The 43743-nt window shown below is 63.9% G+C and carries 44 protein-coding genes and 1 pseudogene; 24 read left to right on the forward strand and 21 right to left on the reverse strand.

What is annotated here, in order from left to right:
- Positions 1 to 166: 166 nt before the first annotated feature.
- The 4 genes from NCR38_RS24985 to NCR38_RS25000 form a co-directional block, all read right to left on the reverse strand.
- A complete protein-coding gene (locus NCR38_RS24985; protein ID WP_250477749.1) occupies positions 167 to 490 on the reverse strand; it encodes an outer membrane protein assembly factor BamE in 324 nt (107 codons plus the stop codon).
- 59 nt (positions 491 to 549) lie between these two features.
- The gene (locus NCR38_RS24990; RefSeq protein WP_061119223.1) at positions 550 to 1311 is read right to left on the reverse strand and encodes a phosphatase PAP2 family protein; all 762 of its coding nucleotides are present in this window, start codon (positions 1309 to 1311) and stop codon (positions 550 to 552) included.
- 41 nt (positions 1312 to 1352) lie between these two features.
- Positions 1353 to 2045: a hypothetical protein gene (locus NCR38_RS24995; protein WP_061119224.1), complete on the reverse strand. Its 693-nt coding sequence runs from the start codon at positions 2043 to 2045 to the stop codon at positions 1353 to 1355.
- A gap of 275 nt (positions 2046 to 2320) precedes the next feature.
- Positions 2321 to 3214, reverse strand: coding sequence for a DUF2167 domain-containing protein (locus NCR38_RS25000; RefSeq protein WP_250477750.1), 894 nt, complete (start codon positions 3212 to 3214; stop codon positions 2321 to 2323).
- A 646-nt stretch (positions 3215 to 3860) separates the two neighbouring features.
- On the opposite strand from NCR38_RS25000, the gene cyoA reads away from it, so the two are divergent.
- The 8 genes from cyoA to NCR38_RS25040 all read left to right on the forward strand — a co-directional run bounded on the left by cyoA (position 3861) and on the right by NCR38_RS25040 (position 11318).
- Positions 3861 to 4748, forward strand: coding sequence for a ubiquinol oxidase subunit II (gene cyoA / locus NCR38_RS25005; RefSeq protein WP_061119226.1), 888 nt, complete (start codon positions 3861 to 3863; stop codon positions 4746 to 4748).
- 3 nt (positions 4749 to 4751) lie between these two features.
- On the forward strand, positions 4752 to 6761 hold the full coding sequence (gene cyoB / locus NCR38_RS25010; RefSeq protein ID WP_061119227.1) for a cytochrome o ubiquinol oxidase subunit I: 2010 nt from the start codon (positions 4752 to 4754) through the stop codon (positions 6759 to 6761).
- Positions 6761 to 7369: a cytochrome o ubiquinol oxidase subunit III gene (gene cyoC, locus NCR38_RS25015; protein ID WP_061119228.1), complete on the forward strand. Its 609-nt coding sequence runs from the start codon at positions 6761 to 6763 to the stop codon at positions 7367 to 7369. The genes cyoB and cyoC overlap by 1 nt, the downstream gene beginning before the upstream one ends.
- On the forward strand, positions 7369 to 7701 hold the full coding sequence (gene cyoD / locus NCR38_RS25020) for a cytochrome o ubiquinol oxidase subunit IV (protein ID WP_061119229.1): 333 nt from the start codon (positions 7369 to 7371) through the stop codon (positions 7699 to 7701). Before cyoC ends, cyoD begins: the two co-directional genes overlap by 1 nt.
- A 189-nt stretch (positions 7702 to 7890) precedes the next feature.
- Positions 7891 to 8418 carry a 2,4'-dihydroxyacetophenone dioxygenase family protein gene (locus tag NCR38_RS25025; protein WP_061119230.1) on the forward strand — a complete coding sequence of 176 codons (528 nt, stop codon included), beginning with the start codon at positions 7891 to 7893 and terminating at the stop codon, positions 8416 to 8418.
- A gap of 51 nt (positions 8419 to 8469) precedes the next feature.
- The gene (locus tag NCR38_RS25030; RefSeq protein WP_061119231.1) at positions 8470 to 9771 is read left to right on the forward strand and encodes an MFS transporter; all 1302 of its coding nucleotides are present in this window, start codon (positions 8470 to 8472) and stop codon (positions 9769 to 9771) included.
- 10 nt (positions 9772 to 9781) lie between these two features.
- Complete coding sequence (locus NCR38_RS25035; RefSeq protein ID WP_061119232.1) at positions 9782 to 10510, forward strand: SDR family NAD(P)-dependent oxidoreductase; 729 nt, start codon at positions 9782 to 9784, stop codon at positions 10508 to 10510.
- Between the two features lie 10 nt (positions 10511 to 10520).
- Positions 10521 to 11318 (forward strand): IclR family transcriptional regulator, encoded by a 798-nt coding sequence (locus NCR38_RS25040; protein WP_061119233.1) that lies wholly within the window; start codon positions 10521 to 10523, stop codon positions 11316 to 11318.
- Here the strand turns inward: NCR38_RS25040 and NCR38_RS25045 are convergent.
- Positions 11315 to 12769: an AarF/UbiB family protein gene (locus tag NCR38_RS25045; protein ID WP_061119234.1), complete on the reverse strand. Its 1455-nt coding sequence runs from the start codon at positions 12767 to 12769 to the stop codon at positions 11315 to 11317. The two genes, NCR38_RS25040 and NCR38_RS25045, sit on opposite strands and share 4 nt — an antisense overlap.
- A gap of 150 nt (positions 12770 to 12919) precedes the next feature.
- On the opposite strand from NCR38_RS25045, the gene NCR38_RS25050 reads away from it, so the two are divergent.
- Both NCR38_RS25050 and NCR38_RS25055 read left to right on the forward strand, forming a co-directional pair.
- Positions 12920 to 13843, forward strand: coding sequence for a serine hydrolase (locus NCR38_RS25050; protein WP_061119235.1), 924 nt, complete (start codon positions 12920 to 12922; stop codon positions 13841 to 13843).
- 363 nt (positions 13844 to 14206) lie between these two features.
- Positions 14207 to 14617, forward strand: coding sequence for a hypothetical protein (locus NCR38_RS25055; RefSeq protein ID WP_061119236.1), 411 nt, complete (start codon positions 14207 to 14209; stop codon positions 14615 to 14617).
- Here NCR38_RS25055 and NCR38_RS25060 read toward each other — a convergent pair.
- On the reverse strand, positions 14593 to 15060 hold the full coding sequence (locus NCR38_RS25060; protein ID WP_250477751.1) for a response regulator: 468 nt from the start codon (positions 15058 to 15060) through the stop codon (positions 14593 to 14595). The genes NCR38_RS25055 and NCR38_RS25060 overlap by 25 nt on opposite strands.
- A 214-nt stretch (positions 15061 to 15274) precedes the next feature.
- On the opposite strand from NCR38_RS25060, the gene NCR38_RS25065 reads away from it, so the two are divergent.
- On the forward strand, positions 15275 to 15514 hold the full coding sequence (locus NCR38_RS25065) for a hypothetical protein (RefSeq protein ID WP_061119238.1): 240 nt from the start codon (positions 15275 to 15277) through the stop codon (positions 15512 to 15514).
- Here the strand turns inward: NCR38_RS25065 and NCR38_RS25070 are convergent.
- Positions 15511 to 15672 carry a hypothetical protein gene (locus NCR38_RS25070; RefSeq protein WP_250477757.1) on the reverse strand — a complete coding sequence of 54 codons (162 nt, stop codon included), beginning with the start codon at positions 15670 to 15672 and terminating at the stop codon, positions 15511 to 15513. The two genes, NCR38_RS25065 and NCR38_RS25070, sit on opposite strands and share 4 nt — an antisense overlap.
- Before the next feature lie 80 nt (positions 15673 to 15752).
- Between NCR38_RS25070 and NCR38_RS25075 the strand changes: the two genes are divergently transcribed.
- Positions 15753 to 16307 (forward strand): universal stress protein, encoded by a 555-nt coding sequence (locus tag NCR38_RS25075; RefSeq protein ID WP_061119240.1) that lies wholly within the window; start codon positions 15753 to 15755, stop codon positions 16305 to 16307.
- On the opposite strand, the gene NCR38_RS25080 is transcribed toward NCR38_RS25075, so the two are convergent.
- A complete protein-coding gene (locus NCR38_RS25080; RefSeq protein ID WP_061119241.1) occupies positions 16286 to 17032 on the reverse strand; it encodes an IclR family transcriptional regulator in 747 nt (248 codons plus the stop codon). The two genes, NCR38_RS25075 and NCR38_RS25080, sit on opposite strands and share 22 nt — an antisense overlap.
- A 122-nt stretch (positions 17033 to 17154) precedes the next feature.
- Here NCR38_RS25080 and NCR38_RS25085 point away from each other — a divergent pair, with 122 nt between their 5' ends.
- On the forward strand, positions 17155 to 18339 hold the full coding sequence (locus tag NCR38_RS25085) for a fumarylacetoacetate hydrolase family protein (protein WP_061119242.1): 1185 nt from the start codon (positions 17155 to 17157) through the stop codon (positions 18337 to 18339).
- 16 nt (positions 18340 to 18355) lie between these two features.
- Here the strand turns inward: NCR38_RS25085 and NCR38_RS25090 are convergent, their stop codons facing one another.
- From NCR38_RS25090 to NCR38_RS25100, 3 genes are all read right to left on the reverse strand, one after another.
- Positions 18356 to 19339, reverse strand: a complete 984-nt coding sequence (locus tag NCR38_RS25090; protein ID WP_061119243.1) for a substrate-binding domain-containing protein — start codon at positions 19337 to 19339, stop codon at positions 18356 to 18358.
- Positions 19340 to 19426: 87 nt separating this feature from the next.
- Positions 19427 to 19831: a DUF302 domain-containing protein gene (locus NCR38_RS25095; RefSeq protein WP_061119274.1), complete on the reverse strand. Its 405-nt coding sequence runs from the start codon at positions 19829 to 19831 to the stop codon at positions 19427 to 19429.
- 2 nt (positions 19832 to 19833) lie between these two features.
- A complete protein-coding gene (locus NCR38_RS25100; protein ID WP_061119244.1) occupies positions 19834 to 20340 on the reverse strand; it encodes a GAF domain-containing protein in 507 nt (168 codons plus the stop codon).
- A 350-nt stretch (positions 20341 to 20690) separates the two neighbouring features.
- Between NCR38_RS25100 and NCR38_RS25105 the strand changes: the two genes are divergently transcribed.
- The 7 genes and pseudogenes from NCR38_RS25105 to lpdA all read left to right on the forward strand — a co-directional run bounded on the left by NCR38_RS25105 (position 20691) and on the right by lpdA (position 28451).
- Complete coding sequence (locus NCR38_RS25105) at positions 20691 to 21932, forward strand: ROK family transcriptional regulator (protein WP_250477752.1); 1242 nt, start codon at positions 20691 to 20693, stop codon at positions 21930 to 21932.
- The gene (locus NCR38_RS25110; RefSeq protein ID WP_061119246.1) at positions 21922 to 23466 is read left to right on the forward strand and encodes a sugar ABC transporter ATP-binding protein; all 1545 of its coding nucleotides are present in this window, start codon (positions 21922 to 21924) and stop codon (positions 23464 to 23466) included. The genes NCR38_RS25105 and NCR38_RS25110 overlap by 11 nt, the downstream gene beginning before the upstream one ends.
- 25 nt (positions 23467 to 23491) lie before the next feature.
- Positions 23492 to 24529 carry an ABC transporter permease subunit gene (locus NCR38_RS25115; protein ID WP_061119247.1) on the forward strand — a complete coding sequence of 346 codons (1038 nt, stop codon included), beginning with the start codon at positions 23492 to 23494 and terminating at the stop codon, positions 24527 to 24529.
- Positions 24530 to 24602: 73 nt separating this feature from the next.
- A complete protein-coding gene (locus NCR38_RS25120) occupies positions 24603 to 25550 on the forward strand; it encodes an ABC transporter substrate-binding protein (protein ID WP_061119248.1) in 948 nt (315 codons plus the stop codon).
- A 270-nt stretch (positions 25551 to 25820) separates the two neighbouring features.
- Positions 25821 to 25994: pseudogene (locus NCR38_RS25125) on the forward strand (nitrogen fixation protein NifQ); the annotation flags it as partial.
- Positions 25995 to 26051: 57 nt separating this feature from the next.
- A complete protein-coding gene (locus NCR38_RS25130) occupies positions 26052 to 26453 on the forward strand; it encodes a winged helix-turn-helix domain-containing protein (RefSeq protein WP_061119249.1) in 402 nt (133 codons plus the stop codon).
- A 225-nt stretch (positions 26454 to 26678) separates the two neighbouring features.
- Positions 26679 to 28451 (forward strand): dihydrolipoyl dehydrogenase, encoded by a 1773-nt coding sequence (gene lpdA, locus NCR38_RS25135; RefSeq protein WP_086961242.1) that lies wholly within the window; start codon positions 26679 to 26681, stop codon positions 28449 to 28451.
- Here lpdA and NCR38_RS25140 read toward each other — a convergent pair.
- On the reverse strand, positions 28448 to 31903 hold the full coding sequence (locus NCR38_RS25140) for a response regulator (protein WP_061119250.1): 3456 nt from the start codon (positions 31901 to 31903) through the stop codon (positions 28448 to 28450). The genes lpdA and NCR38_RS25140 overlap by 4 nt on opposite strands.
- 345 nt (positions 31904 to 32248) lie before the next feature.
- On the opposite strand from NCR38_RS25140, the gene NCR38_RS25145 reads away from it, so the two are divergent.
- On the forward strand, positions 32249 to 32557 hold the full coding sequence (locus NCR38_RS25145) for a DUF4148 domain-containing protein (RefSeq protein ID WP_061119251.1): 309 nt from the start codon (positions 32249 to 32251) through the stop codon (positions 32555 to 32557).
- A 96-nt stretch (positions 32558 to 32653) separates the two neighbouring features.
- On the opposite strand, the gene NCR38_RS25150 is transcribed toward NCR38_RS25145, so the two are convergent.
- From NCR38_RS25150 to NCR38_RS25165, 4 genes are all read right to left on the reverse strand, one after another.
- The gene (locus tag NCR38_RS25150) at positions 32654 to 33040 is read right to left on the reverse strand and encodes an META domain-containing protein (RefSeq protein ID WP_061119252.1); all 387 of its coding nucleotides are present in this window, start codon (positions 33038 to 33040) and stop codon (positions 32654 to 32656) included.
- Between the two features lie 75 nt (positions 33041 to 33115).
- Positions 33116 to 34231: a trypsin-like serine protease gene (locus tag NCR38_RS25155; protein WP_250477753.1), complete on the reverse strand. Its 1116-nt coding sequence runs from the start codon at positions 34229 to 34231 to the stop codon at positions 33116 to 33118.
- Between the two features lie 827 nt (positions 34232 to 35058).
- Positions 35059 to 35415 carry a hypothetical protein gene (locus NCR38_RS25160; RefSeq protein ID WP_250477754.1) on the reverse strand — a complete coding sequence of 119 codons (357 nt, stop codon included), beginning with the start codon at positions 35413 to 35415 and terminating at the stop codon, positions 35059 to 35061.
- Positions 35390 to 36829 (reverse strand): hypothetical protein, encoded by a 1440-nt coding sequence (locus NCR38_RS25165; RefSeq protein WP_250477755.1) that lies wholly within the window; start codon positions 36827 to 36829, stop codon positions 35390 to 35392. Before NCR38_RS25165 ends, NCR38_RS25160 begins: the two co-directional genes overlap by 26 nt.
- 170 nt (positions 36830 to 36999) lie before the next feature.
- Here NCR38_RS25165 and NCR38_RS25170 point away from each other — a divergent pair, with 170 nt between their 5' ends.
- Complete coding sequence (locus NCR38_RS25170; protein ID WP_061121955.1) at positions 37000 to 37746, forward strand: SDR family NAD(P)-dependent oxidoreductase; 747 nt, start codon at positions 37000 to 37002, stop codon at positions 37744 to 37746.
- 124 nt (positions 37747 to 37870) lie between these two features.
- Here NCR38_RS25170 and NCR38_RS25175 read toward each other — a convergent pair whose 3' ends face one another.
- Complete coding sequence (locus NCR38_RS25175; RefSeq protein ID WP_061121961.1) at positions 37871 to 38566, reverse strand: CBS domain-containing protein; 696 nt, start codon at positions 38564 to 38566, stop codon at positions 37871 to 37873.
- Between the two features lie 733 nt (positions 38567 to 39299).
- Here NCR38_RS25175 and NCR38_RS25180 point away from each other — a divergent pair.
- Together NCR38_RS25180 and NCR38_RS25185 are read left to right on the forward strand one after the other, a co-directional pair.
- Positions 39300 to 40394: a glycosyl hydrolase gene (locus NCR38_RS25180; protein ID WP_061121956.1), complete on the forward strand. Its 1095-nt coding sequence runs from the start codon at positions 39300 to 39302 to the stop codon at positions 40392 to 40394.
- 400 nt (positions 40395 to 40794) lie between these two features.
- Entirely contained in the window at positions 40795 to 41154 is a 360-nt protein-coding gene (locus tag NCR38_RS25185; protein WP_250477756.1) for a hypothetical protein, read from the forward strand.
- Here the strand turns inward: NCR38_RS25185 and NCR38_RS25190 are convergent.
- The 4 genes from NCR38_RS25190 to phbB all read right to left on the reverse strand — a co-directional run bounded on the left by NCR38_RS25190 (position 41151) and on the right by phbB (position 43531).
- Positions 41151 to 41810 (reverse strand): HAD family phosphatase, encoded by a 660-nt coding sequence (locus tag NCR38_RS25190; RefSeq protein ID WP_061121957.1) that lies wholly within the window; start codon positions 41808 to 41810, stop codon positions 41151 to 41153. The genes NCR38_RS25185 and NCR38_RS25190 overlap by 4 nt on opposite strands.
- Before the next feature lie 146 nt (positions 41811 to 41956).
- A complete protein-coding gene (locus NCR38_RS25195) occupies positions 41957 to 42286 on the reverse strand; it encodes a hypothetical protein (protein ID WP_061121958.1) in 330 nt (109 codons plus the stop codon).
- Positions 42287 to 42455: 169 nt separating this feature from the next.
- The gene (locus NCR38_RS25200) at positions 42456 to 42674 is read right to left on the reverse strand and encodes a hypothetical protein (RefSeq protein ID WP_061121959.1); all 219 of its coding nucleotides are present in this window, start codon (positions 42672 to 42674) and stop codon (positions 42456 to 42458) included.
- A gap of 113 nt (positions 42675 to 42787) precedes the next feature.
- Entirely contained in the window at positions 42788 to 43531 is a 744-nt protein-coding gene (gene phbB / locus NCR38_RS25205; protein ID WP_061121960.1) for an acetoacetyl-CoA reductase, read from the reverse strand.
- Positions 43532 to 43743: the final 212 nt, after the last annotated feature.

Consider the following 43743-nt stretch of genomic DNA (forward strand, 5'->3'; position numbering starts at 1 on the left):
TCAGCGCCTGCGCGAAAGGCTCAAGTCTCTCCCCAACGAAAAACGACCCGGACGCGCATGCGACCGGGTCGTCAAATCCCGCCCTAAACGGTACACCGTTCGTTATCTAAGAAAAGACCTTAACTGAACGGCATTACCACGCGTGGGGTTTTTTCATTCCTGGGGTTCAGCGAAGGCCGACTTGCTTGGCGCGCTGCACGTTGCACGCCGCGTGTTCCGTGAATACGACGCGGTTCTGATTGTTGTAATAGACCGACCACCGGTCGGTGCCATGCTTCTGGAAGGCATATTCGGTGCACGGCGAATACCAAGGCCCCCAGTTTCCGTCGGGCGGCCCGAGACTGTCTTCGACGTCCGCGCGCGTCATGCCGATTTTCACGCGGCTCATGTATTGCTGCGGATCGGGATCCTTGCTGAGGACGGAACATCCGTTCAGGCCGACCACGATCAGGACCAGCCCCACTGCGCCACACGCCTTCGATTTGAGCATCGCTTCAGTCCTCGCAAAAGGTCTGAAGCTACCGACATCGCTCTGGCGGAACAATCGACTTAATCTGAAAGTGCGGGCGAGCGTCGCCGCGCCAGTTCCGCCACGCCGATGCACGCCGCCAGCCACGCGCCGCCCGACGCGAAACCGCCGATCACATCGCCGGGAAAGTGCACGCCGATCACGACGCGGCTCGTGCCGATCGCGAGCACGATGAAGCACGCCAGCGCGACGATGAGCGGATCGCGGCGCGTGGGCGCAAGGCGTAGCAGCACGTACGCGCACATGCCGTAGCAGACGATCGATCCGAACGTGTGGCCGCTCGGGAACGCGAAGCTTTCGGGCAGCGGCACCGTGGAGCCGGTGGGGCGGCCGCGGCGCATCATCGCCTTGAGCGCATGGTTGAGCAGGCCGCCCGCGCTCGTAACCGCGGCGAAATACACGGCGAGACCGAAGCGGCGCGTGAAAATCAGCGCCACGCACATGAGCGCGCACAGCAGCGTGAGAAACCAGGGATCGCCGAGATGCGTGAGACTGGCGAACCATCGCGCGGCGAGTGCGGGCGTGCCGTCGCGCACGGCGTCGAGCACACGCTGATCCGCCGATGAAAACGCCGTGCCGTGCGCAATGCGCATTGCAATGGCGACGAACACCGCCGCGCCCAGTGCGGCCGTCACGGACGCCGCGACCGCGACGGTGGTGCCCGACGCCCGCCTGTCCCGCGCGGCATAGGCCGAGGCGCAGGCCGCGATGGAAGGAACGACGAAGAGCACGATCGCGATGATCGCGACCGCATGGCGTTGCGCGAGCGCCGTGTAATCCATGATGTCCTGTTTCTCCCGAATTGCCCGGCGCTCGTGCGGATTCAGGACGCGGCTGCGCTCCCCTCCGCCTCGAACGGCCTTTCCCACCCGAACGCCTGCACACGCGCGACGGGTTGGTCGACGACAAGCACGCCGCAAATTCCGCCGGGCATCGGCAGCGTGAGGCCGCGCCAGTCGGGCGGCGAGGCGTCGTCGTGCATTGTGCCGTGTGCCGCGCGCAGTCTGCCGATCCGCGCCGCTTCGCCCCACATGAGCTGTCTGGCGTCCGTGTCGTGGGCGCCGGTCGTCTCGACGGTCAGGCCGAGCCCTATTCTCGTCGATGCCACCGCGATCACGATCCAGATGCCCGAGTACGCGACATCGACATGAATCGTGCCCTCGACGAGCGGGTGCGTGACGACGATGCGTTCGCCGGGTTCGTCCTCCACGCCCACCTGGTCGGGCTCGCAGTGCAGCATGTGCGAGAGGACGAGACGCAGCGTCGCGCGCGCGACGCCGAAGCGCCGCCCGAGCGCCGAGTTCGGATGCAGGCGCGCGCGTTTGCGCTCGGCCGGACTGAGCCAGTTCCCAATATTCGACGCCGACGCAAAGCGGAATTCGCTCGGCACCAGCCATAGACAGACCTCGCCGGGCGCCGGCGGTTCGTGGGCCTGCACGCGCGACTTGGCGAGATCGTAATAGCGCCACGGAACTTCCGCGGCGTGAAGCTGGGAGATTCGGTCGGTGGAGGGCATGCGCGCCAGCGGAGACCGCGGCGCGCAAAACGCGCCGGAACGCTCCGCATTCAGGAACGAAACTTACATTTTCGGCGCCTGAAGCTTATGGGACGCTTAGGTGACGGATATCACCGCGGCTGGGGTGCACGCGGAATATTGTCAGACGCAGGCTCCGAATGGTAAGGAGCGTCGCACGAAACGCCTATCCGCCGTGAGGATGAAGCGACGATGTGCCGCTAGTCGAAACGGCCTAGCTCGAGCGTGCGCCGCCGCGGAGCGCGCATGACTGCCCGCTACGCATCCGGCGTCGTGTGCGAATCAGGCTTCGGCTTGCGCTTGAACCACTTCACGAGACCGCCGCCCAGTGCGACGACCGCCAGCGCGATGACCTTGAAGAACTTCGCGGCGAACGCAGCGATCAGCGCGAAGAGGCCCAATTTCTTCATCGCAACACCGCCTATCAGCGCCGCGAGGCCGTATTCCGCCAGCTTGTCGGTCTTCGCGTCGAAGTCGGCATAACGCTTGCCGCTGTTGAAATCGAGGCCCGCGAGCAATGCCTGCACGGCGCGCTTGTCCTTGTCGATCGTGGTCTTGTCGGTGATCAGATCCAGACTTATGTAACCTTCGCGCCCGAGCGCGTACGTGTTGTAGTTGATCGTCTGCGGCGCGCCGGCGGGCTCGTCTTTCGAGCGCGACGCCATCGACCAGATCAGGTGGCGCTTCGCGGCGTCATAATGCGGGCGTTCCACCCATCCGATGATTTCGACCGGAGCAATACCTCGCTCCTCACGGTCCGCATTCGCCGCCTCGGTGCCTTTCTTCAGGGACTTGTAGAGATCGTCGACGTTCCAGTCCCTAGCCTCGTCGTCCCTGATATAGCCCGAGGCGATGTAATCGACATCGACGATCCATTCGTCATCGTTGGTCGGCACGACCAGACCAATGCGATCCGGGTCCTCGCTGTTGCCGTTCGCTTTCATCAGCCGGTCGGCCTGGGCCTTGGGGATGAACACCTCGCCGTTCCCGATCTTGAGTTTGGCCTGGTCTCTCAGAGGAATGTCGGCAGGTCCTACGATTGCCGCAGCCTGCGCCGCCTTCCACGCCATTTCCAGTTCGCGTTTATTGTTGGCCGAACTATCCGCGTGCGCGGATGCGACCGTCCACTGCAATGCGATTCCAAGGAGCATGCTTGCTCCGAACGACTTCATGCGTTGAATTTTTGCGTCCATATATTTATAACGATTGCAGTCCTCAATCTTTCTCGTGTGCAACGGCGCTGCGCGGATCTTTCGGCATGGACGCGCGTACACGGCGGGGCGTTCGCCACGCCATGTGGGTACGCATGGCAGTCGTTCGCAGATAGCGGGAGGCGTTCCCTCTTGAGGTAGCTTCGCTGGCGCAGGCATTCTGATGCCGGGCTCAGGCAATAAAAATCAGCACATTCCGAGTCGAAGGCTTGGAGGACCTGACTCGGATACCGCTCGCGTCGCGGTGCGGCTTGCGAGCCGAGCGCGCGCCCGCACGCACGAAGAGAATTGGCTTGCCGCATAAGCGTCGGCATGGCGTATTGCGGCGGGTCGCCGCGCGCTCCCACGCCACGCTTTATGACACCCGCGACCTCATCCGTTCGTTGTAGACTCCCCTACCCTCTTCCGGACACACCGGCAAGGCCCCATCCTGCGCGACACCCTGTCGCATCGGTTTGATCTGAAACAATTTTCCAAACATTCGCGCCATCGCGAAAAATCGCGCGTGGCATGATCTTGACGCGGCGCAAAGCCGTGCAGTGGCGTTCTTCCCGGGACGCTTCGATCATAGAAACCAGCGAATGCAATGAATGAAAATACCCAACGTTTAGCAGTGCCATTGTTATCGGGGTTGATAGCCAGTCTCTGTCTTTCGGGATGCAAGCTGGAGGTGTTGGACTCGAAAGGCGTGATTGGCGCAGCGGAATCTTCGCTGATCGCCACCGCGACTTACGCCATGCTTCTGGTCGTCGTCCCGGTGATTCTGCTCACCCTGTTCGTCGCATGGCGCTATCGGGCGTCCAACAAGAACGCCACCTACGCGCCGAAGTGGGCGCACTCCACGGCCATCGAAGTCGTCGTCTGGATCATCCCCGCGATCATCATCCTGTATCTCGGCATCCTGACGTGGAAGACCTCGCACGAGCTGGATCCTTATAAGCCGCTCGAATCGAACGTCAAGCCGATCAACGTCGAAGTCGTGGCGCTGGACTGGAAGTGGCTGTTCATCTATCCGGATCTGGGCGTCGCGTCGGTGAACCAGCTCGCGTTTCCGGTGGGCACGCCGGTGAACTTCCGCATCACGTCGGATTCGGTGATGAACTCGTTCTTCATCCCGCAACTCGGCAGCCAGATCTACGCCATGGCGGGCATGCAGACGCGTCTGCATCTGCTGGCCGATCACGCGGGCGACTATGCGGGGATCTCGGCGAACTACAGCGGCAAGGGCTTCTCCGACATGAAGTTCCGCGCGCTGGCGATGTCCAACGCCGACTTCGACGCGTGGCTCAAGCAAGTCAAGAGCGCGCCCGAGGCGTTGAGCATGGACGTCTACGCCGGCGTCGCACGCCCGAGCGAGAAGGTTGCGGTACGCTACTTCTCGACCGTTGATCCGAAGCTTTTCAAAAACATCGTCGCCAAATACAACAATGGCCGCTTCGATGTGAATGGCGAAAATTGTGTAACAAAGGGGTAAGCCATGTTCGGCAAATTAACGCTTGAGGCGATCCCGTACCACGAGCCCATCATCATGGGGGCGACCGTCTTCATGGCGATCCTCGCACTCGGTACCGTCGCCCTTATCACCAAACTCGGAAAGTGGAGCTGGCTCTGGCGCGAGTATCTGACTTCGGTCGATCACAAGCGCATCGGCGTCATGTATCTGATCGTCGCCGGGCTGATGCTCGTACGCGGTTTCGCCGACGCCGTCATGATGCGCATTCAGCAGGCCATTGCGCTCGATGCACCGGGCTATCTGCCGCCGCATCACTACGACCAGATCTTCTCGGCGCACGGCACCATCATGATCTTCTTCATGGCCATGGCGCTGCTGGTCGCGTTCTTCAACCTCGTCGTGCCCCTGCAGATCGGCGCGCGCGACGTGGCCTTCCCGTTCATCAACTCGCTCTCGTTCTGGATGACGGCCGTGGCCGCCATCCTGATCAACCTGTCGCTTTTCATCGGTGAGTTCTCGTCGACGGGCTGGCTCGCGTATCCGCCGCTTTCCGAGACGCAGTTCAGTCCGGGCGTCGGGGTCGACTACTACATCTGGGCGTTGCAGTTGTCCGGCGTCGGCACGCTGCTGACCGGAGTGAACTTCTTCGTCACGATCGTGAAGATGCGCGCGCCCGGCATGACGTGGATGAAGCTGCCCGTCTTCACCTGGACGGCCTTCTGCTCCAACGTGCTGATCATGGCGACGTTCCCGATCCTGACCGTGGCGCTCGCGCTGCTGGCGCTGGACCGCTACATGGGCATGCACTTCTTCTCGAACGACGGCGGCGGCAATCCGATGGTCTACCTGAACCTGATCTGGGCCTGGGGTCACCCTGAGGTCTACATCCTGGTTCTGCCCGCTTTCGGCATCTACTCCGAAGTGGTCGCCACTTTCTCGAAGAAGCCGCTCTTCGGCTACAAGACGATGGTCTGGGCGACGTGCTGCATCATGGTGCTGTCGTTCCTCGTGTGGCTGCACCACTTCTTCACGATGGGCTCGGGCGCGAACGTCAATGCCTTCTTCGGCATCATGACGATGATCATCTCCATCCCGACCGGCGTGAAGATTTTCAACTGGCTCTTCACGATGTACCGCGGCCGCGTGCAGTTCACCACGCCGGTGCTGTGGACCATCGGCTTCGTCATCACCTTCACGCTCGGCGGCATGACCGGCGTGATGCTGGCCATTCCCGGCGCGGACTTCGTGCTGCACAACTCGCTGTTCCTGATCGCGCACTTCCATAACGCGATCATCGGCGGCGTGGTGTTCGGTTACTTCGCAGGCGTGCAGTACTGGTGGCCGAAGGTGTTCGGCTTCAAGCTCGACGAAAAGCTCGGCCGCAACGCGTTCATCTGCTGGTTCGTGGGCTTCTTCGTCGCGTTCGTGCCGATCTACATCCTCGGCTTCATGGGCGCGACGCGCCGCCTGAATCACTACGACAACCCGGCATGGCAGCCGTTCTTCATCGTCGCCGCTATCGGTGTCGGGATCATCGCGCTGGGCGTCGTGTTCCAGGTCTTGCAGATCGTGGTGAGCATCATCCGCCGCAATCAGCCTGCCTATCGCGACATCACCGGCGATCCGTGGAACGGCCGCACGCTCGAGTGGACGATCAGCTCGCCGCCGCCCGTCTACAACTTCGCCAATATCCCGGCTGTGCGCGCACTCGACGATTTCGCCGATGCCAAGGAACATGGCCGCGTCGACACGCGTCCGTACCGCGACATCCACATGCCGTCGAACACGAGCGCGGGTCTCGCAATCGGTCTCTTCGCCCTCGCATTCGGCTTTGCCGCGATCTGGCACATCTGGTGGCTGGCGGTCGTGGGTCTCGTTGGCGTCGTCGCGACGGCGATCGGCTATAGCTTCCGTGAGAACGCGGGCTTCATCATCCCGGCTGCGACCGTGAAGTCGACCGAAGAGCGCAATCGCCCGCCGAAGTCGCCTGTGAAGGCCGGCGCGGAGCGCGAACTCGAACTGGAGGCAATGTAATGTCGCAATCGACACTTTCCGCGCAGCACGCGCACGGCCATGAGCACGAGCACCAGTCGCATTCGGTGTTCGGCTTCTGGGCCTACCTGATGACCGACTGCGTGCTGTTCGCGTCACTCTTCGCGGCCTTCGCAATGTTCGCGATGCAGACAGCAGGCGGCCCGACGGGCAAGGATCTTTTCAACCTCACGGACGTCGCGTACGAAACGGCGCTGCTTCTCACGAGCAGCCTGACCTTCGGTCTCGCGATGATCTCGGCGACTCGCAGAAAGTCGGGCGCAGCGCTCGCGTGGCTCTTCGTCACGTTCGTGCTGGGCGCGGGCTTCCTGTGGCTGGAAGTGCACGAGTTCGCGCATCTGATCGCTGAAGGCGCGGGTCCGCAACGCAGCGCGTTCTGGTCGTCGTTCTTCACGCTGGTCGGCACGCACGGCTTGCACGTCACCATCGGCCTGATCTGGCTGGTCGTGCTGGCGGTGCAGATCGCGAGCAATCCGGAGATGAACGAGCGCGAGTTGCGTCGTCTCGCCTGCCTGAGCCTCTTCTGGCACTTCCTCGACATCGTCTGGATTTGCGTGTTTTCCTTCGTCTATCTCGGGAGCGTCGTCTGATGGCACATGCTCATACCAACTCGAGCGATGTCCCGCACGTCACCGTGCGCGGGTATCTCATCGGCTTCGTGCTGGCCGTGGTGCTGACCGTGGCGTCGTTCTGGGCCGCAACGTCGGGCGCATTCAAGGGCGAGAGCGGCATCGTCGCGCTCGCGGTGCTGGCCGCGGTGCAGGTCATCGTGCATGTGGTGTTCTTCCTGCACGTGAACGCGTCGAAGGGACAGCGCTGGCATGCGATGTCGTTTGCTTACACCATTCTCATGTCGTTCATCCTGATCGTCGGCACTGTCTGGGTGATGCATAACGTGCATATGTTGATGATGGCGCGATAAGCCTCTCGGACTCACCGAGCGAATCGAAAGGCGGGCCCGCTTGCGGGTCCGCTTTTTTTTCGTTTGCGATCCGGCCGTCATCCTGCACGAATTCAGCATCCGGTGAAGAATCTTGACAATCTTCCCGACGAGGCCGATTATTTGTCCATAATTTGAATCTATGATCCACATTATGGACAAGGAGACGCGATGACCGCGCCAAAACCCACGGCGGACGCCATGACGCCGTATCAACTGCCCTTCCCGAAAGAAGCTCAAAAGGAAATCGTCGTCCCCTGCGCGATTCCCGCCGACGAGCGCGAATGGGTCCCGCAAGCGGAAAACGTCTGGTTCCGTCCGCTGTGCCTGAACGTATCGACCGGCTACTGGATGAACCTCCTGCGCGTGCGCAAATCCGGCGTGCTGTCGCGCCACCGTCACCCGCAAGCCGTTCACGGCATGGTGCTGAAAGGCCGCTGGCGCTATCTCGAGCATGACTGGGAAGCGACCGAAGGCAGCTACGTCTTCGAGCCGCCCGGCGAAACGCACACGCTCTACGTGCCGGAAGACGTGGAAGAGATGATCACCTACTTCCAGGTGAACGGCGTGATGTTCTATTGCGACCCGTACGGCAACTACACCGGTTACGAAGACGTGTTCACCAAAGTCGACATGTGCCGCAAGCACTATGAGTCGGTTGGTCTCGGCGCGGATTTCGTCGACCAGTTCATTCGCTAATTTCCCGAACCACCTCTCGCAGACTCAAAAGAGCATCCGGAGGAGACAACAATGCTGGAAAAATCACCGCGCCTGAAGCGCATTCAGGTCGTCGCGATCGCCTTTCTGATGCTCGCGGGCATCGTGAATTATCTCGATCGCAGCACGCTTTCGATTGCCAATCACTCGGTTACGCAGGAGCTCGGCCTCTCTGCCTCGCAGATGGGCTTGCTGCTCTCCGCGTTCTCGTTCGCCTATGCATTCTCGCAGTTGCCCATCGGCGTGATGCTCGACCGCTTCGGCGCGCGCATCATGCTCGGCCTCGGCATGTTCGTGTGGTCGGTCGCGCAGTTGTTCGGCGGCCTCGTGACGAACCTGCATCAATTCCTCGCGGCGCGCATTGCGCTCGGTATCGGCGAGGCGCCGCAGTTTCCGGCGGGCGCTAAGGTGGTGTCGGAATGGTTTGCGCAACGCGAACGCGGCAAACCGACGGGGATCTTCGTCACGTCATCGACGATCGGCCCCGCGCTCGCGCCGCCGATCCTTACCGTGCTGCTGCTGTCGTTCGGCTGGCGCAACATGTTCGTCATCATGGGCGCGCTCGGCATCGCGGTGTCTATCGGCTGGTACATCGTCTATCGCAATCGCCGCGACGTGAAGCTCGACTCGGACGAACTCGCGCATCTGACCGAAGGCGAGCCGACGCAGCGCAAGGAACGCAACATGACGTTCGCGGAATGGCGCGGCCTCTTCGGAAAGGCGACCACGTGGGGCATGATTTTCGGCTTCATGGGCGTGATCTACATGGTGTGGCTCTATCTGACGTGGCTGCCCGCATACCTCGAACATGAGCGTCATCTGACGATCGCGAAGACGGGCTGGATCGTGACGATTCCGTATCTCGCGGGCACGCTCGGCATGCTGTCGTCGGGCTTCATCGCCGATGGACTGATGGCGCGCGGCGTCGCCCCGATCCGCAGCCGCAAGTGGCCGATCTGCTCGGGTCTCATCGGCGGTGCGCTCTTCACAGTGCCGGCCGCGTTCACGCCGAACCTCACGCTCGCGATCGTCTATCTCTCGGCTGCGATGTTCTTCGTCAACATGGCGAGCGGCGCGGCCTGGGCGCTCGTTTCCGTCGCGGCGCCGCGCCACATGGTCGCGTCGCTCGGCAGCATCCAGAACTTCGGCGGCTATTTCGGCGGCTCGTTCGCGCCGTTCATCACCGGTCTCGTGGTCGACAAGACGCACTCGTTCGTGAACGCGTTCCTGATCAGCGCGGGCGTCGCGTTCGCCGCCGCGCTCGTCTACATGTTCGTCGTGCGTTCGCCGATCGAAGATACCGAGCAGCAGGCCGAACCCATTCCCGCCGTCTGACCTTCACGATATGACTTTTCAATCTGATCTCTTCAAGGGCAAGACCGTCGTCGTGACCGGCGGCACCCAGGGCATCGGCGCGGGCATCGCGCAACAGTTCGCGGCGCTCGGCGCGCGCGTGGTTGCAGCCGGTCTCGCGCCGACCGATGCCCAGCGCGACGCGTTGGGCAACGGCATCGAAGTGGCCGCGCTCGATGTCGCCGATGCCGCCAGCACCGCCGCGCTCTTCGCCACGCTCGACACGCTCGACGTGCTCGTCAATTGCGCCGGCATGATCCGTCGCGGCGACGAGCACGATATCGAAACGTTCGAGCGCGTGATCGCCGTGAACCTCAACGGCACGATGCGCATGTGCTCGGCCGCGCGCCCGCTGCTCGCGAAGACCCGTGGCGCTATCGTCAACACGGCGTCGATGCTGACGTTCTTCGGCGGCGGCCTCGTGCCCGCGTACAGCGCGAGCAAGGGCGGCGTCGCGCAACTGACGAAGTCGCTCGCGATCGCCTACGCCGCCGACGGCATCCGCGTGAACGCGGTCGCGCCCGGCTGGATCGCGACACCGCTCACCCAGGCGCTCCAGGACGACGACGGCCGCGCGCAAGCGATCCTCGAACGCACGCCGATGAAGCGCTGGGGCTTGCCCGAAGACGTCGCGCGGGTGACGGCGTTTCTCGCGTCGCCGGGGGCGTCGTTCATGACGGGCGCGGTCGTTCCCGTCGACGGCGGCTATCTCGTGGCATGATTCGCGGATCATGCCATCAGACACCACTTCCCTCGACGCCGCCAGGGCAACCGGCACCGCCGCCTTTTCGAAGTTCATGGCGGTGCTGCAACTCATCGCCGATGCCGACGAGCCGCCGACCATCGCGCGTCTGACGGCCGCGAGCGGCTATCCCCGCCCGACGGTGTATCGCATCGTCGGCGCGTTGCTTGCCGAAGGGCTGGTCGTCGAGAACGCGCGCGCCGGATGCTACGCGCTCGGCCCGCGTCTGATGTCGCTCGCAAGCCGAAGCTGGGAGCGCTCGGATCTGCGCATCGCCGCCGCCGACGCATTGCAGACCCTGCGCGACGCGACGCAGGAAACCGTGCATCTGGCGGTGCGCAGCGGCTCGGAGATGGTGTACGTCGAGAAGCTCGAAAGCCCGCACGCGGTGCGCATGGCTTCGCGCATCGGCACGCGCGTGACGCTTTATTCGAGTTCCGTCGGCAAGGCGTATCTGTCGACACAATCGCCCGCTGAACGTGACGCGCTCCTGCAAGGCATCGCGTTCGCGCGCTTCACCCCGAACACGATCGTCGAGCGCCAGGCACTCGACGCCGAACTCGACGCGACCCGAATGCGCGGCTACGCCGAAGACCGCGAAGAAAACGAAGCGCAGATTTTCTGCTACGGCAGTGCGATCGTCGGTGCGAACGGCGCGACGCTCGGCTGCGTGAGCGTCAGCATTCCGCTGTTCAGAAAGAGCGCGACCCCGCTCGAAACCTACATCGCGCCGCTGAAAGAAGCATGCCGCGCGATCGCGGAGCGCATGAGCCCCGGCACGCGCTAACGAGACGTCGTGCCGCGCGTGCGTTGCGCGGCCGCCGCGCGATTCGCGATGAGCGACGGCAGACGCGGCAGCGTATGCGGCCAGTGCGTCGCTTCATGCGCGAGGCGCGCCGCCAGACTTCTGAAGCTCAACTGATCGGCGGCAAGCCGCACGATGACCTTGCGCGCGATCTTCCACACATCGACATTCGGCGCGACGTCCTGCGCGACGCGCTCGATCCTTTCCGCCGCTCTCGAGAGCAACACCGCCCGCGATGCAATGCGCCCGTGCGCCGCGCTGAACATGTGCTCGGCAGGCGCCTGGCCGACCGCGGCAAACAGATGCGCGACGCCGGCGCTGCGCCTTGCATGCGGCGAGGCGAAACGCTCCGCCTCACGCCGATACGTCGCCTCGACGCGCACTTCGTGAGTCGTCGCGTTCGCCTCGGGCCGGCCGTGCTCGAGATGGGCGCGGGCGGCCGCCTTGTGATCGCCTGCCATGAGCGCATGCGACACGCCGACGAGAAAATCGCGTTCGTGGGCGGCGAAGATCGTCATCGGGTTATCGGCTTCGAGAACGATCTGGCCGCGCGTGTCGGGCTCGACGCTCACGCGCGCGCCCACCGCATCCAGCCCCGCGTGATACAGCCCGACGCCTAACGCCATGTCGAAGAAGGCTTCGATGAGCGTCGCGAGGGCATCGGCCTGATCGAGCCCACATGATGCGAGCGCATCCGCATCCGACAGCGCCGCCGTTTCGATCGCGCGCGTGGTCAGCACCACATCGTTGCAATAGTCCCAGAGCACTTCGGGCACGGCGAGGCGATTGTCGTCGCGCAGGCGGAAGCGCAAGTAGCTCTGATCGGCCGCGCGCTGACGCAGGTCGATCATGGCATCGACGCTCTCTCGCGCGCGGCTCACCCACTCCACCGGACGCAGGTCGCGCGCCTTCGCCGAGCGCCGCTGCGCGAAACGCGCCGCCGCGAGCGCCAAATCCAGATCGTCTTCGAGTTCGCCATAAGCGTCCGCGCGCAATAGCGTGACGCGCACGGGCAACGCGCCGATGCGCGCGACGTGCGTCTGCTCCGCGACACCCGAGCGCAAAGGCATGTCGCAGAGCGCCGTGAGTTCGAAAGCGAGCGTGGCGGGAAACGCCGCTTTGCAAGCCGCGCGAAAGCGGGCTGCATCGTAGGGCGTGAACAATCCATCGAGCTCGGAAAGCGCGACGCGCACCGCCGTTTCAGCGAGCGCGGGATGACGCGCGAGCGCGCCCGATGCGTTTTCCAGCACGCGCGAAAGCTGCGAGAGCGCGGGCACACCGGCGCCGAGCGGCGCGGCGCGCGCGCCATGCGACGCGAAGAAGCGCGCGACGCGCGTCATTGCGGCGCCGTCATCGGTCAGATGCGTCTGCTGGCTTTCGTGGACGAACGCCCGGCCAAGGCGCCAGAGCGTCGCGAGTCGTCGGACGAACAAATTGAGGGCTCGCTGAAAGTGAGTTGAAACCGCTGGAAGAGGGCAATACCGTCGTGCCTGGCATCCGGATTGCTCAATGTGTAACACGATTCGTTTGCACCTGCACGACGATCGGTATTTGATTCGACATCCTTTTTATTCTTTTGGCTCATGAACGTTGCTAACGATTCATTGCAACGCGCGCTGAGTGCGCAAAGCGGCGTGCGCAGCTTCGTCGTCGCGCACGATGATCGCATCGTGTTCGAGCATTATCGGCGGGACGTTGCGCCCGAATGTCTGCAAGACATCAATTCCGTCACGAAGACTGTCGTGGGACTCGCGGTCGGCGCGGCGCTGCATGAAGGCGTGTTGCCGCCGCTCGACACGCCCGTCTGCCGCATTTTGCCGTCGATGCGCGAGCCTGCCTTCGATCCCCTTGTCCAGCGCGTCACGTTGCGGCATCTGCTGACGATGACATCGGGCTTCGAGTGCGACCCGAGCGTCATCGACGATTGCGTGCTCGGTCCCTGCGACCGGTTTCGCCCCGGCGACAGTCGTCTGCGCTTCATTCTGTCGCGGCCGATCGCCCGGCCCGGCGCGCGCTTCGCCTATGACTCGCATGCGGTCCAGTTGCTATCGCTCGTGATCGAATCGGTGACAGGGCGCACGCTCGCACGCTATGCGCGCGATACGCTGTTCGCGCCGCTCGGCATCGCGGCGAGCGAATGGATCAGCGACGAGGAAGGCCACACGTTCGGCGGCCGCGGGCTCATGCTGCGCACGTCGGACATGATCAGGCTCGGCCTCCTGATGATGCATCGCGGCGCATGGCGCGGCACGCGGCTCGTCGACGAGACGTTCATCGACGAAGCCATGTCCGTGCAAAGCGACGGCGGCCCGCCGATGAACGACGCGCAATATGGCTACCTCTGCTGGATCGCTCCGCGTTACGTCTTCGCGGCTGGACACGGCGACCAGTTCATATTCGTCGCGCCCCGCGAGCGGATCGTCGCGGCCACGACCTGCGATAGTCACGACGCGCCAACGGGCGTGCGCGACCTGTTCGTCCGTCATGTGCTGGACGCGGCCCGATGACCGAAGCGGCCGGCGTTTCGATTTCCGCGCCAATCCGTTTCGGGCGCAAATGCCGCAGTTGAGCATTATCGGCTCAAGGACGTGCCGGTAAGCATCGAAGAGCCGCAACATCCGGATTTGACGCGGCACTAAACTAAGCCCGGACGCGCCGACAAATAGAACGCCCCTGCATGCCACACAGGGGCGTTTTGCTTTTTCGAGCGCGATAACAGTCGGCGCCAGTGTATCTTTTTGTTGATACACAATTCAGATCAATCTGATTACGGTATCTTATTAATAGGCATAGCCAGACGTATCCATTCAACACCAAGGCAACGTCGAGTGCCCGTCAAGAAAACTCATAACGATCAACCGAGAGGCGTCATGCAACACCCTTCCGAGCCGCCGATGGCGAAAGCGATGTTCATCCTTGGACAGATCGGCGCGATCATCTGCCATGAACGCGGGCCGTGCCCGCAAACAGCCGTGCTGACGAAGATGGCCTCGCGTCCCGCTGAGGGCTTTTCGATCGCCGTCGCGAGAATGAACGAAATGTGCCTCCCGCGACGGGGACATCGCCGCGCGCTGCTGCAATGGAAGCACAAGGAGATCCGCCGTCTGGGCAAGATGCTGCCCGATCCGCTGCCGACTGCCGCATCCGCGCATACGCAGATGCCGTTCTGGGCCGGTTATTGCCAGTACTGGGAAGACATGCTGAAAGATCACATCCAGGGGGATATGGACGAGCTCCCGCCGAAGCGCGTCGACATTCAGCGCACGCGCACCGATGCGTGATCGCCTTCGCCTTCCCGCATCGAGAAATAGTCGCGCAGCACCGCAATCATGCCGTCGAGCTCCGTCGGCTTGACGAAGTAGCCGTTGAAGCCGGTTTGCTGCGCGCGCGTCAGATCCTCCATATCCGTTCGGCTCGTATGCGCGATCAGCAGCATCGAGAGATCGATCGCGCGGATCGCCTCGGCCGCTTCCCAGCCATCGCCGAGCGGCATCATCAGATCGAGCAGCACGACGCCCGGCCGCCATTTGCGCGCGAGCGACACCGCGTCGAGGCCCGTGTGCACCGCGCGTACCGTGAAATCGGCGTCTTCGAGGGCAAGACAGATCGCGCGCGTCGCCTCCAGATCGTCATCGGCAATGAGCACGCGCGGCTCTTCGTGGTGCGTCGCGCGAGGCGGGATGCGCCACAGCGCTCGCGAAGGAACACGGTCTTGTCGTTGCATGTTTGGGCCTCGGAATAAACGAGGATGACAGCAACGATCGTTCCCTCGCAGCTTTCCTGAAGTCATCGTCAGGCGGCGTGCGGCTCGCCAACGTTACACTTCGGGAATTCCCGGTGGCTGTCGCGGCGCGCCGATGCACGGGCGCCGTGCAGGATCTTCATCGCCGTGCATGAGTGTCGACGATGGTGCACATCCCCAAACGAGAGGCTAAACGATGTTCGTCGTGTATTGGCTCGGCGGCAACCCTGATACCGAAGGTGCGGCATGCTTCAAAAGGTTCGATGCAAACGCGCTCGCCGACGCGCTGCGCTACGCGGAAGCCCTGCGCAAGCGCCAGGCCGATGGCGAAGACATCAGCTTCGTCACGTTATGCAGTGAAAACCCGCATGCGGTCGGCAAGCCGGGCGTCGCCGATCCGCCCGCCGACTACGACTGGAAAAAACGCCGCCGTTAATTTTGGGCGGTGGCCGCTGAGATCGCCTTCCCGGGCGAAAAGGAGAACGTCAGCGGAATGAACAGGAACGCGAAGATCGCGCACGGGGCGAAAACGTCGAGATACGCGAGGATCGTCGCCTGCGTGCGCTCGCGGATCATCGCGGTGGCGAGCGACATGCAGCGACGACTCGCGCTCATTCGCAGCTAACTTTGCGCGCCGATCATCCGGTCTGAGCGATACACACCGGAGAGTCATCATGTACAAGCACATTCTCGTCGCGGTCGGCACGAGCCTCAGCGAAAGCGCCCTCACCACCGCCATCACGCGCGCCCGCGACTGCAATGCGCGGCTCACGGCACTGCATATCGTAGATCAGATGCCGTGGTGGGCGATCGTCACCGCCGACAGCAATCCCGGCGACACGCTCCACGTGATCGACGACCACGCGCGGGCCGTGACACGCTATGCGGCGCGACTGATCGACAGCGCGGGCATCGACGGCATCGCGCGCAGCGTCACGCAGCCGCTCGACGGCACGAGTGTTGGCGAGCTGATCGCGAACGAGGCCAAAGCGGCGGGCGCGGACCTCATCGTGCTCGGCGGCGAAGCGGACACCGGCTGGCGCCACGGCGAAGCACGTCTGCGCGACGTGGTCTGCTCACACGCACGCTGCGACGTGCTGATCGCGGCGCACGCGCCGGCGCCGGTGCGCGCGGAGCAGGAAGCGGAATCGATCGGCACGCGCCTCACCGCTTCGACGGGCCGCATGGACGCGCGCGCGTCGCATCGTCAGAGCGCGCCGCGCAAATGAGCCGCGAGTTGCACGATGCCGATCGAGATCTGCTTTTCACGTTTCGCATCGAGCCGGCCGAGCGGCACGCTCGTCGATACCGCGACGCGTTTGCCCGCCGGCGTCGTCCCGACGTAAGCCGCGAAGCACGCAAGTCCTTCAGCGACTTCCTCGCGCTCGACAGCGAGCCCGCTCTTGCGGATCGACGCGAGTTCGCGCAACAGCGCCGCGCGCCGCGTGATGGTGCGCGGCGTCACCGCTTCAAGACGCTCGGGAAGGCGCCCGATCACGGCTTCATCGGCCATTCCCGCCAGCAGCGCCTTGCCGAGCGCGCAACAGTGCGCGGGCAGGCGCGAGCCGAGATCGGACACGAGCCGCACCGGACGATGCGCATCCTCCCGCGCGATGTAGACCACCTCCACGCCGTCGAGCACCGCGAGCTGCACGACCTCGTTGTGCTTGTTGATGAACGCACCCGCGCCTTCGCGAAAGGCGGCCTGCAGCTTGTCGTGACGCACATACGCGTTGCCGAGTTCGAACAGACGCACGCCGATCATGTAGCCGTCGTCATGTTTTTCGATCCATTGCATGCGCGCGAGCGTTTCGAGCATCAGATAGAGCGTGCTGCGCGAGAGGCCTGTCTGTTCGGCAAGCGACGCGGCGCGCACCGGTTTCGCGGCGGCGGCGAGGGCATCCAGAATGTCGCTCGCGCGGCGCAGCGCGGGGACGTCGTAGGCTCTTTCCATGTGCGGGCTCGGACATTGCGTCCGGCCATATTCCAACAGGTTGGATAAATAATCAACCCGATGGACACCGTCCCGGACGCGGGCTACGATCGGCTTTCCTTTCCCGCCGGTCATCCGCATTCATGCAAACCGCCAACGTCTCCTCCTTTTTGCCCGAAGATTTCGCCGATGCCGTGCTGATCGGCCGTGTCTGGCGTCCCGCGCCCGTGAACGGCCCCGCCGTCGTCGCCGTGCGCCGGGGCGAAGTGTTCGACATCACGCGCGCCGCGCCGACGACCGCCGACCTCTTCGATAACGCCGATGCGCTCGACATCGCCCGCAACGCTGAAGGCGAACATCTCGGCAACGTCCAGGACTTGCTGCAAGCGACGCTCCAGGGCGCCTCCGATGCCCCGCGCCTGCTCGCGCCGTGCGACGTGCAGGCCGTGAAAGCATGCGGCGTCACGTTCGCGGTGAGTCTGCTCGAACGCGTGATCGAGGAGCAGGCCGGCGGCGACGCGAGCCGCGCGCAGGAAGTACGCGACACGATCAACAAGCTGATCGGCGCGGATCTGTCGAAGATCAAGCCGGGTTCGGAAAGCGCGGCGAAGCTGAAGGCCGAACTGGAGCGACGCGGCGCGTGGTCGCAATACATGGAAGTCGGCATCGGACCGGACGCGGAGGTGTTTTCGAAGTCGCAGCCGATGTCGTCGGTCGGGTTCGGCGCGGACGTCGGCCTGTATCCCACATCGCAATGGAACAACCCGGAGCCGGAGATCGTGCTCGCGGTGAATGCGCGCGGCGAGATCGTCGGCGCGACGCTCGGCAACGACGTGAATCTGCGCGACATCGAAGGCCGCAGCGCGCTGCTGCTCGGCAAGGCGAAGGACAACAACGCGTCCTGCGCGATCGGCCCGTTCGTGCGGCTGTTCGACGAACGTTTCACCCTGGATTCGGTGCGCGCATCGAGCGTGTCGCTGCGCATCGAAGGCGCGGACGATGGCTTCGTGCTCGAAGGCGTCAGCCACATGAGCGAAATCAGCCGCGATCCGGCCGATCTCGTCACGCAGACGCACGGCGCGCATCATCAGTATCCGGACGGCTTCATGCTGTTTCTCGGCACGATGTTCTCGCCGATCAAGGATCGCGATACGGAAGGCGGCGGGTTCACGCATCATCTCGGCGACGTCGTGACGATTTCGACGCCCAGCCTCGGGGCGCTGGTGAATACGGTGAGGTTGTCGACCGAGATCGAACCGTGGACGTTCGGCGTGCGCGCGTTGTATCAGAGTCTCGCGGCGCGGGGCTTGTTGGGAAAGGCGGGCTGAGCGCGTCCGGAGCGCCTCACGACGCCCCGAACCGAAACCCCTTCGCCTGCGCCTTCGTCACCAGTTGAACCGGCGTCTCCATGTACGGCGACAAATCCCTTTGCCGCCGCTTCTCGAGCAACGCCTTCACCGCGACGTCCACGCCGAACACCGCCTGCCGCGCGCCGAACTGCTCGACTGTCGCGAGCAGGCGGCCGTCATCGAGCATCGGCTGCACGGCATCGATGTTGTTGTAGCCCGTCACCAGCACGCGGCCCTTCTTGCCGGCAATGCGAATCGCGTCGATGGCGCCCATCGCGATATTGTCGTTCGCGCAGAGCAGGCCCCGCACGTCCGGATGCGCATACAGCATCTGCAACGCGACCGACTTGCCGCTCGCCACGGTCCAGTCGCCGCTGGCCGTATCGGCGATACGCATGCCCGCCGCGTTCATCGTCTCTTTGAAGCCGAGCGTGCGCTGCCGCGCGTTGAGATCGTTCGACGGCCCCTCGATGATGCCGACCTCGTCGCCCGCCTTCAGCTTCGAGCCGAGATACGCGCCGACGAGCTTCGCCCCGCGCCGGCTGTCCGGCCCGACGAACGGAATCGTGATGTTCGCCGCTTCCTGGGCGGCTTCGTCGAATGGATTGTCGATCGCGATCACGATGATGCCCGCCGCGACGGCCTTCGCGGCCGCGGGCAGAAGCGCCTTCGAGTCCGCGGGCGCGATGACGATCGCGTTGACTTTCCCCTCGATGAGCGTTTCGACGATGTGCGCCTGCCCGGCCACGTCGTTGTCGGTGAGCGTGCCGTTCGTCGCGAGGTCGAGTTGCGATGCGTAATGCCGCTGGTAGTTCCGCGCGCCTTCGATCATCGACACGACGAACGGATCGTTCAGCGACTTCATGACGAGCGCGACGCTGGCCTTGTCCGACGCCGCGCGCACGTCGCGCGCAGGCGCAAACCCGCACGCGCTCAGGGCGCAAGCGGCAAGCAGGCGTCGGCGAACAAGGCTCGTCATGAACTGTTGAGACGGATGAAAACGTCCCATTGTAGACGCAGGCGCCGGGCCGCCGAACGCGGCCCCACCGCCGGCAAGGCCTGGGTTTCAGCGCGCCGCCGCTTCCACGAGCGCGGCCACGCCGCTGACGGGCTTCATCGCGTCGGCGTCGAGTCCATGGCGCGCGCGCAGATACTCCGTCGCGTTATAGGACAGCCACGCGCGGCCGTTGGCGTCTTCCCATGACAGCACCTTGAGGGGCAAATCGAGCGCGGCAGTCGGCACGGCCTGCATGAGCGGCGTACCCGCCTGCGGATTGCCGAACACGAGCAACTGGCTCGGCGGCATCGTGAGGCCGGCGCGCGCCGCGTCGCCGCTGAAGTCGATGCGCGCGAAGAGCATCAGACCGCGCGCGCGGATCAACGCTTCGAGCCTGTCGGCGGCCGCAACGGCTCCGTGCGCGCTCGCAATCGTGACGACACCGTTGTTGTCGAGCGGCCCTGTGGACGTCATTTTCAGCGCTTCGCCCGCCCGCTCCAGGCGAGCGCGACGAACGCCGTGCACAGCGCTTCCATGCCGAGCGCGTCTTCATCGTCGAAGCGGTTCGGCACGGGGCTGTCGACATCCCACACGCCGATCAGCGTGCCATCGCTCGCGACGAGCGGCACGACGATCTCCGAGCGAGACGCCGAATCGCACGCGATATGGCCCGGAAACGCATGCACATCCGGCACGACCTGCGTGCGCCGCTCACGCGCCGCCGTGCCGCAGACGCCGCGTCCGAGCGCGATGCGCACGCACGCCGGCTTGCCCTGAAACGGCCCGACGACGAGCTCCGCGCCATCGAAGAGATAAAAGCCGGCCCAGTTCAGATCGGGCAGCGTGTGATAGACGAGCGAGGAAAAATTTGCGGCATTGGCGATGAAGTCGTTTTCATCGGCGATGAGCGCGCGGGCTTGCTGCAGCAGGTCGTCGTATTGCGCGGCCTTGCTGGCGTGCGTAGCTTGGGAAAGCGAGAACATGACGCGGCGGAGAAAATGTCGAAAAGTGTCGCCGACGATAGCACATCGATCCACCCGCCGCTTCGCGGGCGCCGCTCACCGAAAGCTGGTTTCTGGTCACACGTAAGCTCGCCGGAAAGCTTCGGCGCGCGGCTTGGCACTGGCGATTGCATCGCCTAGTGTGGAAGCGCACCGGGTCCGCGATTTGCGGCGACCGGGCATCGCGCGTCATGCGATGGCCTCTTCAAAGCGTACTTAAAAAAGCAGCTCCGGGATTTCCCTTCTTTACTTCAAAGCGCTGCCAGTCTTAAATAAATCAACTTGATTTAATTAATGGCCGCGATTCGATGGCCGTCCTTCGGAGACAGCGCGTGAAATCCCCAAGCGGCAGAGGCAGCAACTCCGCGACCGTGCGCCGATACAACGAGCGGCTGCTTTTGCAGGCGCTTCGGCGCACCGAGCCGGCATCCAAAGCCGAGCTCGCGCGTCACGCGAATCTCACGAGCACGGCGGTCGGCAGCATCGTCGAGTCGCTCGAAAATGCGGGACTGATCGAATACACCGGGCGCCGTCTCGAAGGCCAGCGCGGCCAGCCCGCGTCGCTGATCCGGCTCGATCCGCGCGGCGCGTTCGGCATCGGCGTGCGGCTGGATCGCACGGGCATCGAGACCGTGCTCGTCAATTTCGCCGGCGACGTGCTCGCGCGCAGCGCACTCGATGCCGTGCTGCCGCATCCCTCAGAGGTGCTCGAGATCGTGCGGCGCGACATCGGGAAGATGCTCGACCTGCTCTCCGCCCCGGAGCGCGAGCGGCTGGCGGGCGTCGGCATCGCGCAGCCGTTCAATCTCGGAAGCTGGCTGCGCGAACTCGGCCTGCCCGCCGAAACCTTCCGCGCATGGGACGAAACCGATTTCGCCGATGAACTCAGCCGCGCGCTCTCACTGCCCGTCTTCAGCGAAAACGACGGTAACGCCGCCGCGACCGCCGAGCTTTTCTACGGGCACGGCCGACGCTGCGACGACTTCGTCTATCTGTTCCTCGGCTCGGCGATCGGCGGCGGCATCGCGATCAACGGCGACTGTCTGCGGGGCGCGTCGGGCAACGCGGGCGATATCGGCGTGATTCCCGTGCCGCCGAGCCGCCTGCCGTCCGCCCCGCAGCCCGCAGGCCAGTGGGACATCCTGCTGTCGCGGGCGTCGCTGAACGCGCTCGTGCGCCATCTCAACTACTGCGGCGCGGCCGCGGACAACCGCATCGACTTGCAGGCGTGCATCGAGCGGCATCTTCCCGCCGTCGACGAATGGATCGACGACTGCATCGAGGCGCTCGCGCCCGCCCTGCGCGCGACGCTCTGCGTGCTCGACGTGCCGATGGTCGTGATCGATGCCGACATCGACGGCGGCCTGCTCGACAAGCTCGTCAAGCGCCTCTCGACCACGCTCGCCGCCAACGCGCCCGAAGCGCGCGGCACCCCGACGCTCGTGCGCGGCTCCTTCGGCCCGGATGCGGGCGCGATCGGCGCGGCCACGCTGCCGATGTTCTTCAACTTCTCACCTCGCGCGGCCATTCGCCACGCGGGCATCAAAACGCAAGAGGTGAACCATGCCGCATGACCCTTCCAGCCGACCGCCGCTTCTCGAGATGCGCGGCATCAGCAAGACCTTTCCCGGCGTGCGCGCGCTCAACGACGTGCGTCTGTCCGTCTATCCCGGCGAAGTGCACTCGTTGATGGGCGAAAACGGCGCGGGCAAGTCCACGCTGATGAAAATCCTGTCGGGCGCCTATCAGGCCGATGCGGGCGGCCAGATTCTCATCGACGGCAAGCCGGTCACCATCGACGGGCCGCTCGCCGCGCGCGCGCTCGGTGTCGCCGTGATCTATCAGGAGCTGAGCCTCGCGCCGAATCTCTCCGTCGCGGAGAACATCCACGCGGGACGCGAGTTGCGGCGCGGCGGGCTGGTCGACCGCAAAGGCATGGAGCGCGGCTGCGAGGACGTGCTCAAGCGCCTCGGCGCGAGCTTCAAGCCGCACACGCTCGTCGGCGACCTGTCGATCGCGGAGCGGCAACTGGTCGAAATCGCACGCGCCGTGCATGCGCAGGCGCGCATCCTCGTGATGGACGAGCCGACCACGCCGCTTTCGTCGCGCGAAACAGACCGTCTTTTCGAGCTCGTGCGGCGGTTGCGCGAGGAAGGCATCGCGATCATCTACATCAGTCACCGGATGGCGGAGATCTACGAACTGTCGGATCGCGTCTCGGTGCTGCGCGACGGATCGTACGTCGGCACGCTGATGCGCGAAGATCTGTCCGCCGACAGCCTCGTGAAGATGATGGTCGGCCGCGACATCTCCGGTTTCTACAAGAAGCAGCACGCGCCCTACGATCCGGGCAACGTCGTGCTGTCCGTGCGCGATATCGCCGACAACAATCGCGTGAAGGGATGCAGCCTCGACCTGCACAAGGGCGAAGTGCTGGGCATCGCGGGGCTCGTCGGCGCGGGGCGCACGGAGCTTGCGCGCCTCATCTTCGGCGCGGAAGAAAAGACGCGCGGCGAAGTGTCGATGCACGGCAAGCCGGTGAAGCTGCGCACGCCGCGCGACGCGATCGACGCGGGGCTCGTCTATCTCACCGAAGACCGCAAGGGCCAGGGCCTCTTCCTCGACATGAGCGTGCGCGACAACATCAACATCACGGTCGCCGGGCGCGACGCGAAAGCCGGCGTGATGGATCTTCCGCGCGGCAACACGCGCGCAAAGGACGCGATCGCCGCACTCACCATCCGCGTGCCGAACATGCGCGTGAACGTGGGCGCGCTGTCGGGCGGCAATCAGCAGAAGGTGCTGCTGTCGCGTCTGCTCGAAACCAAGCCCGACGTGCTGATCCTCGACGAGCCGACGCGCGGCGTCGATATCGGCGCGAAGTCGGAGATTTATCGAATCATCAACGATCTCGCGCGCTCCGGCGTCGGCGTGATCGTCATCTCGAGCGAGCTGCCGGAAGTCATCGGCGTGGCGGACCGCGTGCTCGTGATGCGCGAAGGCGAAATCGCGGGCGAACTCGGCGGCCATTCCGGCACGCCGATCTCACAGGAAGGGATTATCGAACTGGCGACGGGCTCGAAGGTCGCGCTCGATCAGGCGGCTTGAGACACCAAGGGAATCGGAGAGAGACATGGCAAACACGACGAAACACCACGAAACGGGCAACGCGCCGGTTGCGAAGGCCGAGAGCACGACGCAACGGCAGAGCCGCATCGAGCATCGCGAACGCATGCAGGTGCTGATGCGCACCGCGGGCATGCTGCCCGTGCTGATCCTGCTGTGCATTGGCTTCGGCATCGTGACGGACGGCTTCTTCAGCTTCCAGAACCTGTCGATCGTCGCGCAGCAGGCATCGATCAACATCGTGCTCGCGGCGGGCATGACCTTCGTCATTCTGACGGGCGGCATCGATCTGTCGGTCGGCTCGGTGCTCTCGGCGGCGGCGGTCACCGCGCTGCTCGCATCGAATATTCCGGGCTGGGGATGGCTCGGCATTCCGGCGGCGCTCGCGGTCGGCCTCGGCTTCGGCGTCATCAACGGTCTGCTGATCGCGCTCCTGAGACTGCCGCCGTTCATCGTGACGCTCGGCTCGCTCACCGCGGTGCGCGGCATCGCGCGGCTCATCGGTCACGACACGACCATCTTCAATCCGCAACTGTCGTTCGCGTTCATCGGCAACGACACGCTCTTCGGCGTGCCCTGGCTCGTGATCATCGCGATTGCGGTTGTGATCGTGTCGTGGTTCGTGCTGCGCCGCACGGTGCTCGGCCTGCGCATTTATTCGGTCGGCGGCAATCCGGAAGCGGCGCGTCTTTCGGGTATCAAGGTGTGGGGCATCCAGCTCTTCGTCTACGCGATCTCGGGCTTGCTCGCCGGGCTCGGCGCCGTGATGTCGGCCGCACGCCTCTATGCCGCGAACGGCCTGCAGCTCGGCCAGTCGTACGAACTCGATGCGATCGCCGCGGTCATCCTCGGCGGCACGAGCTTCGTCGGCGGCGTGGGCTCGATCGTCGGCACGCTGGTCGGCGCGCTCATCATCGCGGTGCTGACGAACGGTCTCGTGCTGCTCGGCGTGTCGGATATCTGGCAGTACATCATCAAGGGCCTCGTGATCATCGGCGCGGTGGCGCTCGATCGTTACCGTCAACGCGGCTCGGCTCGCACCTGATTTCCGCTATTCGGGCGCATTCGGGTCCGCGTGCGCCCGCCCTCGAAAAAAGGACCAACTGGAGACAACAAACATGCGCAAACACAATAAGCTTTTCGCCAGCGTCGCACTCGCTCTCGGTTTTACCCTGTCGCTATCCGCGCACGCCGCCGACAAGCAACTGAAATCCGTCGGCATCACGGTCGGCTCGCTCGGCAACCCGTACTTCGTCACCATCTCGAGGGGCGCGGAAGCGAAGGCCAAGGCGATCAACCCGAATGCCAAGGTGCAGGCGGTGTCGTCGGACTACGACATGAACAAGCAGTTCACGCAGATCGACAACTTCATCTCGGCTCACGTCGATCTGATTCTGCTGAACGCCGTCGATCCGAAAGCGATCGAGCCGGCCGTGAAGAAGGCGCAGAAGGCGGGCATCGTCGTGATCGCGGTCGACGTCGCGGCGGCGGGCGCGGACGCAACCGTGCAGACCAACAACGTGCAGGCCGGCGAAATCTCCTGCGATTTTCTGGCGAAGAAGCTCAACGGCAAGGGCAACGTCGTGATCGAGAACGGGCCGCAGGTGTCGGCGGTGATCGATCGCGTGAACGGCTGCAAGTCCGTGCTCGCGAAGAATCCGGGCATCAAGATCCTGTCCGACGATCAGGACGCGAAAGGCTCGCGCGAAGGCGGCATGAACGCGATGCAGGGATATCTCACGCGCTTCCCCAAACTCGACGGCGTGTTCGCTATCAACGATCCGCAAGCGATCGGCACGGACCTCGCGGCGAAGCAGCTGCACCGGAACAACATCGTGATCACCTCGGTCGACGGCGCGCCCGATATCGAGACGGCGCTCAAGTCCGACACGATGGTCCAGGCATCGGCGAGTCAGGATCCGTGGGCGATGGCGCAGCAGGCGGTGAGCGTAGGCTATGACCTCATGAACGGCAAGAAGCCGAGCAACACGACGATTCTCTTGCCGTCCACGCTCGTCACGCGGGAGAACGTCGGCAGCTACAAGGGCTGGTCGTCGCCGCGCTAAGGCATCGACATCTGATCGGCACGACTCGCAGCGCGCTCGGCGTGTCCGGCGCGCTCGACCGGTCCACCGCGATCAGGCGCTTGCGCGCCACGTCCACCGCGACGCCCCGCGGCGCTTCGAAACCGTCGGCGACGACCGTCGACCGGCCGCGTTTCGAGAAGCTCGATCTTGCCGCATTGCGCGACTTCGCGTGCGATGATCATTTCCGCAGCGTCGCTGCGGCCCGGTCATCTGTGGCGCGACCTCGGCCTCTTTTGACGCGACGACGTCACCGGCATGCTCGCGCGTCACTATCCCGATCTCATCGCACGCAACGTCGCGAACCTGCGCTGGAAGAAGTGTCTCGTGCGGCAAGTCGCGCTCGCGAGAGTCGCCGCGCCGACATGGGCGCCGGGCTGTCCCGGATGCGAGGATTTCGCCTTTTGCTATCCGCACAACCGATAACACCGGCGCCGCCGCAATGAAACGCCCGTCCGATTTCCTTCGTGTATTCTCTCGGGCATGGCGACAACCCTCAAAACGACGGAACGCGCGAAGGAGACGGGCACGGCGGGTCAGCCGGCCGAAGTTCGCTTTCGCATGCGCATCACGAAAGGCGAAACGATCGCCATTGGGCCGGGCAAGATTTCGCTGCTGGAAGCGGTGCGCAAGCACGGCTCGATATCGGCGGCAGCGCGCAGTCTCGACATGTCGTACCGGCGCGCGTGGTTGCTCATCGACGAACTCAATCGTTCGCTCAAAACGCCCGCGACCATTTCCGAACAAGGCGGCCAAAGCGGCGGCGGCTGCGTGCTAACGCCGGTCGGCGAGAGCATCATCCGGCTTTATCGCGATGTCGAAACGCAGGCGCAAGCGGCCTGCGCCGCGCAGATTGAATCGCTCACGCAGTTGCTCAAGCCCTGACCGTGTCACAGGCAGAACGCCGACGGCGGCGGTGCGCTCGCGTGCGTGTTCTGCGCGCTCGCGCCTGGCCGCGCGACGAACTCCACGAAGCATCCCGCGCGCAGGCTCCGGACAGGGCGTATCCTACGACTTCGGCGCGCCGGCCCGGCCCGCAAAGCCGCATCCGCGAAACACGCAACGCCTGACGTTTCCAATCGCGAGAAATCGCCCACAAGGAGAATCTGAATGGCCAGGGTTGAAGTCAAGGTTCCGCAGCTTTCCGAATCCGTCACCGAAGCGACGATGTTGCCGTGGAAGAAGAAAGCGGGCGACGCGGTGACGCAAGACGAAATCCTCGTCGAACTGGAAACGGACAAGGTGGTGCTCGAAGTGCCCGCGCCCGCCGCCGGCACGCTTGCGGAAGTGGTGAAGAAGGAAGGCGACATCGTGCACGCCGACGAACTGCTCGCGATCATCGATACGGAAGCGAAGGCGTCCGCCGCTGCACCCGCCCCCGCACCGGAAAAGCCCGCCGTTCAACCCGCGCAGGCGAGCGCCGCCGCGCCCGCCCCCGCCGCCGCTTCAGACCAGAAGGCCGACTTCGATGTCATCGTTATCGGCTCCGGCCCCGGCGGCTATATCGCCGCGATCCGCGCCGCGCAGCTCGGCCGCAAGGTCGCGTGCGTCGAGGAATGGATCAACCACGCCGGCAAGCCCAAGCTCGGCGGAACGTGCCTGAACGTCGGCTGCATTCCGTCGAAGGCGCTGCTCGCATCGAGCGAGCAATTCGAGAAGGCCCAACTGCATTTCGGCGATCTCGGCATCACGATGGACAACCTTGCCGTCGACGTCGACAAGATGGTCGGGCGCAAGGAAGCGATCGTCGAGAAGATCACGGGCGGCGTCGAGTTCCTGTTTCGCAAGAACAAGATCACGTGGCTCAAAGGTCACGGCAAGCTCGCGGGCAAAGACGGCGCCAACTTCAAGATCGACGTGAGCGGCGACGGCAAGAGCGAAAGCCACACCGCGCAACACGTGATCATCGCGACGGGCTCGAAGGCGCGTCATCTGCCGAACGTGCCGGTCGACAACAAGATCGTCTCCGACAACGAAGGCGCGCTCGCTTTCACCTCGGTGCCGAAGAAGCTCGCCGTGATCGGCGCGGGCGTGATCGGGCTGGAGCTCGGCTCCGTGTGGCGCAGGCTCGGCGCGGAAGTGACGATTCTCGAAGCGCTGCCCGAATTTCTCGGCACGACCGATGCCGCGCTGCAAAAGGAAGCCGCGAAGCTCTTCAAGAAGCAAGGTCTGACGATTCACCTCGGCGTGAAAATCGGCGGCGTGCAGACGACGGATTCGAGCGTCTCCATTTCCTACGAGGACAAGGACGGCAATGCGCAGACGCTGGAGGCGGACCGCCTGATCGTGTCGATCGGCCGCGTGCCGAACACGGACGATCTCGGCCTCGATTCCATCGGCCTGTCAGCCGACGAACGCGGCTTCATTCCCGTCGACGGTCATTGCGCGACGAAAGTCCCGAACGTCTACGCGATCGGCGATGTGGTGCGCGGCCCGATGCTCGCGCACAAAGCCGAAGACGAAGGCGTGCTGGTGGCGGAGATCATCGACGGTCAGAAGCCGCACATCGACTACAACTGCATTCCGTGGGTGATCTACACGCATCCGGAAATCGCGTGGGTCGGGCAGACGGAGCAGGCGCTGAAGGCCGAAGGCCGCGCGATCAAGGCCGGCCAGTTCCCGATGCTCGCGAACGGCCGCGCGATGGGTATCGGCGAGACGGACGGCTTCATCAAGATCATCGCCGATGCGAAAACCGACGAAATTCTCGGCGTGCACATCATCTCGGCAAACGCGTCGGACCTGATCGCCGAAGCGGTCGTGGCGATGGAATTCAAGGCGGCGAGCGAGGATATCGGGCGCATTTGCCATCCGCATCCGTCGTTGTCGGAAGTGATGCGCGAGGCCGCGCTCGCCGTCGACAAGCGCGCCCTGAATATTTAGACGCGCCTCGGCATCCACACGCGCAGCAGCGAGTAAAGCCGGTCGATGTCGATCGGCTTCGCCAGATAATCGCTCGCGCCCGCCGCGAGACATTGCTCCTGATCGTCCTTCATCGCCTTCGCCGTGATCGCGATGATCGGCAGCTTCCTGAAACGCGCGTCCTCGCGGATGTGCCGTGTCGCTTCGAGTCCGTCCATGCCGGGCATCATCACGTCCATCAGCACGACGTCGATGTCGGGATGCTTGTCGAGCGCTTCGATCGCCTCGAAGCCGTTGCGGCCGATATCCACCTTCAGCCCCTGATGCTCCAGCGCGCTCGATAGCGAGAAGATGTTGCGGATATCGTCATCGACGAGCAGCACGCGGCGGCCATCGAGCACGCGATCGCGCGCGCGCGAGACGTGCAGCATCGCCTGGCGATCCGCCGACAAGTCCGTTTCGACCTTGTGCAGGAACAGCGTCACCTCGTCGAGCAACCGCTCCGGCGAGCGCGCGCCCTTGATGATGATCGACTGCGAGTAGCGCATGAGTTCCGCTTCCTCGTCGTGCGTGAGGTTGCGCCCCGTGTAGACGATCACCGGCGGGAACGAATACGCGTCGATGCCGGCCATCTGCCGCAGCAGGTCGCCGCCGTGCATGTCGGGCAGCTTCAGGTCGATGATCATGCAGTCGAAAATCGTCGTCTTCAGCAGTTCGAGCGCCTCGCGGCCGAACTCGACCGGCGTGATTTCCACATCCGTATCGCTGATCAGCTCGACGATGCTCTGACGCTGCCGCGCATCGTCCTCGACGAGCAGCACGCGCTTGATTTTCTGGCTGCTCTTCTCTTCGAGCCGCTGGAAGATCGCCGTCAGTTGCTCGCGCGTGGTGGGCTTCACCGCGTGACCGATCGCGCCGAGATGCAGCGCGGCCTCGCTTCTGTCCGATGCCGACACGACATGCACCGGAATGTGCCGCGTCTTCGGATTCGCCTTGAGTTCCTGCAATACCACGAGCCCCGAGCGATCCGGCAGGCCGATGTCGAGCAGGATTGCCTTCGGGGCGCTGTCCTGCGCGAGCTTGAGCGCCTCGCTCGCCGTCCCGCTCACGATGCAGCGATAACCCAGTTCGTGCGCGAGATCGAGCAGCACCTGCGCGAAGTCCGGTTCGTCTTCAACGACGAGAACGAGGCGGCGGCCGGGGGCGGAGTCGGTGCGATCGTCGTCGATGACGTGGACCACTTCGATCGGCTCCCCGGCCGGCGCAGGTTCGTCGATGGCGGCCGGCGCCTGCTCGACCGCAACCGGCAACGCGCCCGCGCCGTAAGCGACGGGCATCGTCAGCGTGAACGTGCTGCCGGTGCCCTGCGCGCTGCGCACTGCGATATCGCCGCCGAGCAGATGCGCAAGGCTGCGCGAAATCGACAGGCCGAGACCCGTGCCGCCGTAATGGCGGCTCGTGGTTCCGTCGGCTTGCTGGAACGCTTCGAAGATCGCTTCGAGCTGGTCCGGTGCGATGCCGATGCCCGTGTCCGTCACGACGAACTGCACCGTGGCCCTGTCTGCTGTTCCGCCCGCGCGCTTGAGCGTGAGCGACACCGTGCCCGCATCCGTGAATTTCAGCGCGTTCGACAGCAGGTTCCTCAGGATCTGCTCGAGGCGCCGGAAATCGGTCGTGAGCGTCGGGTATTCATCGATCTCATTGCGAAGCTCGAGCCTGAGCCTCTTCTGCCGGGCGAGCGGCTCGAACGTGCGCGAGAGCGTGTCCATGATCCGCTGCAAGGGCACCTCTTCGATATGCAGATCGAGCTTGCCCGCCTCGACCTTCGAGAGATCGAGAATATCGTTGATGAGATTGAGCAGATCGTTGCCGGCGGAATAGATCGTCTGCGCGTACTTGATCTGATCGTTCGTAAGATTGCCGGCCTTGTTCTCGGCGAGCAGCTTCGCGAGAATCAACGAACTGTTGAGCGGCGTGCGCAGTTCGTGCGACATGTTCGCGAGGAACTCCGACTTGTAGCGGCTCGCGCGCTGCAGCGCTTCGGCGCGCGTTTCCAGTTCGCCCTGCGCGGCATTGAGCGCGACGTTGCGTTCGTCGAGCACGCGCGCCTGTTCCGCGAGCTGATCGTTCGTCTGCTCGAGCTCCGCCTTCTGATTCGCGAGATAAGCCTGCGCCTGCGAAAGCGCCGTCGTCTGCTGCTCGAGTTCCTCGTTGGTCGTGCGCAGTTCTTCCTGCTGCATCTGCAGCTCTTCATTCAACTGCTGCGTTTCTTCGAGCACACGCTGCAGACGCTCGCGATACTGCGCCGCCTCGACGTAATCACCGACATTGCCCGCGATCGTCTTCAGGAACTGCTGGTCGCGCTCGGTCAGCGCGTGCATCGCACCGAGTTCGATGGCGCCGTTCGCCTGGCCTTCGTTTTCGATCGGCACGATGACGAGACTGACGGGCACGCTCGCGCCGAGCGCCGAGGTCACCTTCCAGTAGCCGGCGGGCACATCGTGCATGCTCGTCAGCTTGCGCGCGTGCACCGCCTGTCCGACGAGGCTCTTCACGCCCGCAAGCGAGTCCGGCACCGGCGCGCTGTCGGGATCGAAGCCGAAGCTCGCGGTGCGCTTCAATGCGCCATCGCCTTCGCGCACGTAGAATGCGCCCATCGATACCTTCAGATAGTCTGCGAGAAAATCGAGAATCGTCTGGCAAAGCTGAGCGAGCGATTGCTGGCCGATCACTTTTTCCGCGAGCTGCGTCTGCCCTTCCTTCAGCCACGCCTGCTCCTGCAGCGCGCGCGTCTGGCGCTCCTGTTCGCCGATCGCCGCACTGAAGGCATTGGAAAGCTGCATCAGCTCGCGCCTGCCGAAGATCGCCAGAATCGCGGACAACGTCAAACTCAGAAACAGAAATACGGCGACGGTGATGGTCGTCAGTTGCTTCGCGGACTCCACGCGCTGCAGCCGCAACGTCTGTTCGATGTTGAGAAACGCGGCGAGCTCGCGCTCGGTCTCCGCGCGTTCGCCCGAGCCGCGTCCCGCGCGCACGAGTGCGAATGAATCCTGGGCGTGGCGGCGCGCGTCGATCAAGTTGTCGGCGACCTTGTCCCATTGCGCCTGCAACGCGCGGATGCGAATCAGGCGGTCGACTTGCGGTGCGTTATCGGAGACGAGACCGGCGAGCGTGTCGATATCCGCGACGAGCTTCGGCTTCGCGGTTTCGTAGGGCGCGAGAAACGCTTCGTCGCCGGTGATGAGATAGCCGCGTATCGCGCTCTCCTTCTCGCTGACGAGGCGGCCGATTTCCTGCGCGTTGCCGATCACGCGCTCGGAATGCTCGACCCAGTTGATCCCCGACAGCAGATACAGCACGAGCACGACGAACGCGATCGCCGTGACGACACCGGTGCCGAGCGGCAGTGCGATGTTGCGAAAGAGAATGCGACGAAAACTGGCCTCGTCGACACCAGACCGCGATGGCATAGACAGCTCCGAATAAGCGTGAACGTCGCGCCGGCCGATGTCTCGAAGCAGCGCCCATGACCGCGACGATCGCGAAAGTTGTAGTTCTTGTTTCAGCCGCTGCGCATCATAACCGGTTCGGCTTCGCCGCGTGGCGGGCCTCGGACGGTGCGCGGCGGGTTAGCACTGTATCGCTTTTCGGCACGTTCGTTCGGATACTTTCAGCTCGCTGAACGTTTGAACGTACCGCCTTACAATGACGCGGCGGCATTCGGCATACGTGTCGCCGCAGCCACGAGGACGGCATCATCGGCCCGGGAAGTGATTGCTGGTTGCTTGTTGATCAACCTATCTTTGGAGAGGAATATGAAAGCAACGCTTGGCAGCAGACTCGCCGTCTCGTTGATGGTGTCCGCTTTCGGCCTGACGATTGCGCCGCTCGTGAGCGCGCAGGATAACGCCGCGACGACCGCCACCGGCACGACGCAGACCGCGCCAGCCACGAAGGCGGAGAAAAAGGCCGCACGCAAGCAGGCACGCGCGAAGAAGAACGCGGAGTTGAAGAAGCTGGAAGATGCGGGCTACAACCCTGCGAAGCGCGACGACGCGAATTATCCGCAGGACATTCAGAACGCGCAGAAGAAGGCCGGCATCGGGGCGGGCGCGAGTCAGTAGGTTTCTTTTGTGAAGCCGCCTCGGTTATCGGCGCTCGGCGATCGAGGCGGCGTATCGCGCGATACATCGTCGGAGAAGCGCTCGCCGGCTTGCCTGTCAAGGCGTCTTCTTGAATGAAGCCCTGGAAAACCGTGCGTCCGCGGGCAGCGTCAGTGTGCCGTTTTCGATGTTGCCCGACCGAAGACGCGGCATCGGATCGCTCATATCGAGCGGCAGCCGCAGCGCGTGCTCGGGACAGCCACGCCGCGTCGAGCCGATGCTTCCCGGCTGGTCGAGGCGGCCCGAGAATTCGTTGCAGCCGTCGAAGCCTTGAATTGCTTGTCCTTCGATCGTGAAGCGGGGCAGCGCTTTCTCGTCTGTCGACGAAGGCGCGATCAGTTTCCAGCTTCCCTGCAAGTCGGCGACGTTCAACGGCTCTGCGATCGACGCCGTGCTCCATAAGAACGCCCCAGCGATCAGCCATGTCTTCGGGAGCCGCGGCATCGCGTCCTCCTGTCGTCGAGGTAAAGAGACGATGGCCCGTCGTCCGTTCGAACCGGCGAGCCACCGAAGCCGAGGCTAGTTGCAATATCCCTGCGACGCGAACGTACCGCCGCCGGGCGCCGCACCGCTGCACAGCGTATTCAGCAGCGATGCGATATTGCCCGAACCGTAATTGCCATACGTGGCGTTCGGATACTGCGTGTTCTGACGGAACTGCGACGCATAGTTATCCTTGGGCGCGTTCGGATCGGACGATCCCCACGATGTCACGCCGATGATCGCGAGATTCGACGAATTGCCCACCACGGCGCCGCCGGAGAGAACCGCATCGCGTGCCCGGAAGTTCACGATCCACGGTCCGCCGCTTGCGCCGCCCGTGAGATTGCTGCCCTGCCAGAGTTGCGATGCGCCGCTGACCGTCGTCGTGTAGGTCGGGCCATCGGTGCGCTGCATGATCGCGCCGCTGTCGAGCAACGCGGGATAGCCGAAGGTCGTCACGGCCGCCGTCTGAAGATTGCCGGTTTTCGACGACGATATGAAGGAATAGTTGTTCCAGCCATAGTTCAGATATCCGGTGATGTCGCCGATGAATTGATTCGATGCGTTCTTCGCTATCGCGATCACCGCGATATCGTTGTTGCGCGCCGAACCCGATCCGGTGTCAGTGCCGTTCGCCCATGTCGATGGCCGCACGAGCCCGGCCCAGGTCCATCTGCCATAAGGCGCGATCTGCGCTGCGGTGGCTCCGGAAGCGCCGTAATGTCCCGGGATGAACTGCCAGCCCGAGAAGAGCGAGCTCCCGCTGCCGAACCCCTGGACGCAGTGCGCTGCCGTAACGATGACGCTTCTGCGAATCAGGCTCGCGGTGCAATATCCCGCGGAGAACGTGAGCTTGCCGATCGCGCGATAGGGATAGGTCGTGCTGAGGTAATTCGCGCTCGTGGTGCCGGAGGCGCTTTGATTGCCGTCCTGCACGCGGCCGGTGGTATAGGGGATGCCGAAATCGCCATATGCTCTCGTCTGCGCATTGCTCACGATGCCGCTTTGCGTGTTCACGCCCGCCGCATAAGGTTCCGGACCGGTGTTCGGGACAATCGTGGATGTGTCCGGAGGCAGAAGTACGTTGACGACCGGCTTGAGACTCGATACATCCGTCATCGCGGCGCGCGAGGCGGCAGGATTCGTATTCACGATGACTTCATCTTCCGCATGTGCAACGTTTGCGCTCACTATCGACAGCGCGACAACCGCTGTCACCTCCACGCAGGCGACTCGTTTCGATCTTTGCATGACACCCTCCGGTTGATGAATACGATGTGTCTGATGAACATCGACTTTTCGTTGTTTGGTATTCCTAATTCTTATGAACATGTCCGTGGTCTGATTCGTCAGATGCTTGCGGGTGTCATTGCTTACGTCGAATGGAGATGACCCGGGTTCCGGCGCGCGCTTAACTTGGACGAATTCAAACGCATGCCGTGCAATCGATCAGGAAAGCGAACAATAAATAACTCTAGTTCAAATTCTCGCCGATCTCGATCTGGTCTTTCGTCAGCGGATAGTGTCGGCGTCCTTCCGTCGTCTGACCGGTCGCGCGTTTGCTTTTGATCCGCGCGGGCATGGTCCGATTGGATATGCGGTTCACTGCACAGAGCTCGCTTGACGACAGCCTTTCCATACAGATAGCCTACACGCAGGCTATAAACAGCTTTCGAAACGAAATCAGCGACAAGCCCCTTCTGCGCGGCTTCCGGATCAGGCTGCTTCTTCGACGCTCGACGCGGACGGTCGCAACGGCCGTCATTCCCGGTCATGACTTCGGCGAGCCAGATCGCGACGGGCGCACATATTCCGGCGCTCGCAATCGGCCGCAAACGTTCTCTGCGCGTTCGCGCACGGCGTGAAACGACGACGCCCTCGCCTCCGGTTGCGTACCGCACAGAACGCTACGTACAGCCTGTCATTCTTGCCCCACATCGCGTTTGACTCTCCAGGTGGACGCGTGGCGAAGAAACACTTCAAGGGGCACAGATGAGTAATCCTAAAAAATTCAAATTCAATACCGCAATCAAGCTCAGCGTGATCGTGATCGCGGCGGCCATGTCGAATCTCGCGTCGGCGCAAACGGCGGGGAATCCTTGCAGCAACCAGACTTCAGAGGGGTGTGTGCTGATCGGCCCCAGTGCCGTAATGACGGTTGCAGCGACGGACTCGTCGACGAGCGTAGCGCCGTCGACGACACCGACGGTCGATACGGTGTCGGCCGTCGTGCCTTTGCTCGAGGGCGGCCGCGGCGGACAGGGATCGCCCGGTGCGGGCTCGAGCGGCGGAAATTCCAGCGGGTCTGGCTCAGGCAGCGGTTCCGGGACAGGCACCGGCTCGGGACAGGGTTCGGCCAGCAGCGGTCCGGGCTCGACGGCGGGCGCTGGCGGCACGAACTCGGGCGGCGGAGGCAAGGGAACGGGATCGACCGGGAGCGGCAACGGCAGCTCGGGCCCGGGTGGTGGCGATTCCGGCGGCGGTGATTCGGGAGGAGACACCGGCGGCGATGGTCACGGACATGGTCATGGGCACGGTCACGGTCACGGCGATGGTGACGGCGATGGCGATGGTCACGGCCACGGGCATGGTCACGGCGATGGTGACGGCGATGGTCATGGTCATGGTCACGGCGACGGTGACGGCGATGGTCATGGACATGGTCATGGCGACGGTGATGGCGATGGTCATGGACATGGTCACGGCGACGGTGATGGCGATGGTCATGGCCATGGACATGGTCACGGCGACGGTGACGGCGATGGTCATGGACATGGTCACGGCGGCGGTGACGGCGATGGCGATGGTCACGGCCACGGGCACGGTCACGGCGATGGCCATGGCGACGGTCATGGTGATGGCCACGGCGACGGTCACGGTGATGGCCATGGGGACGGCCATGGTCATGGCGACGGTGACGGGGGACACGGCCATGGTGGAGTCGGCCACGGCGACGGCGGACACGGCGACGGCGGCCACGGCGACGGCGGACACGGCGACGGTGGCCACGGTGATGGCGGTCATGGCGACGGTGGCCACGGCGACGGTGGTCACGGAAATGGCTCGGCTGGTGGTCATGGCAGCGGTCACGGCGGTGGCGACGGCGGCGGTGGTGGCAACGGCGGCGGCCATGGTGGTGGTGGCAACGGCAACGGCGGCGGCGGCGGCAACGGCGGTGGCGGTGGCGGTAACGGCGGCGGCCATGGTGGCGCCGGCAACGGCAGTGGCGGCAACGGCGGTGGCGGCCATGGTGGTGGCGGTAACGGCGGTGGCGGTGGCAACGGTGGCAACGGTGGCAACGGTGGCGGCCATGGTGGTGGCGGTAACGGTGGAGGCGGCGGTAACGGCGGCGGCCATGGTGGTGGCGGCAACGGTGGCGGCGGCAGCGGCGGCGGCGGCGGCAGCGGCGGCGGCGGCCATGGTGGTGGCGGCAACGGTGGCGGCGGTAACGGCGGCGGCGGTAACGGCGGCGGCGGCCATGGTGGCGGCGGTAACGGTGGCGGCGGCAACGGTGGCGGCGGTAACGGCGGCGGCGGTAACGGCGGCGGCGGTAACGGCGGCGGCGGTAACGGTGGCGGCGGCCATGGTGGTGGCGGTAACGGTGGCGGCGGCCATGGTGGCAACGGCAGCGGCGGCAACGGCAACGGCAGCGGCGGCAACGGCAGCGGCGGCAACGGCAATGGCGGCAACGGCGGCGGCGGCCATGGCGGCGGCGGTCACGGCGGTGGCGGCAACGGTGGCGGCGGCCACGGCGGCCGTTAATCAAGCAGTGCAAGGAAGAACCGATGCCCTTCGCCGGGCATCGGTTTTTTTTCATCGATCAGCGAGACGGACCGTTACCCGCATCCGGACCACGATGAGCAGGATCATCACGACGCGCGCGGACTATCCCCTCCTCACGCGCGAGAAAGGACCCCGCCATGCACGCTCGTATCCTCGACCTGAACGGCCGCGTCGCCCTGGTGACCGGCGGCTCACGCGGCATTGGCCGCGCGATTTCGCTCGCCCTTGCGTCTTGCGGCGCGTCCGTAGCGGTCAACTATCGCCAGCGCGATAACGAAGCCGCCGATGTCATCGCGGAAATCGAACGCATCGGCGGCCGCGCGATCGCGGTACGCGCCGACGTATCGCTCAGCGGCGAGGTCGACGCGATGATCGCCGACGTCGAGCAACGCATCGGCCCTATCGACATACTCGTGAACAACGCCGGCACCGCGACGATGATCGACATCGACGATCTCACCGAGGCTGAATTCGACCGCACGCTCGCCGTCAATCTGAAGTCGGCGTTTCTGTGCACGCAGGCCGTGCTGCGCGGGATGCGCGCGCGGCGCTGGGGCCGCGTCGTCAATCTGTCATCGGCGGCGGCCCGCGGGCCGGGTCTCGTGGGCATCCATTACAACGCATCGAAGGCTGGTCTCGAAGGCCTGACGCGCGGCTATGCAGGCCGGCTCGCGCGCGACGGCATCACCGTCAACGCCGTTGCGCCCGGGCCGATCGACACCGAAATGGCCGGGCCGCTCAAGGCATCGAACGTCGCCCAGAGGCTGCCCGTCGGCCGGCTGGGAGAAGCGAGCGAAGTCGCGGATGTCGTGATGATGGTCATTGGCAATGCATTCATCACCGGGCAGACGATACCCGTCAACGGCGGCGCGAGCTTCATCTGATCGATGAGGACTGAAGGCTCGCGCGATGATGTTCCAGCGGATGGGGGATGCGAACGTCGATCGGCCGCTCCGGATTTGGAACGGTTCACCAAAAAGATCGATCGGCTTCGAACCAAGCGCGCCGCTAGCCCAGCGGCGGGGCGGCTGCGGGCGCACCGCTGTGCGTGACGACTCCCTTGACGCCCGGCGCATTCTCGGCCGCCACGCGAATGGCGTTCGCTTCATCCTCGCTCATGACACGCGTCCACAGATGCACGGTCCCGTTCTCCACGATGATGTTCTCCCGAGGCAGCGCCCAGGGATGGTCCGCCATTGCGGCGAGAACCGCCTCGCGAATCGAGTGATCGCTGATATCGGCATCGACGGGTAGTTCAGGCGCCATCGTCACGAGCGCCCGGATCAGATTCGCGCGGCTCACGACGCCGACGACCTTGCCGTCGCGCATCACAGGCACGCGCTTGATGCGCTTGCGTTCTAGCAACTCGGCAATGTCGGCGACGGGACACGTTTCGGTCACGGTGGCGACATCGGTGCTCATCACATCCCTGACCTTGCGCGCGTGCTCCTTGACGTACTGGCTCGCCAGTTCACGTGTCGATGCCACCAGTTCGAGCCACCACGCGCGCTGCCTGGCGCCGGTCCCGATCTCCGCGCGATGCATCAGATCGCCCTCCGTGACGATGCCGAGCAGCTTGCCGTCCTCGTCGATCACGGGCATCCCGCTGATGCCCGCGAATACCATCGTTCCTGCGGCCTGGCGCACGGACATGTCGGGCGTCGCGGAAACGATCGATGTCGTCATGATGTCGGCAGCTCGCACGTTCATCTCCCCAGGGCAGACAACAGCGTTCTGAATCAGAGCGATGACGCCAGCGGCGCACGCCCATCGTGGTCCGGCGCGTGATGCGATTCCGCATCCGGAGTCTTTTGGAAGATACAACAGATCGGGCTGCAGTTCATGCATTCGGCCAGACCATAAAAATCTCTAGCGGCGATACACCGCCAAAGACGACCAGACGAATCTCCACTCGTACGAAGTAATTTTTTCTGCCACGGTGAAGCAACGAAAGATTTTTTTACTTTGACAGGATTTACATTCATCTCATAAGACGATAACCTTGCTGCCGTTAGTCAGGTTTTCGGCAACGCTTGCCGATGTTACGCAGAGACCCGATATTTTCGGCAAGTCTGACCGAAACTGCGCAAACGTCACCTAACACCAGACGACGCCGCCTTCGAACTGAGCTCGCTTGTCATTTCGTAAGGCCCAAGCGGGCAATCGCAAACGTTTGCCCGACTCCGCCATCCGGAGCGCTTGCTGTACTGCGCACTGGACCAGCTAAGTGATTCCGTGCCGTTCGGCTTTGCTCCTCAGCGCCTCAATTTTGGCGTCGGGCAGGCGGATTTGGCCTTGGTGCGTAGTTCGGATGCCTAATTAATGCCACCCGAACGCAGCGCGGATAGCGCGATACACACTGTGAACCACTGAGCAGGTCCAGCAGCGTCCCGGATTTTACGAGCCTTACGCTACTCAATTAGCCATGCTAACTGTAATGACGAATCGAAATCACACCTCTGCCCGCACCTACAACTTTTTCTCGGCGCGCAAGGCCGCGGCAATCGCGACAGCGGTTCTCACGAGTGTGCTGCTCGCCGCCTGCGGAGGCGGCGGTGACAGCGCCCTCGACGACGCAACCGCAAAGAGCGCCGCGCCCGAATCGACGGCCAAGGCCGCGACCAGCACGTCCATCTTCTACGGCGCCAACGGCCGGAACACGAACGGTGGCGCGTACGACACGACGCCCGTAGCGACGCAGCTCGCGCAACTGAAGGACATCGGCGCGACGATCTATCGTAACGACGTGTACAGCCTGAGCTCGGCGAAGGTCATCGCGAAGATGGCGCAAACGATGGCAGCCAGCGGCGTGACCGTGTACCCCGTGATCCTGCTCGGCACCGGCTTCAATTCCGAGCAGGACGCGTACAACGCAGCCTACACGCTCGGCCAACAGGTTGCGGGAACATACAAGTACAAGTACTACGAAGTCGGCAACGAACTCGAGGCGCAAGCGCTCAACGGCAACGTCGACGGCACGAGCTGGACGCACTACAGGAACCAGCCTTACGTCCTCGCGCGCGGCGTGATTCGTGGCCTGATCGCGGGCGTCAAGTCGGTGGACGGTTCGGCGAAGATCGTCGTGAACGGCACTTGGCTGCACTACGCCTTCTTCCAGATGCTGATGGACGGCTCGCAGCCTGACGGCACCCGCGGCCACCCGACCGTCAGCTGGGACGTCACCGCGTGGCACTGGTACTCGAACCAGGGCAACATGACGCGCGCATGCGGCGGCACGGGTTGTTACGACATGCTGGGCGTGCTCCATTCGTTCGGCAAGCCGGTGTGGATCAACGAATTCGGCGTGCGTCCGAACTACGGCACCGATCAGCAGATCGCGAATTACATGGCCGGCAATACGATGATGGCGCAGTTCCAGAGCGTTGCATCGAAGTACAACATTCAGTCGATCCAGGCGTTCGAACTCTATGACGACAACGAAGGCGACTTCGGTCTGATGAAGTCGGACGGCCAGACGACGAAGGCCGCTTACTGGGCGTACAAGAACTTCGTGGCCGGCCACCCGATGTAAGTTGCGCGGGGTTCCGTCACCCCGTCGAATAGTTTTCTCGCCTCTTCCGGCATCTCTTCACGAGCGACCCATTGTGGTCGCTCGTGGCGTTTCAGGCCCTGAAATCAGGCACTTTTCCCGACGACGCCGTTCTGCGCTTATCGGCGCGACGATATGACTGGTATTCAGTCGCAGCGCCTTGTCGGCGAATGCGGTCCGCCCTAACCTGCAAGAGAGCCAGCCCTTCCGATAGCTGCGGGTCGGCCATTCCCATGCGATCCATACACCGCCTGGTCTTGCCGTTGCGCAAGACGCAGGCCCTATTGGAGAAGATATGCGCGCCAATCTGCAATCCGTCATCGAACGAGACGAGTCATTCGCCGGCATGCCCCGAAGTACGCCGGTCGCTATCGACGATCGCGTGCGATCCATACTTTATTGCGGTGGAACAGGCGCCGCATCGATCGTGGAAATCGCGAGGCGGCTTGCATCGGCGGGGCGCAAATTCGAGGTGCACAACTTCGTGCAATCGGCCGACCGCGCGGCTCTGCTCGAAGAATTCGACGCGCTGCGCGAGCACGGCAAGGTCTATCATCATTTCGACCTGCCGGATGACCTATCCGCGCAAACGAGCGCCTTCGCCATGAGTCCGACTCACGCAAGCACGCAGATCTACTGCAGCGGGCCGCCCGCTTTCATGGATCGGGTCGAGCGTCAGGCGCGCGACTGGGTGTACGCGGCCAACATTCACAAGATCGGTCTCGACGACCGAGCCGCTTAGTTTGAGAACAGCGCCGGATCGAGACCCAGCGCCTCAGCCAGTTCTCGCGGCGATCGCACGACCTGTGCTTGCGCGGGGAACAGCGCGGCGCCTTCATCGTCGAAAGGCCACGCCAGAACACGCATATGCGCGGCGATTGCGGCACGCGCGCCGGTCGGGCTATCTTCCACGGCGATCACTTCTTCGGGGGCCAGACGTAGCAGCCAGGCTGCGCGCTCGTATGGCTCGGGGCTCGGCTTGCCGTTGCGCACATCGTTGACGCTGATGGTCACGAGCGATGGCTCTTCGATGCCGAGCGCGCGCAGATTCGCTTCGAGCAGCATGCGCGATGCGTTCGACACGATTGCCTGCGTGATGCCCGCGGCTTTCGCGGCGCGATACACGTCGAGCGCGCCGGGGCGCGGCACGAGCGCGGGCGCACCGTCGAGATAGGCGCGTGCGCGAAACGCGGACCAGTCCGCGTAATCCACCGATAAGCCGAAGCGCTCACAACACAGTGCATGCACTTCGCGTCCGGTCTTCCCGAAGATGAGCGGATGCATCTCTTCGCCCGCCTCCACGCCATGACGCGCGAGCGCCGCGATCAGCGTGCGCAAATGAAGCGACTCGCTTTCCGCGAGCGTGCCGTCCATGTCCCACAAAATGGCTTTGATCAAAGCTTGATTCGTCCTTGTCGTTCGGTTGAGTCCGAGTGCGGTAAGGGCGCAGCCTATCACGACGCCATCGGCTCGCGCGTGGCATGCATGAGCTCGTCGAGCAGGCAAAGCCGATCGCGCGACGCTGATGTCGACTGAAGAATCGCTTAGCCGCGCGCGGCGTTCTCAGGCACGCAACTGAACGAAACGGTCGACGTCTGTTCTTCGAGGGAGCGCACGCCGCTCGTCGCTTCGGACTTGATCGCGACGCGCTGCGAGCGTTGCTTGCAGTAATCCACAGCGGCATCCATCGCCGCGTTGCGCGCGGTCACCCACGACATGCGCGTGCCTGTCGCCTTGCCGGTCACCGTGTAAGTGTTGGGTTGCGCACCGGCCGTGACGCCGTTGGTCGTGCCGCATGCGACAAGCAGACAGGCGAGCAAGAGCGCACCGAGCGCGCGCGGCGTCGAGCGCATTGATCTTAAGTAAGAGAACATGCTTGCGGATCGTGAAAATTGAGATACCGCCCGAATGGTACAAGCGCCTGCGATTTTCTTCACAAATCACAGGGCAGGCGCGATGTATTCGAGTCCGGCGCAAGCGGCCACGCGAGCTTTCCTGCGCGCATTTTCACGATCGACCGCGTGTGCGATCGGTTGTTCCCGTTCAAGCCTGAGCGATACGATCCAGCAAGCGCTGCAGGCGCGAATGCTGAGAGGGCGCGAGCCCCGGCGTGGCGATCGCCTGCACGACGCGTCCGCGCCAGTATGTCTTGGAGAAGAGCGAATTCGCGCCTTCGAGGCTCAGCACTTGCTCGAGATGGTCGATCGCCGAATCGAGATGACCGACGCTATAGAGAGGCATGCGTGCGCGGATGTCGTTCATGGCGCGGTCTGTCGGAGAGCGAAGCTTTCGGATGAGGATTTGATTCGATGCGCGACGTCGTGACGAACACGCGCCGCGCAAGGACTGACGTTCTATCGATGCACACGCAGGCGTCAGCTCATGTGCTGGCCGCCGTTGATCGCGATGTTCGAGCCGGTGACGAAGCCGGCGTCGTCGGAGCACAGGAACGCGACGAGCGCGGCGACTTCTTCGGGCTTGCCCAGACGGCCTGCCGGAATCTGCGGAAGAATCTTCGTATCGAGAATCTCCTGCGGGATCGCGGTCACCATCTTGGTCGCGAGATAGCCTGGCGAGATCGTGTTCACGGTGACGCCCTTCTTCGCGACTTCGAGCGCGAGGGACTTCGTGAAGCCGTGCATGCCGGCTTTCGCGGCCGCGTAGTTCGTCTGGCCGATCTGACCTTTCGAGCCGTTCACCGACGAAATATTGATGATGCGGCCAAAGCCGCGCGACACCATTTCTTCGCAGACCGGCTTGGTCATGTTGAAGACCGAGTCGAGATTGGTGCGCAGCACGGCGTCCCAGTTCACCTTTGTCATCTTTTTGAAGGTCGTGTCTTGGGTGATGCCGGCGTTGTTCACGAGGATATCGATCGGGCCGACTTCGGCCTGGATCTTCGCCACGCAGTGCTGGGCGGAATCATAGTCGGCGACGTCCACGCCGTACGCGCGGAAGTTGTAGCCCTGGCGATCCATGCTCGCGAGCCACTCGCCGACCTTTGCGTTGCCCGGCGAATGCGTCACGACGACCGCGTAACCGGCGTCGTGCAGCTTGATGCTGATGGCTTCGCCAAGGCCGCCCATGCCGCCCGTCACCAATGCGATGCGCTTAGTCATTCAGATACTCCTCGTCAATTTCTCTCAGGTTAATGAAGCTCGGAATGGCACCGGCGCTGCGAGCTCGCCTCGACGCTTATAGTGTGTGGATGTCGCGTCGGGCCTCGTGTTCTGCGCCGGTGTACTTGCTTTCGTTACAGACGTTCCACCGCCAGCGCCACACCCATGCCGCCGCCGATGCACAGCGACGCCAGGCCCTTCTTCGCATCGCG

Origin of the sequence: Caballeronia sp. INML1, assembly GCF_023631085.1 — a bacterium.
GTDB classification, from domain to species: Bacteria; Pseudomonadota; Gammaproteobacteria; order Burkholderiales; family Burkholderiaceae; genus Caballeronia; species Caballeronia turbans.

Coding starts and splice junctions, on each gene's coding strand:
- NCR38_RS24990 (WP_061119223.1), bottom strand. CDS start 1,311: ATGGATTACACGGCGCTCGCGCAACGCCATGCGGTCGCGATCATCGCG.
- NCR38_RS25150 (WP_061119252.1), bottom strand. CDS start 33,040: ATGCCGCGGCTCCCGAAGACATGGCTGATCGCTGGGGCGTTCTTATGG.
- NCR38_RS25170 (WP_061121955.1), top strand. CDS start 37,000: ATGCACGCTCGTATCCTCGACCTGAACGGCCGCGTCGCCCTGGTGACC.
- cyoD (WP_061119229.1), top strand. CDS start 7,369: ATGGCACATGCTCATACCAACTCGAGCGATGTCCCGCACGTCACCGTG.
- NCR38_RS25140 (WP_061119250.1), bottom strand. CDS start 31,903: ATGCCATCGCGGTCTGGTGTCGACGAGGCCAGTTTTCGTCGCATTCTC.
- lpdA (WP_086961242.1), top strand. CDS start 26,679: ATGGCCAGGGTTGAAGTCAAGGTTCCGCAGCTTTCCGAATCCGTCACC.
- NCR38_RS25070 (WP_250477757.1), bottom strand. CDS start 15,672: ATGTCGCTCGCCACCGCGATGATCCGCGAGCGCACGCAGGCGACGATC.
- NCR38_RS25200 (WP_061121959.1), bottom strand. CDS start 42,674: ATGAACGACATCCGCGCACGCATGCCTCTCTATAGCGTCGGTCATCTC.
- NCR38_RS25115 (WP_061119247.1), top strand. CDS start 23,492: ATGGCAAACACGACGAAACACCACGAAACGGGCAACGCGCCGGTTGCG.
- NCR38_RS25085 (WP_061119242.1), top strand. CDS start 17,155: ATGCAAACCGCCAACGTCTCCTCCTTTTTGCCCGAAGATTTCGCCGAT.
- NCR38_RS25095 (WP_061119274.1), bottom strand. CDS start 19,831: ATGACGTCCACAGGGCCGCTCGACAACAACGGTGTCGTCACGATTGCG.
- NCR38_RS25035 (WP_061119232.1), top strand. CDS start 9,782: ATGACTTTTCAATCTGATCTCTTCAAGGGCAAGACCGTCGTCGTGACC.
- NCR38_RS25025 (WP_061119230.1), top strand. CDS start 7,891: ATGACCGCGCCAAAACCCACGGCGGACGCCATGACGCCGTATCAACTG.
- cyoC (WP_061119228.1), top strand. CDS start 6,761: ATGTCGCAATCGACACTTTCCGCGCAGCACGCGCACGGCCATGAGCAC.
- cyoB (WP_061119227.1), top strand. CDS start 4,752: ATGTTCGGCAAATTAACGCTTGAGGCGATCCCGTACCACGAGCCCATC.
- NCR38_RS25180 (WP_061121956.1), top strand. CDS start 39,300: ATGACGAATCGAAATCACACCTCTGCCCGCACCTACAACTTTTTCTCG.
- NCR38_RS25075 (WP_061119240.1), top strand. CDS start 15,753: ATGTACAAGCACATTCTCGTCGCGGTCGGCACGAGCCTCAGCGAAAGC.
- NCR38_RS25120 (WP_061119248.1), top strand. CDS start 24,603: ATGCGCAAACACAATAAGCTTTTCGCCAGCGTCGCACTCGCTCTCGGT.
- NCR38_RS24995 (WP_061119224.1), bottom strand. CDS start 2,045: ATGCCCTCCACCGACCGAATCTCCCAGCTTCACGCCGCGGAAGTTCCG.
- NCR38_RS25040 (WP_061119233.1), top strand. CDS start 10,521: ATGCCATCAGACACCACTTCCCTCGACGCCGCCAGGGCAACCGGCACC.
- cyoA (WP_061119226.1), top strand. CDS start 3,861: ATGAATGAAAATACCCAACGTTTAGCAGTGCCATTGTTATCGGGGTTG.
- NCR38_RS25100 (WP_061119244.1), bottom strand. CDS start 20,340: ATGTTCTCGCTTTCCCAAGCTACGCACGCCAGCAAGGCCGCGCAATAC.
- NCR38_RS25110 (WP_061119246.1), top strand. CDS start 21,922: ATGCCGCATGACCCTTCCAGCCGACCGCCGCTTCTCGAGATGCGCGGC.
- NCR38_RS25080 (WP_061119241.1), bottom strand. CDS start 17,032: ATGGAAAGAGCCTACGACGTCCCCGCGCTGCGCCGCGCGAGCGACATT.
- NCR38_RS25050 (WP_061119235.1), top strand. CDS start 12,920: ATGAACGTTGCTAACGATTCATTGCAACGCGCGCTGAGTGCGCAAAGC.
- NCR38_RS25000 (WP_250477750.1), bottom strand. CDS start 3,214: ATGCTCCTTGGAATCGCATTGCAGTGGACGGTCGCATCCGCGCACGCG.
- NCR38_RS25145 (WP_061119251.1), top strand. CDS start 32,249: ATGAAAGCAACGCTTGGCAGCAGACTCGCCGTCTCGTTGATGGTGTCC.
- NCR38_RS24985 (WP_250477749.1), bottom strand. CDS start 490: ATGCTCAAATCGAAGGCGTGTGGCGCAGTGGGGCTGGTCCTGATCGTG.
- NCR38_RS25130 (WP_061119249.1), top strand. CDS start 26,052: ATGGCGACAACCCTCAAAACGACGGAACGCGCGAAGGAGACGGGCACG.
- phbB (WP_061121960.1), bottom strand. CDS start 43,531: ATGACTAAGCGCATCGCATTGGTGACGGGCGGCATGGGCGGCCTTGGC.
- NCR38_RS25030 (WP_061119231.1), top strand. CDS start 8,470: ATGCTGGAAAAATCACCGCGCCTGAAGCGCATTCAGGTCGTCGCGATC.
- NCR38_RS25065 (WP_061119238.1), top strand. CDS start 15,275: ATGTTCGTCGTGTATTGGCTCGGCGGCAACCCTGATACCGAAGGTGCG.
- NCR38_RS25055 (WP_061119236.1), top strand. CDS start 14,207: ATGCAACACCCTTCCGAGCCGCCGATGGCGAAAGCGATGTTCATCCTT.
- NCR38_RS25060 (WP_250477751.1), bottom strand. CDS start 15,060: ATGCAACGACAAGACCGTGTTCCTTCGCGAGCGCTGTGGCGCATCCCG.
- NCR38_RS25195 (WP_061121958.1), bottom strand. CDS start 42,286: ATGTTCTCTTACTTAAGATCAATGCGCTCGACGCCGCGCGCGCTCGGT.
- NCR38_RS25090 (WP_061119243.1), bottom strand. CDS start 19,339: ATGACGAGCCTTGTTCGCCGACGCCTGCTTGCCGCTTGCGCCCTGAGC.